Genomic DNA, 56,227 nt, shown 5'->3' on the forward strand with positions numbered 1-56,227 from the left:
GGTTCATCGCACTTTGCCGGGGAACGCATTCTTGATTTTCAAGAAGAAGTAGGATGCGTCCCGGAATCCGTAAGCCATGCGTTTGATCACTTTGATGCGATTGTTGACGCCTTCCAGGATGGATGAGTTCATCGGATAGATGGCCGAAGCCAAGATACCGCGCCGGTATTTGGCCAAGCGTTTAGCGAACTGGATCAGCGGTGCGATCTGGCTTTCCAGGGCGAGCTTGAGCCAGGTTTTCCATCGACGAGCACCTTCCCAGGCCGATGGCGCATACCAGATCTCTTTCAGTTCGGTCTTGAGCAGGTAGACCGTTGCCAAGGGCTGGTTGGCGGCGAGCAGTTCGTCAAGTTTGATCGCCTGGTCGGTTTTGAGATTGTCGCGATTACGCAGCAAAAGCCATCGGCTGCGCTTGATGACCTGACGGGCTTTTGGCTCTGCACGTAGTGCATTGGCTTGATCGACCCGTACCCGGTCAACGACTTCGCGGCCAAAACGGGCCACGACATGAAATAGGTCGTAGACCACCTCGGCATTGGGGCATTGCTGGCGCACTTCGAGATCCATAGCCGTGTTCATGTCCATCGCCACGGCTTCAATCCGCTGGCAGCCTTCCGGTCCCAGCATCTCGAAAAATGGCCGGATCGCTTCCCGGCTATTGCCTTCTCCAACCCACAATACGCGCATCCGTTCAGCATCGAGCGCGACAGTGGCATAGCGGTGTCCCTTGTGCAGGGCGAATTCGTCCATCACCAGGCGCCGTACACCCTCTGCTGAGAAGTCAGCATGCAAGTGCTTCAAGCGCCGATGATCGATCTCTTTGACGGTATGCCAGTGTAGGCCGGTCAGCCGGGCCACATGTGCTATCGGAAGCAGTTGCGCCAGCGCCTCGACCCACAGGCGCACACGATGCGTAATGCGTGAACGCCGGTCAAGCCAGACAATGTGCTCGGCAACCCGTGCATTACAGTGATGGCAGTCCAGTCGCCGCACTGGCACATCAAGCCAGACGCGTTTGTCCAGAATATCGCGGTCGCGCACCTTGCGTCTTCGGCGCTCATGCACCAAGGCGCAAGGCTGGCGGCACGACCCACACAAAGCATCACTTGTCGGACAGGGTTCGAGAACGATCAGCAGGGAACCGTCTTTCTGTTCTTGGACGGAGTCGAGAATATGGCCTTCCCAAAACGGGAGAGACGACATAGCATTGAGCATGGCGGTGGTTTGAAAGATTGACTTGTTTGGCGACTATCAATCTACCAACTTCAGACCCCCGCCACCACTTCCTGCTCAGATCGTCAATCCCGTCTTCCCCCATTCCCCGCGAAGAACCTAAAAAAAGCCCGCGGGGAGCTTCCCGCGGGCTTCCTTGCAACGACCCCGGCAGTGTGCGGACTACACGAGCCCACCCACCACATAACCACCCGTCATCGCCACCACCAGCAATGCGCCGATCGGCGTGGGCGGCGCCGGCGACGGAATGTCGCAGGCACGGCAGACTGCGCCGATCAACAGGCCCAGCACGGCGCCGGCAAGCAGTGCGCTCATCGCGAGCCCCCTGCCTGCTGCGGCGGCGTTTCAAGCGCATGGCCGCCGCAATGGCGCTTGTTCTCGGCGGCGCGGCGTGCCACGTAGCGGTCCACCAGCCAGTAGCCGCTGCTCATCATGAACACCAGCAGCGCGCCGGACAGCACCGGCGGCGAGGCGGCCGGGATGCCGAACTTGCGGCATGCCAGGCCGACGGCAAACGACAGCACCAGCCCGGCCAGGATCTTCACGTAATTCATCGCTCCTCCGTCAGAACGCAAAGCAGCTGCAGCCGAACGCGCCCCAGAAGCCGGCGTAATCCGAGACCGGCACAGTGGACTTGCGCGCCACGTCGTGCGAATGCCTGTGGACCGCGCAGGCGCCGGCGCACTGGTGTGGAAGCAAACTCTTCTGCGCCGCCGGCGCCGCGGCCCGGTAGTGGCCCGGCACCTTGTTGACCGGCGACCAGTCCGGCAAGACCGGCAGTTGCGGCGGGCCCAGCTTGTCGAACTCGGCCTGCGCGAAAACGATCTTGCCGCCGACGACGGTCAGCACCGATTCGATCGACTTGATCGCTTCTTCGTCGACGCGGAAGAAGTCCGCCGACAGCACCGCCAGGTCGGCCAGCATGCCTTCCTGGATGCGGCCTTTCTTGCCCTGCTCGTTCGAGAACCATGCACTGCCGGCGGTCCACAGTTCGATCGCCGTCTCGCGGTCGAGCCTTGCGCCGGCGTCGTACAGCCGCAGGCCGCCGACGGTGCGGCCGGACACCAGCCAGTACAGTGCCGTCCACGGGTTATAGCTGGCCACGCGCGTGGCGTCGGTGCCGGCGCCGACCGGCACGCCGTTTTCCAGCATGCGCTTGATCGGCGGCGTGTGCCCGGCCGCCTCGGCACCGTAGCGGTCGACGAAGTACTCGCCCTGGAACGCCATGCGGTGCTGGATCGCGATACCGCCGCCCAGTGCCTTGACGCGCTCGATGTTGCGGGGCGTGATCGTCTCGGCGTGGTCGAACAGCCAGTGCAGGCCATCGAACGGGATGTCGCGGTTGACCTTCTCGAACACGTCCAGCATGCGCGAGATCGATTCGTCGTAGGTGGCGTGCAGGCGGAACGGCCAGCGCTGCTCGACCAGGTGGCGTACCACCTGCTCCAGCTGGCCTTCCATCTCCGGCGGCAGGTCGGGGCGCGGCTCCAGGAAATCCTCGAAGTCGGCCGCGGAAAACACCAGCATCTCGCCGGCGCCGTTGTGGCGGTACCAGTCGCTGCCGTCGCCCGGCTTGACCATCTCCGTCCACTTCTTGAAGTCCTGCAGCTCGGCACCCTTGTTCTGCGTGAACAGGTTGTAGGCGATGCGGATCGTCAGCTGGTCCTGCTCGGCCAGCTGCTGCACCACCTGGTAGTCTTGCGGATAATTCTGGAAGCCGCCGCCCGCATCGATCGCGCTGGTCAGCCCGAGGCGGTTCAGTTCGCGCATGAACTGCCGGGTCGAATTGACCTGGTGCTCCAGCGGCAGCGCCGGGCCCTTGGCCAGCGTGGCGTACAGGATCATCGCGTTCGGGCGCGCGATCAGCATGCCGGTCGGGTTGCCCTGGGCATCGCGGGCGATCTCGCCGCCCGGCGGCGCAGGCGTATTCTTGTCGTACCCCACGGCGCGCAGCGCGGCACGGTTCAGCAGCGCGCGGTCGTACAGGTGCAGCACGAAGACCGGGGTATCGGGCGCGGCGGCGTTGATCTCGTCCAGCGTCGGCATGCGTTTCTCGGCGAACTGGAATTCGTTCCAGCCGCCCACCACCCTCACCCACTGCGGGGTCGGCGTGCGCAAGGCCTGTTCCTTCAGCATGCGCAGCGCGTCGGCCAGCGACGGCACGCCTTCCCAGCGCAGTTCGAGGTTGTAATTCAGGCCGCCGCGGATCAGGTGCAGGTGCGAGTCGTTCAGGCCGGGGATCACGGTGCGGCCGTTCAGGTCGATTACCCGGGTGTCCGCCACGGCATGGCGCATCACCTCTTCGGTGCTGCCCACGGCGAGGAATTTGCCGTCGGCGATGGCAACCGCCGTGGCGACGGGATTGGCTTTGTCGGCCGTATGGAAACGGCCGTTGGTCAGTATCAGCATGGTCTTTTCTTGGTAGGCGATGGGTGTACCCCATCATACGCACCTGCCGTGCGCCGTCATCCCTAGACGGGGCACGGCATTCCTATGCCGAAAGAGGTAGCCGGTACCGTCTTTACTGCTTCCTGGCGAGCACCAGCGCGATCAGGCTGAGCACCGCGGCGATCGACAGGTAGTAGCCCACGTACTGCAGGCCATAAGTGGTGGCCAGTTTGGTGGCGATGTACGGCGCCAGCGAGGCGCCGATGATGCCGGCCAGGTTGAATGTCAGCGACGCGCCGGTGTAGCGCACTTCGGCGGGGAACAGCTCGGACAGGATGGTGCCCAGCGGGCCGTAGGTCATGCCCATCAGTCCCAGGCCCAGGCACAGGAACAGCGTGACCTGGACCGCGCTGTGCGAATCGAACAGCGGGCCGAACACGAGGCCGAACAGCGCGATCGCCGCCGATACCCAGATCAGCGTGCCGCGCCGGCCGTGGCGGTCGGCCAGCAGCGCCGCCACGGGAATCGTCAGGCCGAAGAACACCACGGCGATCAGCTGCAGGACCAGCATCTGCTGGCGCGAGAAGCCAAGACCCGCCACGCCCCAGTTCAGCGCGAACACCGTCATCAGGTAGAACAGCACGAAGGTGGCCATCGCCATCATCGTGCCCAGCACCAGCGCGCGGGTATGCTGCACGAGTACCGCCTTGACGGGCACTTCGACGCGCTCGCCCTTGTCGAGCACCTTCTGGAAATCCGGCGTTTCGGTGATCTTCAGCCGCACGTACAGGCCCACCAGCACCAGCAGCGCGCTGGCCAGGAACGGAATGCGCCAGCCCCAGCTGAAGAACTGCTCGTCGGTCTGTACTTCGGACAGCAGCAGGAAAATCCCCCCGGACAGGAAGAAGCCGATCGGCGCGCCCAGTTGCGGGAACATGCCATACCAGGCACGCTTGCCCGGCGGCGCGTTCTCGGTGGCCAGCAGCACCGCGCCGCCCCATTCGCCACCCAGGCCCAGGCCCTGGCCGAAGCGGCACAGCGCCAGCAGCGCCGGCGCCCAGGCGCCGATCTGCGCATAGGTCGGCAGCATGCCGATCACCACGGTGGAGATGCCCATCGTCAGCAGGGCCGCCACCAGCGTGGCCTTGCGGCCGATGCGGTCGCCGAAGTGGCCGAATACGGCCGAGCCCACCGGGCGCGCGAAGAAGGCGATGGCGAACGTGGCCAGCGACTGCAGCGTGGCGGCAGTGGGGTCGCCGGCCGGGAAGAACAGGTGGGGAAACACGAGGACCGCGGCCGTCGCGTAGATGTAGAAGTCGAAGAATTCGATCGTGGTGCCGATCAGGCTGGCAAACAGCACGGTGCCGGGCGAGTTGACTCGGCCGGCCGGGTGAGGCTGGGACATGCGTACTCCGGGATGAGGGAAAAACCGATAAGGGTGCCGTCAGCCGGGTGGGGCGATCTGGGCGAACGCGTCGCGGATCTCGCCGGCGTTCTCCGGGCGCACCACGCGCGCCACTTCCTTCCCGTCTTGCAGGAAGATCATGGTGGGCCAGAGTTTGACACGGAAGGAACGGCCCAGCAAGCGGCCCGGCCCGTCCTCGACCTTGAAGTGGCGGATGTCAGGATACTCCGCGTAGGCCTCGGCCAGCGGCGCCTGCGCGGCGCGGCAGTAGCCGCACCAGTTGGTGCCGAATTCCAGCAGCGCCGGGCCAGTGAGGGCATCGATCTCGGCGCGGGTGGGCGCCGCTTCCTGGTAGGTACGTTCCATGATGTACTCCGCAACGATGAAGGCCGCACCTTATCACGGCCGCGCGGCCGCAGGCGCATGCACCGGTGGCCGCCGATGCTAGAATCGCGGCTGCTCAATACCCGCGATCACGATGCGACTCGGCATTACCTCCATTCAGCGCAACCGCCAGCCGTGGATAGTCGAATGGCTGGCCTTCCACATGCTGGCCGGCTTCGACCGCTTCTACCTGTACTGCCACAAATGCGACGACGGGATGGACGACACCCTGGCCATCCTGGCCCGGCATTACCCCATCACGGTGTACAGGATCGGCGACCGCGACAGGCCGCAACTGGCCGCCTACCAGCACGCATGGGACAACCACCAGCAGGAGGTGGACTGGATGGCTTTCATCGACGGCGACGAGTTCCTGTTTCCCACCCGCGCCGCCACGATGGCCGAGGCGCTGGCGCCGTACCGCGACAAGCCGCTGTCCGCGCTGGGGGTGTACTGGATCTGCTACGGCAGCAACGGGCATGTGGGCGACCCGGGCGGCCTGCTGCTGGAGGATTATCCGCGCCACAGCGAGCCCGGCTTCGGTCCGAACCGGCACATCAAGTCGATCGTCCGCTCCGGGCAGCCGGTGCGCTGCACGGGTTCGCACCTGTTCGCCACGCCGCACGGCACGGTGGACGAGCAACTGCGGCCGCTGACGGCGCCAATGCTGCAGGACCCGGCACTGGCGCCATCGTACGAGCACTTCCGCATCAACCACTACGTGACCCAGCACCACGACTACTTCAGGCAGGTCAAGCAGGACATCGGCGCAGCCGACCGCACGCCGCACATCGTCCGCCCCGACCACTGGTTCACCGGCCACGACCGCAACGAATGCGACGACGGCGTGGCACGGCGCTTCCTGCCGGCGCTGAAGCGCAAGGTGGCGGAGCTGCAAGCATTACTGAAAACGGAAAACCGGTGACAGGCACCTGTTATTTTGGAACATTCGTTGCAAAATAACTGGTGCCTGTCACCGGTTTTTCAGCAGGCTTGCAGCGCGGTTATGCCGACAGCGTGGTGTTGTACTCCTTGCCGCCGATCTTCACCCGGTTCAGCTTCAGTCCCCGCACGTTGTACAGGAAATAAGGCTGTTCGGTGCTGACGGTGGTGCCGAAGTCGCAGTCGCTGATCGTCACATTGGTGACCGGCGGCACGACGGGCATCGGCTGCGGTCCATTGTAGTTGTTGGAGACCGGGCCGAGGATGACGACGGCCTGGTAGCACGCCGCCTTCTGGCCTTTCTTCGGCCCCTTCTTCACTTCCACGTTGCCGACCGTGACATTGGAGATCTGCACGTTGTCCACCACCGGAGGCCGGGTGCGCACGGTGTCGGCCGTTGGCGTGTAGTCGCAGTCGAACGTGACGACGGCGCCGGCGGCCACCGCCACGGTCTTCGATTCGATCGGCGAGTTGGGCAGCGATGCGTAGAACGACGGGCTGGTCTGCACGCCGTTCGGGATCTTCACGTTGCGCACGTAGAAGTTCTTCAGGTAGCCGCCGCGGTTCATGTTGGTCTTCAGCCGGATCGCCGTGTTCAGCGGATCGGTCGCCCAGTGGATGTTCTCGAACACCAGGTCCTGCGCGTAGACGTTCTGGATGCCGCCGGCCATCTCGCTGCCCAGCGTGACGGCGCCGTGGCCGCTCTGCATGATGCACTTCTGCACCACGATGTTCTGCGACGGGCCGTACTGCACGTCCAGGTCCTTGCCGGCCTTGATGGCGATGCAGTCGTCGCCGGTGTCGAACGTGCAGCCCTCGATCAGTACCATGTCGCACGATTCCGGATCGAAGCCGTCGCTGTTCGGGCCCTTGCTGTTGCAGTGCACGTTGCGGATCACGATATCGCGGCAATGGACCGGGTGGTGCTGCCAGAACGGCGTGTCCTTCACCTCGTAGCCTTCCAGCAGCACGTTGGTGCAGCCGATCAGGTGGATCATCGTCGGGCGCAGGAAGTGGCCCAGGCCGAACACGCGCTGCGCCAGCGGCACGCCGGCTTCGGACAGCGCCGGCAGGTACTGCTCGTCGGCGCGCCAGCGCTCGCCTTCGCCCTGGATATGCAGGCGCTCCGATTCCGTCAGGTGCGGCGCCACGTCCTTCAGCGACTTCGGATTGATCGGATTCGGCAGGCGCTGCGTCAGCTTGCCTTCCACGTAGCCCGGCGTGTTCGCCTGCGATGCCGGGTTGATCGTGCGGTTCTTGCCCTTCCACGTCCACCAGCAGTCGCCATCCTTGCCGTTGAACGGCACGCCGCCCTGGCCGTTCAGGATGCTGGTCCAGTCTTCGCCGGTCAGCGCGATATTGTCGGCGCCGTACGCATAGATCGGCGACGCGAAGTTCAGGCAGTCGTTGCCCTGCCAGCGCGTGATCACCAGCTTGCCATGCTTGCCGCAATCGAATTCGCCGTACTTCGCGTAATCGGTCGGCTGCGTGGAGAACAGCACGTTGGCGCCCTTCTTCAGGTGGACGTGCACGTTCGACAGCAGCACGATCGGCCCGGCCACGAACCAGTTACCGGCCGGGATCACCACGCGGCCGCCACCGGCCTTGTGGCAGGCCTCGATGGCCGCCTTGATCGCCGGGTAGCAATCGTGCGAGCCGGGCGCCTGCGTTTCGACGGTGGCCTGGTCGTCGTGCGATATCCATGCCTTGATCTTCACCAGCTTGCACTGCGCGGCACCGAACTCGGTGATCGGGAAGTCCTGGTCGCGGAAGCGCCGGGGCTTGTTCAAACGGGTGACGATTTCCCTGGCGCGGCCCCACGGGTCGTCGCCGATCGCCGCACTGGCCGTTCCGGCACCGAGGGTGGCAGCGCCGCCGGCCAGCGCCAGGCTGGATGCCGACACGGCTTTCATCATCGCGCGGCGTTTTTCATTGACACGCTGGTCGTTCAAATGGTTCATGCTGTCTCCTACTCGTGGAAGTTGTTGAATTCCGCCAGGTACACGTCCGGCGAAGAGGGCTGCTTCCCGTAGCCCAGTTGGTTGACGGGGTCGAAGCCCGCGTTCTTCAGGTTCTTGTAAAAATCGTCGGATGAAAACTGCGCCGGGCGGTAAGCCAGCGTGCCGGGCGCATTCCAGTCCGACCAGGGCTTGCTGCGGTCGATGTGCGCGCCGACGCGCGAATGGATCACCACCATCTTGCCCACCGTTTCCAGCACGGTCGGGGTGATCGTGCCCTTCGGTTCCCGGTAGACGCTCGCGCTGCCCAGCGTGCAGGCGTAACCTTCGACGGCCACGGGCGCGTACGGACTGCAGCGCGAATTGTGAAACCACTGGCGCGCCAGGTAGTACTTGCCGGCCAGCGCATTCGGCGAGCCGTCGCTGGTGAACTTCACTTCATTGAATACGAAGCCGTACTTCGTGCGCCAGTTGGTGTTCGGCGCGCCCACGTACGACATCGTGCGGTCGCCCAGCGACTTCACTTCGCTGCGATAGAAGTACGCCGTGGTGTCGCCGAAGATGAAATCGACATCGCCCTCGATGTACGACTTGTGGAAGAAGCTGCGCGCGGTGACGCGGGTTTCGGCCGACTTCAGGTACAGCGTGTCCTGGAAGCCGATCAGCCGCACGTTCTCGAACTGCGCCTTGTCGGCGCCCTCGACCAGCAGTGCCACGGCCTGGTGGCTGACGCGCGCCTGCGGCTTGTCGGGCGTGCCGCACACGCGCTCGCCGCATTCGTCGCGCGCATTGCCGGTGGCCTTGTTGTACGAATTCTCGATCGTCAGGTTGCGAGCCTGGAAGCCGTGGTTGCGGGTCCACACCGTCATCGAACCGCTGGTCGAGATGGTGGGCGCGCGTGCGGCGATCTGTGCATGCATGGCCACGATGGCCGGATCGAGCCGGGCGAACTGCGGCCCGTACTGCTTCAGGTAGTCGGCCACCGGAATGGCGGCATCCAGCCCGGCCGAGATCACGGTGTCGGCTGCGGCCTTTCCTTCGCCGTACAGCGTGATCGGCCGCGCCGAGGCAGGCACGTAGACCAGCTCGCGGTAGGTGCCCGGCTTGACGAGGATGTATTGCCGCCCGCCTGCCGGCTTCGCGGCGGCGTCGACGATGGCGCGGTTGACCGCCTGCTGCACGCTGATGAACGTGGTCACGCCATCGGCCCGGCCGGCGGCATCGACGATATAGTCGGCCGTGAACGCGGCGCCTTGCGCCAGCGGATCGGCCAGCGGGTTCCATGGATCGGTCTTCTCGGCACCAGCGCGGCCGGTGGTCTTCAGCACCTCGGCGATCGTGTAGCGTTTCGCCTGCGCCTCGCTCAGCTGCGGGCGACCGGCGGCGCCGGTATCCTGGGCCTGGGCGTGGCCCCCGGCCGCGACGAGCACGGCAGCAAGCAGCAGTACCGCGCGCATCATTCGCCCTCCGGCCTGAACTCGGCCGCGATGGCCGGGATGGCCGCCTTCAGCTCGCGTTCGACCATCGCGGCGAAGTATTTCGCCCCCTTGGCGCCGAGGTGCGTGTAGTCGAACGCGCTCTTCGCGGCGCCCTGCGGCTCGACGCCGGCTCCCTTGGCGACGGGCGCCGCGGCAGGCTTCGGCGCCACCGCGAACGTATCGGCTTCCGCCTCGCCCATGGCCTGCACGGCCGCGTAGCTGTCGGCATTCAGGTCCAGCAACGGCACCTGCTTTTCCTTCGCGGCGGCGCGGATCGCGTCCGCCCACGGCACCAGCGTGTTTTCCAGCACGCCTTCCCTGAAACTGCGGCGTGTCAGCGGCGTAACCAGCACCGGCATGCCGTCCAGGGCTTTGACTTCGTCGACATAGCGTGCCATGTTGACGGGGAATTCGGTCTTCAGGTCGGTCGAACGGCCAGGCTTGCCCGGCTGGTCGTTATGGCCGAACTGGATCAGTACATAGGTGGCGCGGTAGGCGGCGCCGCCCTTCAGCAGGCCCTGCACTTCGTCCCAGCGCCCTTCGGCGCGGAAGCTCGACGAGCTGCGCCCGCCCTTGGCCAGGTTGATGCAGGTATGGGCGCGGTTCACGCGCGCGCAGAACGCGTCGCCGTAGCCGCTGTTCGACGCCATCGTCGAATCGCCGACGAGGATGAAGCGCACCGGCTTGTCGGCTGCATGTGCGGCGCCGAGGGAGAGCATGGCGGCAACCGCACCGGACAGGAAACGTTGTTTCATGAGTGACCTCCGTTCCGTGTAATGCTTTCTAGATGAAAACGGCCGCCGGCCGTGCAACCCGCGGGTTGCATGCGGCAGGCAACCGGACTTCGCTTAGAACGTGTAGGTCGCGCGCAGGTTGTACGAACGGCCGATCGGGCTGGCCGCGCTCGACAGGTAGCCGAACGAGTAGCCGCTGTGGTTCGTCACCGGCGGGGCCGAGTCGAACACGTTGGTGACGCCGAACGTCAGCTGCGTGTTCTTGAAGCCCTTGTAGCCCACCGTCAGGTTCCACGGCTTGTACGAGTTGATGTCGCGCCAGTAGGTCTGCGCCACCAGGTTCTGGTCTTCGTACTTCGAGTTGAAGTTCTGGGTCGCCTGTGCGGTCCAGTCGCCCTGCGCCCACGACATCTTCAGCACGTGCTTCCAGCGGTACGTGATGATCGGGAAGCTCGACGTGGTGCCGTTCGACGCTGCGCCGAAGCGGCCCACGTTGTCGACCCATTCCTCGCCCGGGAACAGCTGGTTGTCGAACTGCGTCAGGTACGTGCCGTCCAGTTCCACCTTGAAGTCGCCGTAGGTGCTGCGCGGGAAGCGATAGGTTGCCGAGACGTCGATACCGGCCGCCTTCTGGCCGCCCAGGTTCATCGTGGTGTTGGTGATGTAGGCCAGCGTGCCGTCGGCGTTACGCACGAACAGCGATGCGTACTTGGCCGGGTCCATGAAGTACACCTGCTCCGGCAGGTTGGCCAGCATGTCCTTCATGCGCACGTTCCAGTAGTCGAACGACATGGTCAGCGACTTGGTCGGTTCCAGCACCACGCCCAGCGTGTAGCCGCGCGATTTTTCCGGCTTCAGGCCGGCATTCGAGCCCACTTGCTTGTTCAGCTGCACGTTGCAGACTTCGGACGACACATAGCCCGGCAGCGCGGTACCGGTGCCGGTCACGCCCGGCGTGCCGCCCGGGCACAACAGCGGGTCATCCCAGCGTGCCGAGGTCTTGCCGGTGGCGCCCGGCAGGCGGTAGCCGTAGGCGTCGAACAGCGTCGGCGCGCGGAAGCCGGTGTTGGCCGAGCCGCGGAACATCACGTTCTTGGTGGCTTCCCAGCGGAAGCTGGCCTTCGGGTTGATGGTGTTGCCGAAGTCGCTGAAGTAGTCGTCGCGCACGGCCAGGTTGACATTCAGCGCGCTCGTGACCGGCAGGTCCAGCTCGGCGTACAGCGCATACACGTTGCGCTGGCCTTCGCCGTGCGAGGCGGTGCTGTTCAGGTACTGCACTTCGTTCTGGATCGCCAGCTTGTCGTCGCGCGTGGTCTGGTGGCTCATGTCGGCACCGACCGCGATCGCCGCGTCGCCGCCGGCCATCGCAAACAGCGTACGGCTGGCCGAGAAGTCGATGCCCTTGTACGTGGTTTGCGAATCGCGGTTCTTGATGCCGTCGACCGAGATCGACGCCAGGTAGTCGCGGCCGGCCTGGTCCTGCAGGCCGAACGGGTTCAGCGCGCCGCTCTTCAGGCCGTCGAGGATGCCCTGGCCCCTGAAGAAGCCGTTCTGGTAGAAGTTCTCGCGGTCGGACAGGCCGATCACCAGGCCGGCGCGGTAGTCCCAGCCGGCCAGCACGCCTTCGTCGACGAAGGCCAGGCGCTGGTTGACCTGCTTGTCCTTCTGCGCGGCCAGGCCATAGTCGGCCACCGACCAGGTCACCGTCAGCGGCTGACCGGTGATGCCGGCCATCGCGGGCACGCCGCCGCTGTTGCCCGGGTACCACTTCGAGGTCGACGGCAGCAGTGCCGCCACGCCGCCCACCGCCACCGACTGGGTCGGGTTGCGGGCGGAGATGATGTACGACTGGCCACGCGTGTATTCGACCGTGAAGGTATGGTCTTCGCTGATCTGCTTGGCCGCACGGGCGTAGAAGCTGATCTGCTGGTTCTCGTACAGCGCGGTGCCGTACTCGTTGCTGTTCAGCGTGCAGGTGTTCTTGGCGCCGATCGTCGAATACGGCTCGGCGCAGGTGGCCGCGTACGGGTTCTGCGCGGTCTTGTTGGTGGCCGTGGTGAAGTTGGCCGGCATGGCGTAGCCGCCGCTGCCCAGCGTGCGCGGACGGCCCAGCGATGCCAGCAGCTCGTCGGAGCTGAACTGTTCGCGGTCTTTCGCGGCCAGGCGCGAACGGTCGTGGAAGTCGACGGTGGCGTAGGCCGACCAGCCGTCGCGGTTCAGGTTGCCCTTGCCGAAGGTCAGCGTGGCGCGGCGCTCGTCGCCGCCGCCGCTGCGTTCCGGCGTCACGTACTGGCCGGTGACCTGCACGCCTTCGAATTCCTTCTTCGTGATGAAGTTGACGACGCCGCCGATCGCGTCCGAACCGTACAGCGAGGAAGCGCCATCGCGCAGGATCTCGACACGCTGCAGCGCGGAGAACGGAATCACGTCCAGGTTGGCATAGCCGGCGGAAATCGCCTCGTTCGCCAAACGGCGGCCGTTCAGCAGCACCAGCGTGCGGTTCACGCCCAGGCCACGCAGGTTGATGTTGGTGCCGGAACCGGCGTTCGACGGTGCCAGCGAAGCCGATTGCGGCAGCGCCATCATCACGTCGGCCAGCGTGGTCATGCCGCGCTGGGTGAATTCTTCGGCCTTGATGCTGGTGACCGGCAGCGCTTCTTCGTTGGCCAGCCGCTTGATCGAGGAACCCGTCACTTCGATGCGCTGCATCGCTGCCTCCTGTGCGGCTGCCCCGTTGGCCACGGCGATGGCGGCCAGTGCGATCGAGGTCAGTACCAGCCGTGGCTGGAAGCGGGTTTGCTTGCTTGCGCGCTTGTTCATGCTTGTCTCCTGGGTTTTCCGATGGTGTTCGCGCCGCCCCGCGTATCGCGGCGGGCGGCGGTGGTGGAGCACCTCGCGTGCTCCGTGCCGCTGCGACGAAGGCCGGGGGCCAGGGTCGCAGGCGGTGGATAAACTCTTTTTTATAGTGAGATCAGGGGCGCGGCTGCGCTGCGCGCAATGCCGGCAAGGGTGGCGGGTAGTTCCGCTTGTGATACCGAATACATCCTGTCTCCTGTCGCGGCGCCATGCGATGCGGCACCGCTGCTGCCATTTTCTTGTGTTGCCGTTCCGGTACTGCTTTGTTCTTGTAATGCCTGTTCCGGTACTGCCTGGTTTTTACTGCCTTTTTTGCTGCCTGTTTTTTTGCTGCCTGTTTTTTGCTGCCTTTTTTTGCTGCCGCTACTGCCCTCAGCCGCGCGAGAACGTCCGCGTCACGCGTTCGAGGTGCGCGCGCATCGCCCGCCGCGCCGCGGCCGCGTCATGCGCCGCGATCGCTTCGAAGATGCGGCGGTGGTCCTTCAGCGTTTCCTGCCGCAGCTCTTCCGTCTGGAAGTGCTCCTTCAGCTTGTGCCACAGCCGGCCGCGCTGGTTCCACAGGTAATCCATGGTGCCTACCAGCGCACCGTTGCCGGTGGCGCGGGCGATCGCGAGATGGAAATTGCGGTCGGCCAGCTCGTTGGTCGTCTTGTTGGCGTGATGCGCTTCCATTTCCTCGACCGCCTTGAGGATCGCGTCGATCGCATTGTCGGTGGCTACGCGGGCGGCGATCGCGGCCACTTCGGCCTCGATCATGCGGCGCGCCGACAACACTTCGAACGGTCCCGGCCCAGCTTCCGGCAGGCTTGCTTCCTGCTCCGCCTCGCACACATAAACGCCCGAACCGCCGCGCACTTCGATCACGCCACCCAGCTCGAGGGCAATCAGCGCCTCACGCAGCGAGGCCCGGCTGACCGACAGCTTGGTGGCCAGATCCCGTTCAGACGGCAGGCGTGCGCCCGGCGCGATGCCTTCGTCGCGGATCAACTGCGCGATACGGTCCGCGACCACGCGGTACAGTCGCGGCTCATGGTGGTCGTTCAGCGGTGGCGGACGTTTCAGCATCTTGCTTTTCATTATTGCATTTGGTCAGGCCATTCTAAACCGGTCAGACCAAATGAGCAATGTGGACTAGCCAAAAATTTGGGCATCTGTCATACTGAAGTCATCAGACAACTCGCCGGCACGTCTGCTCGTTGCGCAACTACAACAGCGCCGATCACGCGGCACCGGCCCCCTCAGGACAGAATCATGACAGCGAGCATTCCGCGCCGTATCCTCATGCATGCCAACGACAACGTGGCGATCGTCGTCAACGATGGCGGCCTGGCGGCGGGCACCGTTTTCGACGATGGCCTTACGCTGGTCGAAGGTGTGCCGCAAGGCCACAAGGTGGCGCTGGCCGACATCGCGCAAGGCCAGAGCGTGCTGCGCTACAACGTATCGATCGGCCGCGCCGTGCGCGACATTCCGAAAGGCAGCTGGGTTTCCGAGCAATTGCTGGAAATGCCGCCGGCGCGCGAGCTCGACAACCTGCCGATCGCCACCGTGAAAGTGCCGCCCCTGGAACCGCTGGAAGGCTATACCTTCCAGGGCTACCGCAATGAAGACGGCACGGTGGGTACCCGCAATATCCTCGGCATCACCACGACCGTGCAGTGCGTCTCCGGCGTCGTCGAATTCGCGGTGAAGCGCATCAAGGCCGAGCTGCTGCCGAAGTACCCGAACGTGGACGACGTGGTCGGCCTCGAACACACGTATGGCTGCGGCGTGGCGATCGAGGCACCGGGTGCCCACATCCCGATCCGCACGATCCACAACATCAGCAAGAACCCGAACTTCGGCGGCCAGGCGATGGTTGTTTCGCTCGGCTGCGAAAAACTGCAGCCGACCCGCCTGTTCCCGGCCAATTCGATCCAGATCCGCCGCAAGGACGACACCGTGGCGACCGAACCGCCGGTTGTGTGCCTGCAGGACGCCGGCAACGTCGGCTTCATGTCGATGGTCGACTCGATCATGCAGACGGCCGAGGCGCAGCTGGAAGTGCTGAACAAGCGCCAGCGCGTGACCTGCCCGGCTTCCGACCTGGTGGTCGGCGTGCAGTGCGGCGGCAGCGATGCGTTCTCCGGCGTGACCGCCAACCCGGCCGTCGGCTTCGCCACCGACCTGCTGGTGCGTGCCGGCGCCACCGTGATGTTCTCGGAAGTGACGGAAGTACGCGACGGGATCGACCAGCTGACCTCGCGCGCCGTGAACGCCGAGGTGGCCGAGGAGATGATCCGCGAGATGGCGTGGTACGACGCCTACCTGACCCGCGGCGGCGTCGATCGCAGCGCCAACACCACGCCTGGAAACAAGAAGGGCGGCCTGTCGAACATCGTTGAAAAGGCGATGGGCTCGATCGTCAAGTCGGGCAGCGTGCCGATTTCGGGCGTGCTGTCGCCGGGCGAGAAAGCCACCACGAAGGGCGTCAAGGGCTTGATCTACACCGCAACGCCGGCATCGGACTTCATCTGCGGCACGCTGCAGCTGGCTGCCGGCATGAACCTGCACGTGTTCACCACCGGCCGCGGCACGCCGTACGGCCTGGCCGAATGCCCGGTGATCAAGGTGGCCACGCGCGACGACCTGGCACGCCGCTGGCACGACCTGATGGACGTGAACGCTGGCCGCATCGCCACCGGCGAGGCGACCATCGAGAGCGTGGGCTGGGAACTGTTCCAGCTGCTGCTGGATACCGCGAGCGGCAAGAAGACCTGGGCCGAGCACTGGAAGCTGCACAATGCGCTGGTCCTGTTCAACCCGGCGCCGGTGACCTGACACTGGCCGCGTGCTGACACTGGCCCCGCGGCGCGGTCAGCCGATCAACCTGCCGCGCATCTTCCCGATCGATCCGCCTGCCCCGGCGGATTCGGTTAGGATGCTTCTTCCCGAACCTTCGTACGAGACTTAAGAGACGACAATGACGACGAAAAAACCTTTCAAGCGCCTGTTGCTGACCGGCGCGGCCGGCGGCCTCGGTAAAGTGCTGCGCGAGCGGATCAAGCCATGGGCGGACGTGGTCCGCCTGTCCGACATCGGCGACATGGGCGAAGCCGGCGAAGGCGAAGAAATCTTCCAGTGCGACCTGGCCGACAAGGCTGCCGTATTCAAGATGATGGAAGGCGTGGACGCCGTGCTGCATTTCGGCGGCATCTCGACCGAGAACACGTTCGAGAACATCATGTTCGCCAATATCCAGGGCACCTACAACATCTACGAAGCGGCCCACCGGCTCGGCGTGAAGCGCATCGTGTTCGCTTCGTCGAACCACGCGATCGGCTTCTACCCGCAGACCCAGGTGATCGACGCGGACGACCCGCCGCGCCCGGACAGCATGTACGGCATCTCGAAGGTGTTCGGCGAACAGCTGTCGCGCTACTACTTCGACCGCGCCGGCATCGAGACCGTGTGCCTGCGCATCGGTTCGTCGTTCCCCTCGGTAAACAACCCGCGCATGATGTGTACCTGGCTGTCCTACGACGACCTGGTGGAAGCGCTGCGCGTCTCGCTGCTGACCCCGCGCGTGGGCCACACGATCCTGTTCGGCGCCTCGAACAACAAGCGCCAGTGGTGGGACAACCGCAAGGCCGCCCACCTGGGCTTCCAGCCGAAGGACTCCTCGGAACAGTTCCGCGCCGACGTGCCGGAAACCGGCGAATACCCGCCGGCCGACGACGCCACGTTCAACTACCACGGCGGCAAGTTCATCTTCGACGGTCCGATGTACAAGGACTGACCGCCCCGCAATAAAACAAATAGGGACAAACAAATAGGGACGGACCCTGTTTTTGAGGAAATTTCCTTGAAAACAGGCGGTCCGGCGTCCCGGTCCGTCCCTGTTTTTACTTCTTGAATTTCGCGCAGGGATCGGCGCGCTTCTGCGCCGGAATCGCGCGAACCTCGTCGAACTGCTCCTTCTGGCCGCCGCCTTCCACGTAGCCAACCGCCTTCACCGTCAGCCTGGCACCGACCGTGTTCAGCCAGCGCGGCACGCCGATGTCCTTGCGCACGTGGCCGTTGCCGGCGATGAGCACCACGTCGCGCGGCTGCTGGTCGCGGATCAGCTTGGCCATCCAGATATCGCGCGCCATCTGGGCGTCGACCATTCCCGGCACCATCATGCCCGGTAGCATATTGCAATGGCCGGTGCGGATCTCGTTTTCCTGCGCCTTGCGCCAGTCGGCCGAAATCGGCTCGTTCAGCCGGTATTCGGCCACCGTCTTCGCGTCGAAGCTCGATGCCACCCCATCGCGCACCACCTTCGATGCGTTGGCGCGCGACAGGTTGACGGCGACGATCGGCAGGTGCTTGTCGAGCGCCAGCTGGATCACCGGGTAGTACTGCTGCCAGTCCCAGCCCTTCTTGTTCATCACGCGGATCACGCAGCCGGCATCGACGCAGCCTTTTTGCGCATCGTCCAGCAGCGCCTGGTCTTCGTGGTCGAACTGCTCCATGGCGATGACGGGGTGCCAGCCGGCATCGACGCGCTTTTTCAAGTCCTCGAAGCGCAGCCTGTGGCCCTGCGGATTATCGTGCACTTCGCCCAGCAGCAGCACCTGGGGATTGGCCGCTTCCTGCATGCCGGTGATGCGGCCGGCCGCGCTGTCTTTCTTGATGGCGCCGCAACCGGCCAGCAGCACGCCGGCCAGCACGGCAACGAGTGGAAGATGTTTCATGAGACGTCGGGTTCGCTATCGAAGTCCGCAGTCTACCCCAACTGGAGACAGCGTCAGCCAGCCGGCAATGCCCCCCGCTAGCGGGGCCGCGGTACTGGCCCGGCCAGGGATCGGGCAGGCGGGAACCGCGCCACCAGGAAGTCGACGAAGGTACGCACGCGCAGCGGCAGGTGCCGCGCATGCGGATACAGCAGGTAGAACGGCCGCGACGTGCCGCCGTGCGCCGGCAGCAGTTCGACGAGCGCGCCGCGTGCCAGGTCGTCCTCGACGATGAAGCGGTAAGTCTGCGCGAGCCCCGCTCCGCTGCGCGCCAGGCTGACGATGCCGAGCACGTCGTCCGAGCAGGTGTACGGGCCGGACGTGGCCACTTCCCGCGCCACGCCGCCGGCATGGAGCAGCCACGGAATCTTCCTGCCCGTGCTGGGCAGTTCGAACTGGATGCAGGCGTGATGGGACAGGTCGCCCAGCGCCTGCGGCGTGCCGGCAGCGCGCAGGTAATCCGGCGACGCCACCAGGACCAGTTCCGCATCTTCCAGCTTGCGCGCGACCAGGTTCGAGTCGGCCGGCTGGCGGCCGCGGATCGCCAGGTCGTAGCCCTCTTCCGCGAAATCGATGTTGCGGTTGCTGATGTGGACGTCGACGTCGACACCGGGATAGCGTGCGCGGAAAGCGGGCAGCACCGGCAGCAGCCGGTGATGCGCATAGGGGGTGGGCGCGCTGATGCGCAGCCGGCCGGCCGGCGCCGCCTGTTCGCCGGTGATCTCGCGTTCCGCCTCCACCAGTTGGGCCAGCGCCTGCCGGCACTGTTCGTAATACGCGCGGCCGCTGTCGGTGAGCCGGATGCGCCGAGTGGTGCGCACGAACAGCCGCACGCCGAGCCGGTCTTCCAGCCGCGCCACGGAGCGGCTGACCGCCGCCGGGGTCACGCCGGCCACCTGCGCCGCCTGCGTGAACCCTTCGTGTTCCGCCGCCAGCACGAACAGTTCGACGCTGGCCAAGCCGTTCTGCCTTTGCATCCGCCCTCCAGATTGATTACCTGATGTATCAATTCAATTACCCGACAGCCGGTTTATCGGCTATTCGCGCAAAAGTATAGTGGATTCACCCCAACCACTCATGAAAAGAAACCATCATGGACACCAAAACCGCGATCGTCACCGGCGCCTCATCCGGCCTGGGCTTTGCAATCGCCGAGGCTTACCTGGAGCGCGGCTATAACGTCATCGGCAATGCACGCACGGCGGAGCGCCTGCAGGCCGCAGCCGCCAGGCTGGGCAACCCGCGCAATTTCGTTGCCGTGCCGGGCGACATCGCCCTGCCCGGCACGGCCAGGGCGCTGTTTGCCCAGGCGATCGAGCATTTCGGCAAGGCCGACATCCTCGTCAATAACGCCGGCATCTTCATCGCCAAGCCGATCGGCGACTACACGGAGGACGATCTCGACGCCATCATCGCCACCAACCTGAAAGGGTTCTTTTATCCGGCCCGCGAAGCGGCGCGGCACATGGCGGCCAATGGCGGCGGCCATATCGTGACGATCACCGCCAGCATCGGCAGCGCACCCACGGCGAAGCTGCCGGCAGTACTCCCGGTGCTGATCAAGGGTGGCCTGAACCAGGCGACGCGGGCGCTGGCACTGGAACTGGCCGGCGCGAACGTCAAGGTGAATGCGGTGGCGCCGGGCATCATCGACACGCCGCTGCATCCGGACGACGCGGCAACGCAGGCCTTCCTGAAGGGACTGGCGCCGACCGGCACGCTGGGCACCGCGCGCGACGTGGCCGAGGCCGTGCTGTACCTGACCGGGGCACGCTTCACGACCGGCACCGTGCTGGCCGTGGACGGCGGTGCCACCGCAGGAAACTGGTAAGGAGCCCGCCATGCCCTACGTAAATATCCGCGTGACGGACGAAGGCGTGACGCCGCAGCAGAAACTTGCCCTGATCGAGGGCGCGACCGACCTGCTCTCGCGCGTGCTGGACAAGGACCCGGCCACCACCTTCGTCATCATCGACGAGGTGCCGACGGACAACTGGGGCGTCGACCGCGACAGCGTGACGAACCGGCGCCGGCGCGGCAGGTAGCCGATAAGGGCGGTGACTACAGCGTGTAGTCGAGATCGTAGTAGTGCTTGCCGTTCTCGACGCGAATGGCCAGCGTGCCGGCGATGCCGGCCAGTTCGCCGGTGCCGGAGTCCGGCGCGATGACGATGCGCAGGCCGGCCTGCGCACCACCCATCACGCCGGCATGCTGCAGCATGAAGCTGCCGGTGCGCCCTTCCAGTGCGCCATCCACCTTTTCGATCGCTACATAGACGGCCGAGGTCGGCACAGGGCTGCGGAAGGACAGGAATTCGCCGCGGCCCGTCGCCGCCAGCGCGCCGTGGTAGCGCTTGTCGAGCGTCATCCGTTCGATGCCGGTGCCCTCGCTGCCTTCGGCCAGAATTTCCGGCACCAGTTTCACGTTGAACTCGCCGCTGACTTTCGCCACACGCTTCTCCCTGGGGTTAAGGTTCCATTGCCAAAGAATGCAATTTGGTCATGGTACTCCAGTTACGGGTGGTGACGGCATCGCCCAGCAGGTTGCCCATCGCGGCGGCGACGCGGCTGGCCAGCACGCCGTCCGCGCACCAGAGATAGGCGGCCCACTGGCCCAGCGCGAATGCTTCGGGCTGCCACTGCTGGTGCGCCAGCGCTTCCAGCCTGCTCCGGTCGGCCGGGTTGCTGAGCACCGCCACCATCAGCCGCGCCGGATCGCTTGCCAGGTCCAGCAACGGGTTTGCGGCGACCACGTCGGCCAGCTGCTGCGCGTCGAGCACGGTGACGCGGGCCGGCACGCCAAGCTTCAGCACCAGTGCTTCCTCGATGCGCATGGCGGAGCGCGCCGCATTGGCGGCCGGGCAGTCGAACACGGCATTGCCACTGTTGAGCAAGGTGCGCACGCCCGAAAACCCCAGGTCGCCCAGGACCGTGCGCAGATCGGCCATCGCGATGCGCTTGGCCCGGCCGACGTTGACGCCCCGTAGCAAGGCGATCTGCCGCTGTGTGCTCATGAATCCTCCCTTGCCGGCAGTATGCGTCAGCCACGGCGAAGCGGGCGCCCGGCTTGCGGCCCCGGCCTTACCGGGCGGGCATGGTGGTAAGATCGGCTGAACGAGGAGGATGCGATGGAGATCGGCGACCTGCCGCTGGCGCAAGCGCGCGCCGGCATGATGCTGTCGGGCGAGCTGCGCGATGCGCACGGCGATGTGCTGCTGCCGGAAGGAACGGTGCTGACGCCGGCAATGCTGGCCTCGCTGGCGCACCACGGCATCGATCAGGTGCCGGTCCGGAACCCGCACGGCGAACGCATCGACTACCTGTTCCGCAGCTTCCCCGCCAGCGCGGACGCCTCGGCCGGAGGCGCGCTGCGCACCTTCCTGCACGCCTACCGCACCGGAGCGGACCGATGAGCCGCCTGGACTACGACACGGTCGTGCAGAACCTGGACGACCTGCCTTCCCTGCCCGCCGTCGTGATGGAACTGTTGAACAGCATCGATGCGGAAGAAGTCGACATCGCCGTGCTGGCCCGGAAGGTGGCGCAAGACCAGGCGTTGACGGCCAAGACGCTGCGCCTGGCCAACTCCCCGCTATATGGCCTGCAGGTCAGGATCACCACGATCCAGCAGGCGATCACCTATCTCGGCTTCCAGACCGCGCGCAACCTGATCACCGCGGCCGCGCTGACCGGGTGTTTTCCCGAACACCGCTGCGCCGGCTTCTCGCACGCGGCGTTCTGGCGCCACTCGATCGCCACCGCCATTTGCGCCAGGGCGCTGGCGCGCCACCTGCGCTTCAACCAGGACTATGCATTCACGGCGGGCCTGCTGCACGACGTGGGCCGGCTGGTACTGGTGAGCTGCTTTCCCGATCACTATGCCCGGGTGATCGCATGGCGCGGTGCCCACGACACGCCCTGGCTCGACGCCGAACGCGCCGTGCTCGGCATCGATCATGTCGACGCCGGCCTGGCGCTGGCCGCACACTGGAATTTCTCCGACACGATGCATTGCGCGATCGGCCACCACCATGCGCCGGAACTGCCGGGCGCGGGCTTCCTGGCCACGATCATCCATGTAGCCGACGCGATGGCGCATGCGCTGGACCTGGCCGGCGTGGCGGATGAACTGGTGCCACCGGTGTCGGACGTGGCGTGGCATGCCGTGGGACTGGATGAGGAAACGTGCCTGCGGATATTCGCGGAAACCGAAACGCAGTTCGGCGAGATGGCGCCGGTGCTGTTGCCATGAGCTTTTGCCGTGATGCCGGGACGATGCGGCGGAATGCCGGAAATGTGGAAAGCGCGGGGGGGGTGAGGCGAAACGGGGCGGGGAATGACAGAGGATGACGGAAGAACTCGGCCGGAGCGCAGTGCTCCGGCCGGCATCGCTCAGTGCGTGTAATTGCCTTCCGGCTTTTGCTGAGCTTGTTGCGCAGCGGCGGCGGCGGCCTGCTGTGCTGCCTTTTCTTCTGGCTTCGGGCGGCCCTGCGCATCGGACAGGCGATACTTCGTGCGGCGGTCGCCCATCAGGTCGCGCAGGTCGCGAATGCTCATGCCGGTCACTTCATGCATGCGGATCAGCAGCGAAGCGCCGACCGGCAGGCGATGGTGGCGGATCTTGCTGATGACGGGCGGCGCCACTTCCAGCAGGCGCGACAGGGCAGCATCGTTTTTCAGTTGCATCTTGCCCAGCAAAATATCGAGCAGGTGATTCGGGTTGTAGCTTTCTTGGGAAGACAGTGCGTGGTGTGCCATGATTGATCCTCGTCGATATAGTAGATTGAAGATGCTGCTCCGGACATAATGGAAAGACCGCAGTTTTCTACCTTGGTTTCAAAATTGTTCCAAATCAGCTCCGGAACGAGTACGCCAGGATTCCTGACGCAAGGGCCGGCGACTATCGGGTAGAAACTTGCACTTTCAGCAAAATTCTATGCCCAAACAAGCACGCTCCAGCCTAGCGATGCCAAGCGAAGATTAATTCAAATCAATCATTCGCTAAGAAACTTGACAACATGGCTATTTCACCACACGGAAACAGTAGGCAGCGCACGATAGAACCGGTGGGAAATTGTTTCATCCATCGACCGGGCATTTGCAGAGTTGGCATTTCGATATGGATGAGCCAGGAAACCGCATGCCGGCTGGCATGCAAAGTTTTTCCGTAATTCATCAACACAAATTACGGTAAACTGCCGGCCATGCAGAAAAAAGTATTCATCAAGACCTTCGGCTGCCAGATGAACGAGTACGACTCGGACAAGATGGCGGATCTCCTTGGCGCCACGGATGGCCTGGTGCGCACCGACGCCCCGGAAGAAGCAGACGTCATTCTCCTCAACACCTGCTCGGTGCGCGAAAAGGCGCAGGAAAAGGTGTTTTCCGACCTGGGCGTGTTTCGCAAGCTGAAGGAAAAGAATCCCGATCTCGTGATCGGCGTGGGCGGCTGCGTGGCGTCGCAGGAAGGCGAAGCGATCGTCAAGCGCGCGCCGCAGGTGGACATCGTGTTCGGCCCGCAGACCCTGCACCGGCTGCCGAAAATGATCGAACTGCGCCGCCACAGCGGCAAGCCGCAGGTCGATATCACCTTTCCCGAAATCGAAAAGTTCGACCACCTCCCGCCGGCGCGCGTCGACGGCGCGTTTGCCTACGTGTCGATCATGGAAGGCTGCAGCAAGTACTGCAGTTATTGCGTGGTGCCCTACACGCGCGGCGAGGAAGTGTCGCGCCGCTTCGACGACGTGCTGACCGAAGTGGCCGGACTGGCCGCGCAGGGCGTCAAGGAAGTGATGCTGCTGGGCCAGAACGTGAACGCGTTCCGCGGCCAGATGGCCGATGGACAGCAGGCCGACTTCGCGCTGCTGATCGAGTACGTGGCGGAGATTCCCGGCATCGAGCGGATCCGCTTCGTCACCAGTCACCCGAAAGAGTTCACGCAGCGCCTGGTCGACTGCTACGCGCGCATCCCGCAGCTGGCCGATCACCTGTACCTGCCCGCCCAGCACGGCTCGGACAGGATCCTCGGTGCCATGAAGCGCGGCTACACGGCGCTCGAGTACAAGTCGATCATCCGCAAGGTCAAGGCGGTACGGCCGGACATCACGATCGCGTCGGACTTCATCGTCGGCTTCCCCGGCGAGACGGAGGAGGATTTCGAAGCGATGATGAAGCTCATCGGCGACGTGGACTTCGACAACTCGTTCAGTTTCATCTTCAGCAAGCGCCCCGGCACCCCGGCCGCCAACCTGGCCGACGATACCCCGCACGAGGTCAAGCTGGCGCGGCTGCAGCGCCTGCAGGCGCTGATCGATGCCAACACGAAACGGCACAGCGCGGCCATGGTGGGCAAGACGATGCGCGTGCTGGTCGAAGGCCCGTCGAAGAACGGCGGCAACGAACTGGCCGGCCGCGCCGGCAACACGCGCACCGTGCTGTTCGATGGTGGCGACACGCCTGCCGCACTGCATGGCAAGATGGTCGATGTAATCATTACGGAAAGCCTGTCCTATTCCCTGCGCGGCGAGCGCATCTGATCCCGCCGCGCCTTCTGCCCTGACCACACATTGAAAACAAAGATCCCCGTACAGCCGCACTACTTCATTCCTGAACCGCTGGACAATACGCGTCTGGCCAACCTGTGCGGCCCGCTCGACGAGAACCTGCGCCAGATCTCGGCGGCGCTCGATGTCACGATCTTCCGGCGCGGCGAGAAATTCATCGTCAGCGGCACCAATGCCGAGCGCGCCGTGCAGATCCTGGAAAAATTCTACGCGGTGGCCGACAAGGCCGTGCCGATCGAGGAAGTGCAGCTGGGGCTGGTCGAACAGCGCACCAGCCAGGCCGTGCCGGATGGCGACGACGAGGAAGAACCGCCGTTCAACGATCCGGAAATCGCCAGTCCCGTGCTGAAGACGCGCCGCAGCGACCTGCGCGGCCGCACGCCGCACCAGATCCGCTACCTGCGCAATATCCTCGAACACGACATCAGCTTCGGCGTCGGCCCGGCCGGCACCGGCAAGACCTACCTGGCGGTGGCCTGCGCGGTCGACGCGCTGGAACGCGACGCGGTGAAACGCATCATCCTGTGCCGCCCCGCCGTCGAGGCGGGCGAGCGGCTAGGCTTCCTGCCCGGCGACATGGCGCAGAAGGTCGATCCTTACCTGCGCCCGCTGTACGACGCGCTGTACGACCTGCTGGGCTTCGACCGCACGCAGAAGATGTTTGAAAAACAGGTGATCGAGATCGCCCCGCTGGCCTACATGCGCGGGCGCACACTGAACCATGCGTTCGTGATCCTGGACGAAGCGCAGAACACCACCGTCGAGCAGATGAAGATGTTCCTGACGCGGATCGGCTTCGGCAGCAAGGCCGTGGTCACCGGCGACGTCACGCAGGTCGACCTGCAGAAACACCAGAAGAGCGGCCTGGTCGACGCCATCGCGGTATTGCGCGACGTGCGCGGCATCGCCTTCTCGCACTTCTCCAGCGAAGACGTGGTGCGCCACCCGCTGGTGGCCCGCATCGTCGACGCCTACGACAGCGCCCACCAGAGCACGGCCGACATCGCACCACTGCTGAAACCCGTCAAGAGCACCGCCCGGAATGTCCGAAAAAAATAAGCTGACCCTGTCGGTGCAATACGCCGATACCCGCCTGCAGGAAACCATCACCCGCCCGCTGATCCGCAAGTGGGTGAAAGCCGCGCTGTTCGCCCCGGCCGAGCTGACGATCCGCTTCGTCGACGCGGCCGAGGGCCAGGCACTGAACCGCGAATACCGCGGCAAGGACTACGCCACCAATGTGCTGACGTTCGCCTACAACGAAGGCGAGGAGATCGCCGACGACGAACCGACCCGCGCCGACATCATCCTGTGCACCGACGTGCTGGAACGCGAAGCGGCCGAGCAGAAAAAAACCGTCGAAGAGCACACCGCCCACCTGATCGTCCACGGCGTGCTGCATGCGCAGGGCTACGACCATGAAGAGGACGACGAGGCCGAGGAGATGGAAAGCCTGGAGACCGAGCTGCTGGTGGAGATGGGGTACGCCGATCCTTACGCGGCCGAGAAGTAACGCAAAAGTCAGTCCTCACCTGCACCTTCGTTTGCGATCGCTCAAGGAATCCAGCAGCCCTGGCACTTGCCGAAGGTTCGCCCTTCCGTTGAAATACAGAGTCGACGTCAACGGAGGGCATCATGTGCAGGCACCAGATCGTTTGCATGGCGGCTTTCATATGCAGCCTGGCTTTCCCGGCGCTATGTATCGCGCAAAACAACTCCGGGGTTTCAGTCCTGGTTCGTCAACAGCGATCGTCCGCTGGAGAGGTCGTTTATCACTACACGGTCGTTAACCGCGATAAACGCAAGATCGTGGCGATCGATATTGGCCGCGACGAAGAACACGACAGATCGGAACTCACCGAGCTACCGATTGGCTGGACTTTCGACGAAGGCCTTCCCGCTACAAGTGCGACTTCTCCGCCGGGCTGGGAAGTAATGTTGATCACCAACGAAGAAAGTCAGTACTTTGACATCGAATGGAGGACAGGCGACGCCACGGCCATCCCGCGCGGTGGGAAAAAGACGGGCTACAGCGTCATCCTTTCCAAACCGCATCCGCAATACATGAATTCCCATTTCACAGTATTTTTCAGCGATGCAACCACGGCCACCGGAACGCTGAGGGCCGAACAAACACATCCCGCCAAACATTAAGCCCTGGCTCAATCACTCCAGTTCCCGCCGCCTTCGCATCACCACCCACCCCGCCACGCACGTAAACGCGGCCACGATCCCGGCAATGATCCAGAACCCGGAAGCGTCGCCGGCCAGCGGCACGCCGCCCACGTTCATGCCCAGCAGGCCGGCGATGATGTTGATCGGCAGGGCCAGCACGGTGACGATCGTCAGCGTGTACAGGCTGCGGTTGTTGCCTTCGTTGACGAGCGCGGCGATTTCTTCCTGAAGCAGCTTGATGCGTTCCTGCAGCGTGGCGATGTCGTTCAGCGTGACGGCGAATTCCTCGCTGGCTTCGCGCAATTCCTGGCGGTCCTGCACGGTGACCCACACCGGCGGGCGCTGCAGCAGGCGGAACATGGCTGCCGGCTCCGGCGCCAGCAGCCGCTGCAGCCGCACCAGCACGCGCCGCAGCGCGCCCAGGTCGGCGCGCTTGTACTTGAGCTGGCCGGACAGCAGGTTATCCTCGATGTTGTCGACCTTGCCGGTGGCCACGCGTACGATACGCGTCAGCACGTCGGCCTGGTCGCGCAGCAGGTGGGTCAGCAGCACCACGGACGAGGCGATCGGCTCGCCGCGCCGCACGGCCTGGCGCAGCCGCTCGACCGCCTGCAGGGGGCTGCGGCGGGCGCTGATCACCAGTTGCCGTTCCACGGACAGGTACAGGCTGGCGATGTCGGATGGCTCGAACGAAAAATCGCGCAGCACGTCGTTGACGACGGCCACCAGCGTATCGTCGGCCTGCTCGATGCGGGTCGAGCGCGAGCCCTGGTGCAGGCAATCGTAGAATTCCTCGGACAGCTGCACCTGCTCGCGCAGCCATTTTTCGCTGGCCGTGTTGGCCAGGTTGAAGTGCAGCCAGAGGAATTCGCCCGGCTGCCCGGCGTCCGAGCGCAGCCATTGCGCCGCCTCGGCCGCCTCGATCGGCACCGCCTGGGGGCCGCGCCCGAACAGGTAACCGCACACCAATCCATTCTGATCCGATCCGTATTCCAGCGCCTGCATGATTCCTCCCGGCACCAGCCTACCAGACGAATATGACAGCGCATAGTCGCCGATGAGTGGCCGATGACGTTTTGATAAAAAGCGCTCATCCATTCGGTTTGGTGTATCCTGTACCCCTTCGAAACAAATGGCTTTATGCCTGCTATGCAAGAGCACTCTAGTAGCGTCAGGAATGACGCGAACCCAAACCGCAGCGTCCGGAATGACGCAAATACCCTCCGTAACGGCAAGAGCGAAGCAAAACCCCATCGCTCCCTGCTCGAGCGACTGACCGCGCTGATCTCGCCCGAGCCGGAAAACCGGTCGGAGCTCCTCGAAGTCCTGCACGAAGCCCACGAACGCAACCTGATCGATGCCGATGCGCTGTCGATGATCGAAGGCGTGTTCCAGGTTTCCGACCTGTCCGCGCGCGACATCATGGTGCCGCGCTCGCAGATGGACGTCATCGACATCACCAAGCCCATCGACGAATGGATGCCGCTCGTGCTGGAAACGGCGCACTCGCGCTTCCCGGCCATCGAAGGCGAGCGCGACAAGGTGGTCGGCATCCTGCTGGCGAAAGACCTGCTGCGCTACTACGCTGAAGAATCGTTCGACGTGCGCGACATGCTGCGCCCGGCGATCTTCATTCCCGAATCGAAGCGCCTGAATGTGCTGCTGCGCGACTTCCGCGCCAACCACAACCACATGGCGATCGTCGTCGACGAGTATTCCGGCGTGGCCGGCCTGATCACGATCGAGGATGTGCTGGAACAGATCGTCGGCGATATCGAGGATGAATACGACTTCGACGAAGAGGAAGACAACATCCTCTCGATCCGCGAGGGCCAGCTGGGCCCGCGCTGGCGCGTCAAGGCGCTCACCGAGATCGCCCAGTTCAACGAGGAACTGGACGCCGACCTCCCGGACGACGACGTCGACACCATCGGCGGCTTCGTGTCCAAGCACCTGGCCCGCATGCCGCACAAGGGCGACGTGTTCGACATCGGCAACCTGCGCTTCGAAGTGCTGCGCGCCGATGCCCGCCAGATCCACGTGCTGACCGTCGAGAAACTGCCACCCGCCGTCGACGAGCAGGACTGATGCGTTTTCGCCGCGCCGCCCCCGGCGCATTGCCTTCGCCTCCCCGCAGCACCCGAAGCCGCATGATCATCGCCGCCATTGCCGGCGGTGCGAGCGTCCTGTCGTTCGCGCCGTTCGGCTGGTGGCCGATCCAGCTGCTCACGCTGGCGATCCTGTTCTACCAGGTACTGCGCGCCGATTCGGTAAAGGCCTCGGCCTTCATCGGCTGGGCATTCGGCTTCGGCTGGTGCCTGGCCGGCGTGCACTGGCTGACGATCGCGATTTCCCGCTTCGGCGGCCTGCCGCTGCCGCTCGCGTGGGTCGCCATCGCACTGCTGGCCGTCTACATGGGCATGCACTGCGCGGCGGCGATGGGCGGCGCCGCGTGGCTGCGCAAGCGCTGGGCGCTGTCGCTGCCGGCCGCGAACCTGCTCGTGCTGCCGGCGCTGTGGGCCGTTTCGGAGTGGACGCGCGGCTGGCTGTTCACCGGCTTTCCGTGGGCGTCGAGCGGCTATGCGCACAATGCCACCCCGCTTGCCGGGTATGCCCCCGTGCTTGGCGTATTCGGCATCGGATGGATCGTGGCCATCACGGCCGGCGCCCTGCTCCTGCTGATGCACCCGGTGCGCAAGCCGGCGCTTGCGCTGATCGCCGCGCTGTGGGTGGGCGGCTGGACGCTGCAGTGGATCGACTGGACCGCGCCGGCCGGCCAGCCTCTCACGGTGCGGCTGGTGCAGGCGAACATCCCGCTGCAGACCAAGTTCGACCCGAACCATATCGGCAACACGCTGCAGCGCTACCAGGAGGCCGTGCTGGCCGAGCCAGCGGATTTGATCGCCATCCCCGAGACGGGCATTCCCCTGTTCCCGCAACAGCTGCCGGCCGGCTACCTGGACGTGTATGGGCAGTTCGCCCGCAAGACCGGCAGCGCGATCGTGCTGGGCATGCCGTTCGCGGACAGCCCCACCCGCTATGCGAACAGCGTCATGGGCCTGGGTCCGGCGCTGGCCAGGCCATACCGCTACGACAAGCACCACCTGGTGCCGTTCGGCGAATTCATTCCACTGGGCTTCCGCTGGTTCACGGACATGATGAGCATCCCGCTGGGCGACCAGACGCGCGGCCACACGCTGCAGCCGTCGTTCGCCGTGAAAGACCAGCGCGTGCTGCCGAACATCTGCTACGAGAACAACTTCGGCGAGGAAATCGCCGCGCAACTCAACAACGGGTCACACGCGACGATCCTGCTGAACGTGTCCGAACTTGCATGGTATGGCGAATCGGTGGCGATCCCGCAGCACCTGCAGATTTCGCAGATGCGCACGCTGGAAACGGGCCGCCCGATGCTGGCGGCCACCAACAATGGCGCCACCGTCGTCATTGACGGCCGCGGCGTGATCCAGGCAAGCCTGCCGTACTACCAGGCCGGCGTGCTGAAGGCCACCGTGCAGGGCATGACGGGCGACACGCCGTATATCGTGCTGCAGAACCGCCTGATCCTCGCACTGGCCGCGGCCAGCATCGCGGCGGCCTGGCTGCTTTCACGCCGCAGGAAAGCAAACGCCTGATCACTACTGGTCCGTTGCAAAAACCGCTAAAATGACCCGTTTCAGCGAACCGCCAATACCGCTTACCCGCTAATCATTCAGCGCGCGCGCCCCGCGCGCCACAAAAGAATACGATGCTGACATTCCAACAAATCATCCTGACCCTGCAAACCTACTGGGACAAGCAGGGCTGCGCCCTGCTCCAGCCGTACGACATGGAAGTGGGCGCGGGTACTTTCCACACCGGCACCTTCCTGCGCGCGATCGGCCCCGAGCCGTGGCGCGCCGCGTACGTGCAGCCGTCGCGCCGGCCGAAGGATGGCCGCTATGGCGAAAACCCGAACCGCCTGCAGCATTATTACCAGTACCAGGTGGTGCTGAAACCGGCGCCGGAGAACATCCTCGACCTGTACCTCGGTTCGCTCGAAGCCCTGGGCCTGGACCTGAAGCAGAACGATGTGCGCTTCGTGGAAGACGACTGGGAAAGCCCGACGCTGGGCGCCTGGGGCCTGGGCTGGGAAGTCTGGCTGAACGGCATGGAAGTCACGCAATTCACCTATTTCCAGCAGGTCGGCGGCCTCGATTGCAAGCCGGTGCTGGGCGAGATCACCTATGGCATCGAGCGCCTGGCGATGTACCTGCAGGGCGTGGAAAACGTGTATGACCTGGTGTGGACCGAGTGGGAAGAAGGTGGCCAGAAGAAGGTGCTGAAATACGGCGACGTGTTCCACCAGAACGAAGTGGAGCAGTCGACCTATAACTTCGAGCACGCCAACACCGAACTGCTGTTCGCCCAGTTCGCCAACCACGAGTCGGAAGCCAAGCGCCTGATCGAGCTGCAGCTGACCTTGCCGGCCTATGAACAGATCATGAAGGCCTCGCACAGCTTCAACATGCTGGACGCGCGCGGCGCGATCTCGGTGACGGAGCGCGCCGCCTACATCGGCCGCGTGCGCACCCTGTCGCGCCTGGTCGCCCAAGCCTACTACGATTCCCGCGAACGCCTCGGCTTCCCGATGGCCGCCCAAGCATAAGAATATTTGCCATGACCCAGACTCTCCTGATCGAACTGCTGACCGAAGAACTGCCGCCGAAGGCCCTGTCGAAACTGGGCGCCGCGTTCGCCGCCGGCATCGTCAATGGCCTGAAATCGCGCGACTTCCTCGAAGAGGACAGCGTCGCCACCTCGTACGCCACGCCGCGCCGCCTGGCCGTGTCCATCACCCGCGTGCGCGACGTGTCGCCCGATAAATCGATCCGCGAAAAGGTGCTGCCGGTGACGGTGGCACTGGACAAGGAAGGCAAGCCGACCGCGCCGCTGGCCAAGAAGCTGGCCGCGCTGGGCTTCCCCGACCTGCAGGTCAGCGACCTGGAACGCGCCCAGGACGGCAAGGCCGAATCGTTCTTCTACACGTACACCGCGCCGGGCTCGCAACTGGTCACGGGCCTGCAGGCCGCGCTGGAAGACTCGGTGGCCAAGCTGCCGATCCCGAAGGTGATGAGCTACCAGCGCCCGGACGGCGCCACCGTGCAGTTCGTGCGCCCGGCGCACAGCGTGATCGCGCTGTTCGGCGACACCGTGCTGCCATTGACCCTGCTGGGCCTGACCGCGTCGAACGTCACGCAGGGCCACCGCTTCCTGACGGCGCCGGGCCAGCGCGCCGTGACCGTGCCGCACGCCGACGCGTACGCCGACACGCTGGTCGACAAGGCCAGGGTGATCCCGTCGTTCGAAGCGCGTAAAGAGCAGATCCGTACCGAGCTGCTGGCCAAGGCCGGCGACGACCAGGTGCTGATGCCCGAGGCGCTGCTGGACGAAGTGGCATCGCTGGTCGAATGGCCAGTGGTCTACGAATGCCGCTTCGAGGATGAATTCCTGGCCGTGCCGCAGGAATGCCTGATCCTGACGATGCAGACCAACCAGAAATACTTCGCGCTGACCGACAGCAACGGCAAGCTGCGCTCGCGCTTCCTGATCGTCTCGAACATCGCCACCGATACGCCGCAGGCGATCGTCGGAGGCAACGAGCGCGTGGTGCGCCCGCGCCTGTCGGATGCGAAATTCTTCTTCGAGCAGGACAAGAAGAAGACGCTGGAATCGCGCCTGCCGCTGCTGAAGAACGTGGTCTACCACAACAAGCTGGGCACGCAGGCCGAGCGCAGCGACCGCGTCACCGCGCTGGCCACCGCCATTGCGCGCCGCATTAAAGCTGATCCTGCGCTGGCCGAACGCGGCGCGCGCCTGTCGAAGGCCGACCTGCTGACCGACATGGTCGGCGAGTTCCCCGAGCTGCAAGGCATCATGGGCACGTACTACGCCCGGCATGACGGCGAGAACGAGGAAGTGGCGCTGGCCGCATCCGAGCACTACCAGCCGCGCTTTGCCGGCGATGCGCTGCCTTCCACGCAGACCGGTACCGCCGTCGCCCTGGCGGACAAGCTGGAAACCCTGGTCGGCATCTGGGCCATCGGCCTGCAGCCGACCGGCGACAAGGACCCGTTCGCGCTGCGCCGCCATGCGCTGGGCGTGCTGCGCATGCTGATCGAGAAGCGCCTGCCGCTGGCGATCTCCGAAGTGCTGGCCGATGCGGTGGCGCAGTTCGCGCAGGTAGCCGGCTTCAAGGATCCGACGCTCGAGGTGACGGCGTTCTTCATGGACCGCCTGCGCGGCATCCTGCGCGAGCGCGGCTTCACGCCGAACGAGATCGAAGCCGTGGTGGCGCAGAATCCGGACCGCCTGGACGACATCGTCCAGCGCCTGGAAGCGGTGCAGGCCTTTGCCGCGCTGCCGGAAGCAGCTTCGCTGGCCGCCGCCAACAAGCGCATTACCAACATCCTCAAGAAGAACGAGGAAGCACTGGCGCAGGCCGGCACGGTGAACCCGGCGCTGCTGCAGGACGAGGCGGAGAAGAACCTGGCCGCCGCCGTCGCCCGCGTGCAGCCGGAAGTCGACGCCGCCTTCGCGGCCGGCGACTTCACCGGCACGTTGAAAACGCTGGCGCAGTTGCGCGACGACGTCGATGCCTTCTTCAACGACGTGATGGTAATGGCCGACGACATCGCGCTGCGCAACAACCGCCTGGCGCTGCTGTCGTCGCTGCACGGCATGATGAACCGCGTGGCGGACATCTCCAAGCTGGCCGCCTGAGGAAGCACGGATGCCGCAGCCGAAACTGATCATCCTGGACCGGGATGGCGTGATCAATCACGATTCGCCGGACTTCATCAAGTCCCCCGACGAGTGGATCCCCATTCCCGGCTCGCTGGAAGCGATCGCCCGCCTGAACCAGGCGAACTACCGCGTGGTGATCGCCTCGAACCAGTCCGGCATCGCGCGGCAGCTGTTCGACATCACCACGCTGAACGCGATCCACGCGAAGATGCACCGGCTGGCCCTGCAGGTGGGCGCCGATATCGACGCCGTGTTCTTCTGCCCGCACGCGGCGGCCGACAACTGCGACTGCCGCAAGCCGAAACCGGGCATGTTCGCCGAGATCTCGAAGCGCTACCAGGTCAGCCTGAAGGGCGTGCCGACGGTGGGCGATTCGCTGCGCGACCTGCAGTCCGGCTTCATCGGCGGCTGCGTGCCTTACCTGGTGCGTACCGGCAAAGGCGAGAAAACCGAGGCGACCGGCGGCCTGCCACCCGGCACGCTGACGTTCCCCGACCTGGCCGCCACCGTGCAGCACATCCTGAAGCATCCCGCGCAGTAATGCCGAACCAGACCTGAATACATTGGAGTACCACGTTGCATAAAGCCGTCCTGTTCCTGCGTTCCCTCGTTTTCGCCGTGGTGATGGCCATCGCCACGGTAATCTGGTCGTTCGTCTGCATGCTGGCGGCGCCGCTGCCTTACAACAAGCGCTACTACGTCACCTCGCGCTGGAACGTGTTCGTGATCTGGCTGGCGAAAGTCGTCTGCGGCATCCACTATGAATTCAAGGGCCACGAGAATTTCCCCGACAGCCCGGCCATCGTGCTGTCGAAGCACCAGTCGGCATGGGAAACCATCTTCCTGCTGGCGAACCTGCCGCGCCCCCTGGTCTTCGTGTTCAAGAAGGAGATCCTGTACATCCCGTTCTTCGGCTGGGGCATCGCGCTGCTGCGCATGATCCCGATCGACCGCAAGCAGGGCAAGAACGCGTTCCGGATGGTGGTGGCACATGGAAAGCGTCGCCTGAAAGACGGCCAATGGATTATCATGTTCCCGGAAGGCACGCGCATCCCGGTGGGCCAGGCGGGCAAGTACAAGAGCGGCGGCACGCGCCTCGCGATCGAGACCGGCGTTCCGGTGATACCGATCGCGGTCAACTCCGGCGAGTGCTGGCCAAAGAATTCGTTTATCAAGTACCCGGGCAAGATCACGGTTTCGGTGGGCAAGCCGATTCCGTCCGAAGGACAAACCCCAGACGGCATGATGGAACAGGTGGAACAGTGGATAGAATCAGAAATGCGCGTCATTTCGCCCCACGCCTACAGCGCTGGCTAGAGAGCCGTACCCAGGCCAGCGAAAGAGTCGGCAATGGCGGCGAAGGCGCCGCCCAGGCCGAGCTCCAGCTCGACGAACTTCAGACACCCCCTGTTTCCGCCGGCGCCGCTTCAGCCGAAGCACCGGCGCCCTTCCCTTCTCTTCCGGTTTCCGCGTTTCCCGTGCCGGCTCCCGCCGCGGTGAACCTGCTGCGCCCTCCGGTGCCGCTGCGCCGCCCTGACCCATCGCCCACCCTGCCGCCGGCCGACGGCATGGAACGCCGCCAGGTGCTGGTCGGCAGCTTCATCCTCGAATATGCGCTGCGCCGTTCCACGCGCCGCTCGATCGGCTTCATGGTCGACGACGACGGCCTGCGCGTGACGGCGCCGAAACGCTGCACGCTGGCCGACATCGAGAACGCGATCCGCGCCAAGCAGAACTGGATCCTGTCGAAGCTCGACGACCGCCGCCAGCGCCGCGCCGCGCGGCTGGACAAGCCGCCGGTCGAATGGAAGGACGGCGCGAAACTGCCTTACCTGGGCGGCGAGATCACGCTGCGCCTGCAGCTGGCCATGCGCAACCGTACCGTGTTCGACCCGGAAACCAGAGAACTGACGCTGGGACTCGTGCAGGGTGCCACCGAGCTGCTGGTGAAGGAACGCGTGAAGAACTGGTACAAGCAGCAGGCCGAAGGCCTGTTCGCCCAGCGGCTCGACCTGTATGCGCCCCGCGTGGGTGTGCAATACGCGTCGATGTCGGTCTCGTCGGCCGATGCGCGCTGGGGTTCATGCACGGTGGGCCGCGTGATCCGGCTGAACTGGAAGCTGATGTTCTTCTCGCTGCCGCTGATCGACTACGTGGTGGCGCACGAACTGGCGCATATCCACGAGATGAACCACAGCCCGCGCTTCTGGGCGCACGTGGGCCGCGTGTATCCGCACTACGAGGAAGCCAAACAGCTGCTGCGGCGCCGCTCGCAGGAGCTGCCGGTGCTGTTCCCGTAAGTACTTACTCCGCCAGCGGCGGCAGCAGTTCGATGGTGCGGGCAGTGGCGCCGCGGTGCCGGTTGGCGAACGCCAGGCCGGCATGGCCCATCGCATTGCGCGCGGCATCGTCGGCAAGCAGGCGGGCAGCCTGCGCCATCAGGTCGGCGGCGTCGTTGACGCGCAGTGCGCCGCCGGCGGCCACCGCATCCTCCGTCACCTGCGCGAAATTGAACGTATGCTGGCCGATCAGCACCGGCTTGCCCAGCGCCGCAGCCTCGATCAAATTCTGCCCGCCCAGCGGTGCCAGGCTGCCGCCGATGAAGGCGATGTCGCAGGTGGCGTAATAAGCGAACATTTCACCCATCGAATCGCCCAGCACGACGCGCGTGGCCGCATCGACGCGCGCACCGGGTTGCGCCAGCGTGGAGCGCCGCTGCACGGCAAGCGAGCGCTCGCGTACCATCGCCTCGACGGCATCGAAGCGCTGCGGATGCCGTGGCACCAGCAGCAGCAGTGTTCCTTGCGGCAGCGCGGCAGCCTTGAACGCATCGAGGATCTGCTCTTCCTCGCCCTCGCGCGTGCTGGCGCACAGCAGCACCGGACGGCTCGCGCCGAACTGGTTTTTCAGCTGGGTGCCGGTGGCCAGCGCGGCCGGCGGCACCGCCACGTCGAACTTGATGCTGCCGGTGACGGCCACGTTGGCCACACCCAGCGCCCGCACCCTGTTCGCATCGTCTTCCGTCTGCGCAGCCACCAGCGAAATGCCGCGCGCGGCGTCGGCCATCAGGCTGCCCAGCTTGCGCGCCTTGCGCAGCGAGCGTTCGGAAAGCCGTGCATTGGCCAGCACCACCGGCACATTGCGCCGGTTGCAGCCATGGATCAGGTTCGGCCACACCTCGGTTTCCATCAGGATGCAGACGCGCGGCTCGAAATGCGCGATGAAGCGCTGCACCAGCGCCGGAAGGTCGTACGGCAGATAGGCCTGCACGATACGCGCACCATGCTTGCCGAACAGGCTCCTGCCGGTGGCGCGGCCGGTTGGTGTCATGTGCGTGAGGACGATGCGGCCGCGCGGATAGCGCTTCAGCAGCGCTTCCACCAGCGGTTCCGCGGCGCGTGTTTCGCCGACCGACACCGCGTGGACCCAGATCGTCAGCGGCTCGTCGTTGGCGGCACGCCGCCCGTAGATGCCCAGGCGCTCGTTCCAGAATTGCCGGTAGCCTGGTTCCCGCCGCCCGCGCCACCACAGGCGCGCGAGTACCAGCGGCAAGGCCAGCCGCCAGGCCAGGGAGTACAGCATCCGGATCAAGCCATCACCTTCACAGCAGGCTCTTGGCCGCGGCCGCGACGTCGGCCACGGCAGGCGGGTTGCCACGGTCGCCCAGGTTGATGATCCTTGGCGACCAGTTGCCTTCGGTCTTCCAGCGCGGCGAATCGCAGTAGATCTCGACCACCGGCCGGCTGAACGCGGCGGCGATATGCGTCAGACCGGTGTCGACACCGATGGCCAGGGCCGCGCGGCGTGCCAGCATCACCGCGTCCGCCATCGACAGCTTCGGCAGCACGCGTGCATTCGGGATCGCGGCGGCCAGCGCTTCGGCCTCGGCTTTTTCCTTGGGCGAGCCCCACGGCAGCAGGATCGTCATCGGCGCCAGTTCGCGGCCCAGCGCGATCCAGTTGGCGGGCGCCCACTTCTTGGCGTCGCGCGCGGTGCCGTGAAAATAGACGGCATACGGTTCGGCGGGCATCCAGTCCGGCCGGGGCTCGTCGGCCGCCACGTCGGGCAGGCCGAAATCGGCCGGCGTGTCGACGGCATAACCCAGCGCCGCGCCGGCGACCAGGCGGCCGCGCGCCACCGCATGCGTGCGCGGATCGAGCGGAATGCTTTTCGTGTGGAAGATGCGGGAAATGCCTTCGTAGCCGGAACCTTCGCTGCCGTTCGCCAGGCCCACCTTCTGCCCGCCTTTCACGACTCGGGCAGCGCCCATGATCACGCCGGTCTTCAGCAGGCCCTGGGTGTCGAACACATAGTCATATTCGACTTCGCGCACGCGGCGAAAGAATGCCCCGATCTCGGCGCGCACCGCCTTGTCGCGCAGGTTCTTGCGCCAGCGCCGCAGCGCGAACGGGATGATGTGGCGGACTTCCCTGTTCAGCCTGACGAGGCTCACATAGCCCTCTTCCACCACCCAGTCGATATTCGCGTCCGGAAAGTGGCGGCGGATGTCCGCCACGATGGGCATATTGTGCAGCACGTCTCCCAGTGAGGAGACGCGCACCAGCAGGATGTTCATTGATCGGGAAGCGGCTCAGAACGGCAGTTGCGCGTCCGGCTTGGCGGTGAGGATCACGTCGCGGAACTGGCCCTGGATACGCGCCAGCGCCTGCGGGGTTTCGGCTTCGAAGCGCAGCACGATCACCGGCGTGGTGTTCGACGAACGCGCCAGGCCGAACCCGTCCGGGTACTCGACGCGCAGGCCATCAATCGTGATGATGCGCTCGTTGCCAGGGAATTCTGCATCCGCGCGCAGCTTGTCCATCAGCGCGAAGTTCTCGCCTTCCTTCAGTTCCAGGTGCAGTTCGGGCGTGCTGTCCGACTGCGGCAGGGAATTGAGCAGCGCGGAGGGATCCGCTTCCTTCGTCAGGATTTCCAGCATGCGCGCGCCGGCATACAGGCCGTCGTCGAAGCCATACCAGCGTTCCTTGAAGAAGATGTGGCCGCTCATTTCGCCGCCCAGCGGGGCGCCGGTTTCCTTCAGCTTGGCCTTGACCAGCGAGTGGCCGGTCTTGTACATCAGCGGCTTGCCGCCAGCCTTCTCGATGTACGGCGCCAGGTGGCGCGTGCACTTCACGTCGTACAGGATCTGCCCGCCCGGCACGCGCGACAGCACGTCGGCAGCGAACAGCATCATCTGGCGGTCCGGATAAATGATCTGGCCATCCTTGGTGACGATGCCGAGGCGGTCGCCGTCGCCATCGAAGGCCAGGCCGATCTCGGCATCGGTCTCCTGCAGGCAGCGGATCAGGTCCTGCAGGTTTTCCGGGTGCGCGGGGTCCGGGTGGTGGTTCGGGAAGTTGCCGTCCACTTCGCAGAACAGTTCGATCACTTCACAACCCATGCCGCGGTACAGGTCGCCCGCGAACGCGCCGGCCACGCCGTTGCCGCAGTCCACGGCGATCTTGATCGGCCGTGACAGCTTGACGTCGCCGATGATCCGTTCCAGGTAGGCGGCGCGGATGTCGTGCGTGCGGTAGCCGCCCGGCTGCGCGGCCGGCTGCAGTTCGCCCGAAGCGATGCGCTCGTGCAGGCCGGTTATCGCCTCGCCGTAGATCGCTTCGCCGGCCAGTACCATCTTGAAGCCGTTGTAGTCGGGCGGATTGTGGCTGCCGGTGACCATGATGCCGGACTTAGTGTCCAGTACATTGGTGCCGAAATACACCATCGGCGTGGCCACGACACCCAGGTCGATGACATCCACGCCGGCCGCCTGCAGCCCTTCGGCCAGCGCGGCAGCCAGCGACGGACCGGACAGGCGTCCATCCCGGCCGATCACGACGGCACGCTCACCCTTGGCCAGCGCAGCCGCGCCAAAGGCATGGCCGATCTGGCGGGCAACGCCCGCGTCGAGCGTTTTATCGATGATGCCGCGGATGTCGTAGGCTTTGAAGATGGATTTCGAGAGGGAGACCATGGATGTCGGAGCCCGGGCTGAGCGGGCAGCCGGCTTTATGAAATGAAAACAACCGGTATAGTAAGTGCGTTGGCAGCCACAGGCAAGTCTGCCCTTCTGCAATGCACAACCGCAGCGGGCTTTGACCGGCTTTGCCATGGCAGCCGTGCCTCGGGACCTTCAGAAACCGGGCAACGCCAGGCCTGCTCGAGGCACGAAGCAGCCGGTCCGCCGCTGCGATGTACGGCAGACCAGCGGCTGGCGTTGCGCAACTGGTTTATCAAGGCTCCCTCAACAAGCGTTGCGAAAAGCCTTATCGCGGTCTATCAGATTCGCAGGTCGTCGATGGATTTACCGGAGTCGACCCAGTCTTTTACCCACTTCGGCTGGCGGCCACGGCCGGTCCATTGCTGGCCAGCGTCGCCGGGATTGCGGAAACGCGCGGCAACGGTGCCGCCCTTGCCGCGGGGATTGGAGGCGATCAGATCCTTCAGCGGCAAGCCTACACGCTGGGCAATCGCGAAAATCTCATCCTTTGCTTTTTGCAGATCATGCGACTCGCGCTTTTTCAACTCGCGCTTGACCTGTTCCTGCAGATTGCGCAATTCCGAGGCAGACAAATTCGACAGATCCATCGTCAATTCCTTTGTAAAAATGATCGGGAAACGTGTTTCTGTGCGAAATATACACCAAGTTTGTATTCACTGGTTCTTTTTGTGGCGAATCATCCAGCGCGGCGCTTTAAATCGAACGATCCGGACATATAACCAGACATAACTGATAATGAACAGCAGGCAAAATAACATCAGCACGCCAGTATAGCGCCAGAATACCGTGGCGGGTATTACTGCCATCAGTGAAAACATCCACAGGTAAGGCGACGTCAGCGAATTGCGGCGCATCAGTGCACGGGCATCCTTGTGGCCCACCGCCCATTGCACCACACGACGGAATATAAGGCTGTGCAGGTGAATTCCGTCCGGCATGGCCGGCGACTTGCCGCGGATGAACATGCGGCGATACACGGAAAACAGTGTTTCAAATGCCGGGTAGATCAGCAGCAGTGCCGCGTACCATGTGGATACCTGCGGATTGCGCATCACCAGCAGCAGTGCCAGCTCTCCCAGCATGAAGCCGATGAAGTAGGCGCCGCCATCGCCGAGGAATATCAGGCCGACCGGATAATTCCAGATCAAGAAACCGGCGGTGGCACCAGCCACCATCAGTGCCGCCACCAGCACGAACATATCGTTGACCTGCAGCGCTACATAGCCGAGAGAAAGCAGCATGCAGATGGTGACCACGCTGGCCAGGCCATTAAATCCATCGATGATATTCACGGCGTTGGCGATGCCTGCCACCGATAATACCGTCAGCGGCAGTGTCAGCCAGATATACGGCAAAGGCCATACGGCATCGATCCAGTCGATGCGATCGATGCGGGCATCGAGCAGATAATAGCCGAGCAATGCCGCCACCATTGTCAGCAGCAATCGGCGCGCGGCCGATACGCGGCCCGTGTAATCCTCGACGATGCCGCCGACAAATGCGCAGGCGCTGCACGCCATCAGCGACAGCATCCAGGTCGTCAAGGCCGGCACGCGCCAGACGGAAATACAGGCCGATAGCGCAACGGCGAGAAAAATCGACAGGCCGCCGATCCGCGCCACGCTGTGCGCGTGCACCTTTTGCACGCCGTGGAAATCGGCATCCAGTGCGGGCCCGTGCAGCCGCGCCTCCTTGATGACCAATAAGGTCAGCAAGGCTGAAGCGACAAAGCTTACAAGGAAAGAAAACATGTATCGTAAATCGGTCGTGGTCCGGCGATGCCGCACTGCAGCAACGGGCGTTATCTGCATGCCAACCAGCGATTGTACCGGATTAATAAAGGGAAACTCGAAAATCAGGTCCAGGCCTGGGCATTTGCCGGGGAACCGGGAAAGGCGCGGATTTTACCTGCGCCAGGCGAATTGCCGCTAATCAATTACCATTCGAAACATGTTGGCAAGGCATTTCCGAAGCGGCTGCGGAGGAAACCGTTCAGCGCAGGCACAGGCGCAGTGCTTCGCGCCACTCGGGCAGGCGCACGAAGCGCTGCTGCAGGAGGCTGGTATCGAGCACCGAATACTGCGGCCGGGCGGCTGGCAGCGGATACTGGTCGGTGGTGATCGGCACCAGCCGGCACTCGATGCCGGCCTCTTCGAGGATGGCTTGCGTGAAGCCGCACCACGTGGTGCGGCCCTGGCTGGCCAGGTGATACAGGCCGCCGTTCTGCTCCCACCATGACTTCCCACCGGCGCGCGCCTGGGCCAGCATCAATGCCGTGGTATCGGCAATGGTGCGGCTCCACGTGGGCGCGCCGTGCTGGTCGGCAACGATGCGCAATTCCTCGCGTTCCTTCGCCAGGCGCAGCATCGTCAGCAGGAAATTCTTGCCGCGCATGCCGTAGACCCAGCTGGTACGCAGGATCAGGTGCGGCACGCCCGACGCGGCGATGGCCTGTTCGCCGGCCAGCTTGCTGGCGCCATACACATTCAAGGGGCCCACGGCATCGCCCTCCGCGCGTGCATCGGCCGAGCGCCCGTCGAACACGTAATCGGTCGAGTAATGCACCAGTGCCGCGCCCAATGCCCTGGCTTCGGCCGCCATCACGGCGGGCGCCTCGGCATTGATGCGGTGCGCCAGTTCGGCTTCGCTTTCGGCCTTGTCCACCGCCGTGTAGGCGGCCGGGTTGACGATCAATTGCGGCCGCACAGCCCGGATCAGGTCGCGCACCTGGTCTAGGTCCGACAGATCCATGCGGCTGCGATCAACGGCGATCACTTCTCCCAGGCCCTGCAGGCTGCGTTCGAGCTCGTAGCCAACCTGGCCGGTACTTCCCGTCAGTAGAATTTTCATGCGTGGATTTTCATGCGAACACTTCCGCCTCAGCCAGCGGCAGGCCTTTCAGGTCCTTGGCCGACAGCAGCGGCGTGCCGTCGAGCGGCCACTCGATGCCGATGGCGGGATCGTTCCACAGCAGCGCGCGCTCGTGCGCGGGAGCGTAATAGTCGGTGGTCTTGTACAGGAATTCGGCGAACTCGCTGGTTACGGCAAAACCATGCGCAAAACCCGGCGGGATCCAGAACTGCCGCTTGTTCTCGGCCGACAGTTCCAGGCCATGCCACTGGCCGAACGTGGGCGAGCTCTTGCGCAGGTCGACGGCGACGTCGAACACGCTGCCGGCCGTTACGCGCACCAGCTTGCCCTGCGCCTGCTGGATCTGGTAGTGCAGGCCGCGCAGCACGCCGCGCGCCGAGCGCGAGTGGTTATCCTGCACGAACGGCAGCTTTACATCGGTCAGTTCGGCAAAGCGCTGGGCATTGAAACTCTCGTAGAAAAAACCGCGTTCGTCGCCGAACACGGTCGGTTCGATGACCAGCAGGCCGTCGATCGGGGTAGGAATCACGTTCATCGGGGAATCACTTTGTCTTGCAGGATCTGCAGCAGGTATCGGCCATAGCCGTTTTTCTTCAATGGTTCGGCAAGGCGGTGCAGCTGTTCGGCATCGATATAGCCCTTGCGGTAGGCGATCTCTTCCGGGCAGGCCACCTTCAGGCCCTGGCGCTTTTCAATCGTGGCGATGAACTGGGAGGCGTCGAGCAGCGAATCGTGCGTGCCCGTGTCGAGCCAGGCCATGCCGCGGCCCATCAGTTCCACGCGCAGCCGATCCTGTTCCAGGTACGTCCTGTTGACATCCGTGATTTCCAGCTCGCCGCGCGCCGACGGCTTGATCGCGGCGGCGATGTCGCATACCCGGTTGTCATAGAAATACAGGCCCGTCACCGCGTAATTCGATTTCGGCACCGCCGGCTTCTCCTCGATGCTGACCGCGCGCCGGTTGGCGTCGAACTCGACGACGCCATAGCGTTCCGGGTCGTTCACGTGGTAGGCGAACACGGTGGCCCCATCGGGCTCGCTGGCGGCACTGCGCAGCAGCGCGTCGAGATCGTTGCCGTAGTAGATGTTATCGCCCAGGATCAGCGCCGAAGGCGCATCGCCGACGAATTCGCGGCCGATGATGAAGGCTTGTGCCAGGCCGTCCGGCGACGGCTGCACGGCGTACGACAGCTGCAGGCCCCACTGGCTGCCGTCGCCCAGCAGGTCGCGGAAACGCGGCGTATCCTGCGGCGTCGAGATGATCAGGATCTCGCGCATGCCAGCCAGCATCAGCGTGGTCAGCGGATGGTAGATCATCGGCTTGTCGTAGATCGGCAGCAGCTGCTTCGACACGCTGGTGGTCACCGGATACAGGCGCGTGCCGGAACCGCCGGCCAGGATGATGCCCTTGCGTTGCTTGATCGGATCGGTCATGTCCCCACCTCGCGGTTGAAGTAATTGGTTTCGAGCCACTTGGCATAGGCGCCGGACTGCACGTCGGCCACCCAGTCGGGGTGATCCAGGTACCATTGCACGGTCTTGCGGATACCGGTCTGGAATGTCTCGGCCGGGCGCCAGCCCAGCTCCCGCTCCAGCTTGCGCGCGTCGATCGCATAGCGGCGGTCGTGGCCGGGGCGGTCCTTCACATACGCGATCTGCGTGCGATAGCTGCCGCCGTCGGCCTTCGGCTTCAGGCTGTCGAGGATGTCGCACAGGGTGTGCACCACGTCCAGGTTGGCCATCTCGTTCCAGCCGCCCACGTTGTACACCTCGCCCAGCCGGCCATCGGCCAGCACGCGGCGGATGGCGGCGCAATGATCGGACACGTACAGCCAGTCGCGGATCTGCTGGCCATCGCCGTAGACGGGCAGCGGCTTGCCGGCCTGCGCGTTGGCGATCATCAGCGGGATCAGCTTTTCCGGGAAGTGGTACGGGCCGTAGTTGTTCGAGCAGTTCGTCGTCAGCGTCGGGAAGCCGTAGGTGTGGTGGTACGAACGCACCAGGTGGTCGGACGCCGCCTTTGACGCGGAGTAAGGGCTGTTCGGCGCATACGCGGTGGTTTCGGAAAACGGTGCGTCGTCCGGGCCCAGCGTGCCATACACCTCGTCGGTGGAAACGTGCAGGAAGCGGAACGCGGCCTTCTCCGTGCCGGCCAGGCCGCTCCAGTAGGCGCGCGCCGCTTCGAGCAGCGCGAACGTGCCGTTGATATTGGTGTTGATGAATTCCGCCGGACCATGGATCGACCGGTCGACGTGGCTTTCAGCCGCGAAGTGCACGATGGCGCGCGGCTGGTGTTCGCGCAGCAGCGCCAGCACCTGTTCGCCATCGCAGATGTCGCCGCGCACGAACACATGGCGCGCGTCTTCCTTCAGGGAGGCCAGGTTGTTCAGGTTGCCGGCATAGGTCAGCTTGTCGAAGTTGAGCACCGGCTCGTCCGATTGGGCGAGCCAGTCCTGCACGAAGTTCGAGCCGATAAACCCGGCCCCGCCTGTCACGAAAATCATTTAGTATCCCTGTCCAGCGGTTAAATATCGATAACGGCGATTGTAATGGCAAAGGTCACCGTTGCCTAAAAATTACGACGGCCGTACAACGGAGAGTTATGCGGACTTATGCGATCGGCGACCTGCAAGGGTGTCACGCCGAAACGGTTGCGCTTGTCGAGCGCATCCTGGAACGGGAACGGGGCAATGAACCGCCGTGCATCCTTTTCTGTGGCGACCTGATCAATCGCGGCCCCGATTCGCTGTCGACGCTGCGCTACGTCCAGGCGCTGGCGCAAGGCAGCGGCGGCCGCATCGATGCCGTGCTGGGCAACCACGACCTGCACCTGCTGGCTGTCGCCAATGGCATCCGCCCGGAGTCCGGCTCCGACACGCTCGATACGATCCTGGCCGCGCCCGACCGGGAAGCGCTGCTGCACTGGCTGCGCGAGCGGCCGCTGGCGCTGTACACGAAGGGGCACCTGCTGGTCCATGGCGGCGTGCTGCCGCAATGGACCGCGGAGCAGACCGTCGCGCTGGCCGGCGAAGTGGCGGCGGCCCTGCGCAGCACGGAGTGGACCGGCTTCCTGGCTGAAATGTACGGCAACCAGCCGGACCGCTGGGACGACGACCTGCGCGGCGCCGCACGCCTGCGCTGCATCGTCAACGCGCTGACGCGGATGCGTTTTTGCAGTGCCGACGGCGAGATGGATTTCAAGCTGAAGGAAAGCGCCACCGTCGATGCCGCCACCGGGCTGATGCCGTGGTTCGACGTGCCGGGCCGGCGCACCCGCGACGTGACCGTGGTGTTCGGCCACTGGTCGGCACTGGGCCTGCGCATCGCGCCGGATTACATCGCGCTCGACAGCGGCTGCGTATGGGGCGGCCAGTTGTCCGCCGTGTGCCTGGATGACCGGGAGCTGCTGCAGGTGGCCTGCCCGGAGTTCCAGCGGGCCAGGGGCAAGGCCTGAAACCGGTGCCGGTCGCTGGTTGTCACGTTTGCCAGTCGGAGCCAGTCAATGGCTTCTTTTCGGCTTCGCCTGACTCTTCGCCGGCATCGGGGGCCGGTTCGGCATCGGCCGGCGCGGGAATGTCCAGCGCTTCGCGGATTGCCTGGTAAGAACGCTCGGCCAGGTCGCGCCGGCCCACGCCGTCCGCCTTCATCGAGCGCAGGATCGTGACACGGGCGTGGATCGCCTTGCCGGACAGGATCGCCACCACGCTCTGCGCGAACGTCATCTCGCCGAGGAACTCCACCGAAGGATGCGGCTTGCGCTCATGGTCGATGTAGCGGATCGCATACGGCTGCACGCGCGATTTCGCGTCGACCGCAGCCTCGAACAGGTTGGCGTGGAACGGCAGCAGGGTACCTTGCGGCGCCGTCGTCCCTTCCGGGAAGAACGCCACGCGCTCGCCCGTCTTCAGCGCCGTCACCAGCCCTTCGAACGCACGGCGCAGGTCGCGCCGGTTGCCGCGCGCGATGAACACGGTGCCGGCCTGCTCGACCAGCCAGCCGGCCAGCGGCCACGCGCGGATCTCGGCTTTCGCCACGAAGCGGCATGGATACAGGGCGTTGAGCACGAAGATGTCCAGCCACGATACGTGATTGGCCACCACCAGCGCCTGGGCGCGCGGCGCCGCGCTGCCCGCCGTGATCTGCACGTGCACGTTGCAGATGCCCAGCAGGTGGCGCGACCAGCGGCGGATGTGGATCTCGCGTGCCTCGCGGTCGATCCACGGGAAGAACAGCGCGCAGATCGCCATCCCCGACAGCAGATGGAACACGAGCCGCGCGATGCGCAGTACAAGAATCATCGACTCAGGCGGCCTTCCGTTCGTAGGCAAGCTGGCCGGCCACGATCGTGGCCTTCACCTGGCCCGGCATTTCATAGCCGAGGAACGGCGTGTGCTTGCCCTGGCTGGCCAGCGCGCCCGCCTCGACCAGCCAGCGCTCGGCCGGATCGAACAGCACCACGTCGGCCGCCGCGCCCACGCGCAGGTGGCCGGCATCGAGGCCCGCCACGCGCGCCGGATCGGAGGTCACGCGCTGCAGCGCCTTGAACAGGTGCCTGTCGCCCCCGGCATGACCATTCGTGCCGAGTGTTTCGGCCCATTTCAGCGCCAGCGACAGCAGCAGCTCGAGGCCGGTGGCGCCCGGCGACGCCTCGGCGAACGGCAGCAGTTTTTCATCGTCGTCGACCGGCGTGTGATCCGAGCAGATCGCGTCGACCGTGCCGTCGGCCAGCGCGGCGCGGATCGCATCGCGGTCGCGCTGCGAGCGCAATGGCGGCGTCAGGCGCGCATTCGGATCGAAGAAGTTGATGTCGGCATCGGTCAGGTGCACGTGGTGCGCACCCACATCGCAGGTGACCGGCAGGCCTTCGGCCTTTGCCGCGCGCACCAGTTCCAGGCCGGCGGCGGAAGACAGCCGGCACAGGTGCACCCGCGCGCCGGTGGAACGCACCAGTTCGAAGATGGTGTGCAGCGCGATGGTTTCGGCCATCACCGGCACGCCGGACAGGCCCATGCGCGAAGCCAGCGGCCCGCTGTGTGCCACGCCGCCCTTGCCGATGTAGGCGTCCTGCGGGCGCAGCCATACTGTATAGCCGAACGTCTTCGCATACTGCAGCGCGCGCAGCAGCACGTTGGTGTCCGTTACCGGCATCTCGGCCTGGGCGAAGCCGATGCAGCCCGCTTCGGTCAGTTCCGCCATTTCGGTCAGCGCCTCGCCTTTCAGGCCCATCGTCAGCGCGCCGAGCGGATGCACGTGCACGCCGTTGCGGCCGCGCGCGCGGTGCTTCAGCATTTCCACCAGGCCCGGCTCGTCCAGCACCGGGTCGGTGTCCGGCGGGCATACCAGGCTCGTCACGCCACCGTGCAGCGCCGCCTGCATTTCCGATCCCAGCGTGGCCTTGTACTCGTACCCCGGCTCCCGCAGCCGCGCCGCCAGGTCCACCAGGCCCGGGGCCACCACCAGGCCGGAGGCGTCGATCGTGCGCGCCGCCGTGAAGCCTGCCGGCGCCGCGCCCAGCGCGGCCACCTTGCCGTCGACGATATACAGGTCCTGCACCGCGTCGACGCCGTTGGCCGGGTCGATCACGCGGCCGTTCTTGATATGAAGATTGCTCATCCTGATACTTATCCCTGAGTCCCTGCGACAATGCTCATCACGGCCATGCGCACCGCGATCCCGAACGTGACCTGCGGCAGGATCACCGCCTGCGGGCCATCCGCCACCGCCGAATCGATTTCCACGCCGCGGTTCATCGGGCCCGGGTGCATGACGATCGCCCCGGGCGCCGCCAGCGCCAGGCGCTCCGGCGTCAGGCCGTAGCTCTTGAAGTATTCCTGTGCCGAAGGCAGCAGCGCGCCGCTCATCCGTTCATTCTGCAGGCGCAGCATGATGATCACGTCGACGTCCTTCAGGCCTTCGTCCATGTTCGTGAACGTGCGCACGCCCAGCTGTTCCAGGCCGCCCGGCAGCAGCGTGTGCGGGCCGATCGCGCGGATCTCCGGCACGCCCAGCGTGGTCAGCGCGTGGATGTCGGAACGGGCCACGCGGCTGTGCAGGATATCGCCCACGATCGCCACGCGCAGGTTGGTGAAATCCTTCTTGTAGTGCCGGATGGTATACATGTCCAGCAGGCCCTGCGTGGGGTGCGCGTGGCGGCCGTCGCCCGCGTTCACCACATGCACGTGGTTCTGCTTCGTGTCCTGCAGGTGCTTGGCGATCAGGTAGGGCGCGCCGGACTGCGAATGGCGCACCACGAACATGTCGGCATGCATCGCGGCCAGGTTGTCGATGGTGTCCAGCAGCGATTCACCCTTGCTGGCCGACGATGCCGAGATATTCAGGTTGATCACGTCCGCCGACAGGCGTTTCGAGGCGATCTCGAACGTGGTGCGCGTGCGCGTGGAGTTCTCGAAGAACAGGTTGAACACGCTCTTGCCACGCAACAGCGGCACCTTCTTCACTTCGCGGTCGGACACGCTGACGAAGGAACTGGCGGTATCGAGGATCTGGTTGATGATGGCCTTCGGCAGGCCTTCGGTGGACAGCAGGTGCTGCAGTTCACCGTGTTTGTTCAGTTGCGGATTGAGCATTTTTGGTTTTCAGGCATTGTCTTGTTCGATGGTCAGCTGGAAGCGCCCGTCCTCGCCCTGCTTCAGGCGCAGTGCCTGGCCGGGTTCGACGCGGGTATGCGCCGCCATGAAATCGGCTGCCACCGGCAGCTGGCGCCCGCCCCGGTCGACCAGCGCGGCCAGCAGGATCCGCGCCGGGCGGCCATAGTCGAACAGCTCGTTGATCGCGGCGCGCGTGGTGCGGCCGGTGTACAGCACGTCGTCGACCAGCAGGATCGTGGCGCCGGCCACGTCGAAGCCGATGCTGGTCGGCTTCACTTCGGCCGGCAAGCCCTTCTTCGCGTAATCGTCGCGATAGAAGGAAACGTCGAGCACGCCGCAGCGCTCGCTCATGCCGAGGTCGCGCGCAAGGCGTTCGGCGATCCAGGCGCCGCCGGAATGAATGCCGACGATGGCCGGCTCGTTCGCACCGGCGAGGCCGGCCTTCACCTGGTCCAGCAGCGCGGCATACAGCGCCTCGGCATCCAGCTGAGTTGGTTCGGTAAGGGACATGTTTAGTATGAGTGTTGGTCGAAATACTGTTGCAGGATGACGGCTGCGGCACGGTCGTCGATCACTTCGCCGCGCTTCTGGGACAGCACCGCGGACGAGTAGCGTTCGTCGACGAGTTCGACAGGGATATTGAAGCGGCCATGCAGCTGGTTGGCGAAGCGGCGGCAGCGCGCCGTCATCTCGTGCTCGGCGCCGTCGGGATGCAGCGGCAGCCCGACGATGAACTTCGTCGGCCCCCATTTGTCGGTCAATGCCTTGATTTCCGCGAAGCGGGATGCGTTGTCGATGGACTTGATGACCGCCAGCGGACTGGCCATGCCGATCATGGTATTGCCCATCGCCACGCCGATACGCTTGATGCCGAAATCGAAGCCAAACACGGTTTGCGGCACTGTTACTGGTGCATCCTCCACCTTATGCATGGCCCGCTTCGGACGTGAGCATCAGCGGATCGATGCCCAGCAGTTTCATCGCGGCGATGTAGCGTTCTTCGATCGGCACCTCGAACAGGACGGCGGGATCGGCATTCACGGTCAGCCAGCCATTGCGGCTGATCTCGTCCTCGAGCTGGCCCGGGCTCCAGCCCGAGTAGCCGATCGATACCAGCATGCGCTGCGGACCGGCCCCCTTGGCGACGGCTTCCAGCACGTCGATCGACGTGGTGAATGCCACGTCGTCCGTGACCGTCAGCGACGACGAGTAGCGCGCGCCGGGAGTGTGCAGCACGAAGCCGCGATCGTCCTGCACCGGGCCGCCGAACATGATCGGCTTGCTCGTCATGCCGTCGGCGCCGGCCGTCACTTCCAGGTCGATGCGTTCGAACAGCACTTCCATCGTCATGTCGGTCGGCTTGTTGATGACCACGCCGAGCACGCCGTTCTCGTTGTGCTCGCATACATAAACGACGGTGCCGCCGAATACCGGATCCTGCATCGACGGCATCGCGATCAGGAAGTGGTTCGCCAGGTTCAGCGTGGGCGTCGCGGACGCTTCCTTCGATTCCATCTTGTGCAGCGCGGACCCGCTTTCCTGTAACAGCCCGGGCACAGGTAGCGGTTTGCTCACTTTGCTCTTCTTCATAAGCTGCTCTCTTCGCTGGACTGTTGTTGCAATAACGTTGAATGTTTGGTGACGAGCGGAAACTTGCCGCCACATCGACAGTTTACTATGAATTGCCGGATCGGCCATCCAAACCAGGGCGGCGCTCCGTAAACTGATGGTAGGCAATAATCCGCAACCAAACTTGAGCTTGAACATGCCACAAAGCAATTCCAACCCGCGCGGCGCCCTGGTGTGGTTCCGCCGCGACCTGCGCGCCTTCGATCACGCCGCCCTGCATCACGCGCTGTTGGCGGGCAATCCCGTCTTCTGCGCCTTCATCTTCGACAGCCCGATCCTGGAGGGGTTGCCGCGCGACGACCGCCGCGTTGCGTTCATCCATGCGTCGCTGGCCGAGCTGGCGGCCGAACTGGAGGCGCTCGGCGGCCACCTGCTGGTCCGACACGGCGATGCGCGCCGCGAGATCCCGGCGCTGGCGGCCAAGCTGGACGTTGCCGCCGTGTTTGCCAGCGAGGACTACGACCCGGCCGCCATTGCCCGCGATGGCGCCGTCGGCGCGGCGCTGGCCGCGGACGGCCGCGCATTGCATCTCTTCAAGGACCAGGTGATCTTCGCCCGGGACGAAGTCCTGTCGCAGGCGGGCAAGCCGCTCGGCGTGTTTACGCCATATAAGAATGCGTGGAAAAAGCGGCTGGAAGCGCAGCCCGATGCGCTGGCGCCATGGGCCATCGAGCCCCACGCGGCGGCCCTCGCGCCCGGCCGCTCGCACTTGCTTTCCCTGCAAGACATCGGTTTCGACGGGGCCGACCTGCCTTCCTTCGGCATCACCCCGGGCATGGGTGGCGGAGCCGCGCTGTTCGAGGCGTTCCTGCCGCGCCTGGCCGGGTACGGTACCGAGCGCGACTACCCGGCCCGCGACGGCACCTCGCACCTGTCGCTGCACCTGCGCTTCGGCACCGTGTCCATCCGCCACCTGGTGCGGACGGTGCTGCAGCTGTCGGCGCGCGGCCAGGCCGGCGAAGGCGGCGCCACCTGGCTTTCCGAGCTCGTGTGGCGCGACTTCTACCAGATGATCCTGTTCCACCATCCTCACGTGGTCCAGGCATCGTTCAAGCCGGTGTACGACAAGGTGGACTGGGAAACCGGCCCGGCAGCCGATGCCATGTTTGCCGCCTGGTGCGAGGGCCGCACCGGCTACCCGCTGGTCGATGCCGCAATGGTGCAACTGAACACCACCGGCTTCATGCACAACCGCCTGCGCATGGTGACGGCCAGCTTCCTGTGCAAGGACCTGGGTATCGACTGGAAACGCGGCGAGGCCTATTTCGCGCTGAAGCTGAACGATTACGAGCTGGCGTCCAACAATGGCGGCTGGCAGTGGGCGGCATCGAGCGGCTGCGATGCGCAGCCGTTCTTCCGGATTTTCAATCCCGTTACCCAGTCGGAACGCTTCGACAGGGAAGGCAAATTCATCCGGTTCCACCTGCCGCCATTGCGCGATCTGGGCGCGAAGGAAATCCATGCGCCGTGGCTGCACGGTGGCGCGGACGGCTATCCGCCTCCCATCGTCGACCATGCCGAAGCGCGGCAGCGGACGCTGCAGCGGTTCGAAGTGGTGAAGGCTCCCAGAAACTGATACTGCCAGCAAAACTGGGGACGGACCCCTGTTTGCAGGAAAACCCGGGGCCAGCCGCTTGCTGGCGCGGCAATCCGCAGCGGCAGTGCCGCCCCCGGGATATCGCATTTCCTGGAAACATGGGTACGTCCCCGGTTTGTTGGTGGAGCAACGTTATCGCTCGCCGGACGCCGGCAGCAGGCCGGCAATCGCGCCCAGCAACACGGTTTGCTGGTATGGCTTGCCGAAGTACGCATTCACTCCCAGTTGCAGCGCCAGGTTGCGGTGCTTGTCGGCGCTGCGCGACGTGATCATGATGATCGGGATCTCGCTGGTGGCGGCGTCGGCGCGCACCTGGCGCGTCAGGTCGAAGCCATCCATCCGCGGCATCTCGATATCGACCAGCATCAGGTCCGGCTTGTGCACGGCGATCTGCTCGAGCGCGTCGACGCCATCCTTTGCCAGCAGCACCGTGTAGCCCTCCCGCTCCAGCAGCCGCTGGGTTACCTTGCGCACGGTCAGCGAATCGTCGACCACCATGATGGTGCCGGCCGCCGCGTGCACGGCCGGGAGCGGCGCCTTGAGCTCGCGCTGCTGCTCCGACTGTTGCGCCAGTTGCTGGGCCAGCACGACCGGATTCAGGATCAGGACGATCTCGCCCGAACCCAGCACGGTGGCGCCGGCAATGCCGGGCACGCGGGCCAGTTGCGGCCCCGTGTTCTTGACGACCACTTCGCGGTTGCCGAGCACTTCGTCGACACGCAAGGCGATGCGCTCGGTGCCGGCATGCAGCGCCAGCACCGGCACCGTTCGCTGCGCCAGGGGTCTCGACCGGGCATCGCCCAGCAATGCCGGCAGGTAGTGCAGCGCCAGCGACTGGCCGGCCACGTCGACGCGGCCCGCGGCGTCGTCCAGTAACGCGGCTTTCACCTGCAGCACCTGTTCCACCAGCGCGGCGGGTACCGCATGCGTGCGGCCGCCGGCGGCCAGCAACACCACTTGCGTGACGGCCAGTGTCAGCGGCAGGTGGATCGTGAAACGGGTACCCTGGCCCGGCGCCGTCTGCGTGTCGATGCGTCCGCCCAGCGCCTGCGCTTCGGAGCGCACCACGTCCATGCCCACGCCGCGGCCGGCCAGTTCGGTCAGCGCGGCGGCAGTGGAAAAGCCCGGCTCGAAAATCAGGCTGGCGACGGCCGCGTCGGGCGCTTCCTCGTCGCCCAGCAGCCCGCGCTCGCGCGCCCTGCTGCGGATGCGCTCCAGGTCGAGGCCGGCGCCGTCGTCGGCAAACTCCAGCACGATCTCGTTGCCCTGCTGGCTGGCCTGCACCACCACTTCGCCCGTTTCCGGCTTGCCGGCGGCGATGCGGTCGGCGCGCGCTTCGATGCCATGCACGATCGCGTTGCGCAGCAGGTGTTCGAACGGCCCGGCCATCCGTTCCAGCACGCTCCGGTCCATCTCGACGGAAGCGCCGCGGATATCGAGGTTGACGCGCTTGTCCAGCTCCTTGGCCCCCTGCCGCGCCACGCGGTACAGCCGCTCGGCGATACTGGCGAACGGCACCATCCGCACGCGCAGCAGGTCGCGCTGCAGTTCGCGCGTCATGCGCGCCTGTTGCACCAGGTCGTCGCTGGCGCTGTCCACCGATTGCAGCAGCCCGGCATGGAACGACGCCACGTCGTCGACGCTTTCGGCCATCATGCGCGTCAATTCCTGCAGCCGGGTATAGCGGTCGAATTCGAGCGGATCGAATTCACGCTCGGCCGCCACCGACAGGCGCGATGCAATTTGCGACTCGGCCTGCATCTCCACTTCGCGCAACTGCTGCCGCAGCTTGCCCAGGTTGTCTTCGAAGTCGGCCAGCGCGGTGCGCAGCGCGCCCACTTCATTCTCGAGGCGCGAGCGGGTGATCGCCACTTCGCCGGCCTGGTTGACGAGGCGGTCCAGGATGTCGGCGCGCACGCGCACCAGCGGCGCCTGGGCGGCCGGCGCTTCGCCATCGTCCGGCGTGGCTGCCGCGGTTGCGGCGGCACCGCTTGCCTGCGGCGGATGCTGCAGCTGCTCGAACAGCAGCAGCGCGTGGTCGTAATGGGCCAGCAGGTCCTCGAATGCCGCCGGCCCCGGCGTGCCCATGCCTTCGACATGGGTTTCCATCTCGTGCGCATGCTGGCCGAGGCGCATCGCGCCGGCCATCCGCGCACTGCCCTTGAGCGTGTGCAGCACGCGCTGCAGCGTGGCCGGGTGGGCGGTATCGGTCGGCGCCTGCTGCCAGGCGCGCAGGGCTGCGCCGACCTGCGGCAACAGGTCCGCGCCTTCCTCGAGGAACACCGGCAGCAGGTCCGGATCGAGCTCGTCGGCCACGGCCGGCATGTCCGGCGCAGGCTCGGGCGGCGCCAGTACCTGCACCTCCGGTTCGTCCGCATCCTGTTCGTCGACCTCTTCCACAGCCGTCGCCGGTTCGGCATTGTCCTGCGCCGCGTCGCCGGTCGTTTCCACGGCCGGTGCCGGCACGTCCGCCGCCGCCTCGCCGGGACTCGCCAACGGGGGGACGAGCGCCAGTTGCGGCGCCGCGGCCTGGGTCAGCGGCGGCGCGGCGAAGGCATCGTCGAACGCGGCATCGAACAGGTCGTCGATCGACTCGTCCTGCGTGGCCAGTTGCGGCCGCAGCGGCAGCGGCGCGCCGCGTTCCGGCAGCGGCGGCGGATCGGCGAGCAGCGCATGGTAGGTGTCCGAAAACAGCGTATCGAGCCGGCTCGCCAGTTCATCCACCGGCTGCGCCTGCGCCGGACCGGCCAGCATGCCGTCCAGCCGCGCGGCCACGTCCGGCCCGGCGGCGTGGACACGGGCCAGTTCGTCGCGCAGCCGTTCCAGCGCGGCGATCAGTTCCGGCTGGTCGGGCGGCAGCGTGCCGCCGGCAAAGCTGTCCAGCATGTCGCGCACGCGGCCGATGACGAGGTCGAACAGGTCGTGCTGCGCCGGGTCGTGCAGCGCGGCAGGCGCCGCCTGCAGCGTGCTCTCCAGCGCGAAGGCCAGTTCGCGCAACGCCTTGAAGCCGACCGTGCCCGAGGTGCCGGCCAGTGTATGGGCGTGCGTTTGGGCCAGGCGAAGCGCGTCCGGGTCCAGCTCGCCCTGGCGGCGCCATGCCGTGAAGTCGCGCGCCAGCGTTCCCGCCAGCGCGGTGGCCTCGGCCACGTAGATGTCGAACAACGCTGCCGGCACGGCCAGCCGCCCGACGAAACGCATGCCGTCATCGGCCGGCACCGCCGCATCCGCGCCAGCCGCCGGCCCGTTCCCGCCTTCGTTCTCCGGTTCGGGCTCCGCTTCGGGCTCCGCTTCGGGCTCCGCTTCGGGCTCCACTTCCGGCTCCGCTTTGGGCTCCACTTCCGGCTCCGCCTTCGGCTCCGCTTTGGGCTCCGCCTTCGGCTCCGCTTCCGTCACCGCCTCGGTCGCGTTTTCATCCGTGACATACGGCTCGGCCGGCGGCGGCTCGACGGCTGGCGCGCCATGGGCCGACGCGCTGTCCGGCGATATGAAAGGCCGCCCTTCCGCTACCTGCGCGGCCGCCGCCACCACCGGTGCCGCGCTGCGCGGCGAAATACCCTTGGCCACCAGTTCGCCGACCCAGGCCTCCAGTTCGGCCGCCGTCCATGCCAGCAGGCCGGCCAGCGCCGCATCGGCGGACCGGCCATCGGCCAGCCGGGCATTGAGCACTTTCTCGATTGCGCCCGCGGCATCGGCGAACTGGTTCAGCCCCACCATGCGGCCGCTGCCCTTGAGCGTGTGGAAGGAGCGGCGCAACAGCGCCAGGCCGTCGGGCGTGCCGGCATCCGGGCCGGCCAGCGCGCCATGCATGGCGGCCAGCACTTCCTGGGCTTCGCCGATGAAGATTTCCAGCAGTTCTTCCTCGA

At 65.2% G+C, this 56,227-nt stretch carries 53 protein-coding genes (1 of these 53 cut by a window edge); 20 read left to right on the forward strand and 33 right to left on the reverse strand.

Annotation, left to right across the window (positions count from 1 at the left end; genetic code table 11):
• Positions 1-3: 3 nt before the first annotated feature.
• From ACY34H_RS28615 to ACY34H_RS28640, 6 genes are all read right to left on the reverse strand, one after another.
• A complete protein-coding gene (locus tag ACY34H_RS28615; RefSeq protein ID WP_464975433.1) occupies positions 4-1,215 on the reverse strand; it encodes an ISL3 family transposase in 1,212 nt (403 codons plus the stop codon).
• A 180-nt stretch (positions 1,216-1,395) separates the two neighbouring features.
• Positions 1,396-1,548 (reverse strand): XapX domain-containing protein, encoded by a 153-nt coding sequence (locus ACY34H_RS28620; RefSeq protein ID WP_464980810.1) that lies wholly within the window; start codon positions 1,546-1,548, stop codon positions 1,396-1,398.
• Positions 1,545-1,787, reverse strand: a complete 243-nt coding sequence (locus ACY34H_RS28625) for a DUF1427 family protein (RefSeq protein ID WP_464980811.1) — start codon at positions 1,785-1,787, stop codon at positions 1,545-1,547. Before ACY34H_RS28625 ends, ACY34H_RS28620 begins: the two co-directional genes overlap by 4 nt.
• A 10-nt stretch (positions 1,788-1,797) precedes the next feature.
• Positions 1,798-3,642 (reverse strand): amidohydrolase, encoded by a 1,845-nt coding sequence (locus ACY34H_RS28630; RefSeq protein ID WP_464980812.1) that lies wholly within the window; start codon positions 3,640-3,642, stop codon positions 1,798-1,800.
• A 112-nt stretch (positions 3,643-3,754) separates the two neighbouring features.
• The gene (locus tag ACY34H_RS28635) at positions 3,755-5,026 is read right to left on the reverse strand and encodes an MFS transporter (protein WP_464980813.1); all 1,272 of its coding nucleotides are present in this window, start codon (positions 5,024-5,026) and stop codon (positions 3,755-3,757) included.
• Between the two features lie 39 nt (positions 5,027-5,065).
• On the reverse strand, positions 5,066-5,392 hold the full coding sequence (locus ACY34H_RS28640) for a thioredoxin family protein (RefSeq protein ID WP_464980814.1): 327 nt from the start codon (positions 5,390-5,392) through the stop codon (positions 5,066-5,068).
• A 112-nt stretch (positions 5,393-5,504) separates the two neighbouring features.
• Between ACY34H_RS28640 and ACY34H_RS28645 the strand changes: the two genes are divergently transcribed.
• Complete coding sequence (locus ACY34H_RS28645) at positions 5,505-6,335, forward strand: glycosyltransferase family 2 protein (RefSeq protein WP_464980815.1); 831 nt, start codon at positions 5,505-5,507, stop codon at positions 6,333-6,335.
• Positions 6,336-6,414: 79 nt separating this feature from the next.
• Here ACY34H_RS28645 and ACY34H_RS28650 read toward each other — a convergent pair whose 3' ends face one another.
• The 5 genes from ACY34H_RS28650 to ACY34H_RS28670 form a co-directional block, all read right to left on the reverse strand.
• On the reverse strand, positions 6,415-8,313 hold the full coding sequence (locus tag ACY34H_RS28650; protein WP_464980816.1) for a glycoside hydrolase family 28 protein: 1,899 nt from the start codon (positions 8,311-8,313) through the stop codon (positions 6,415-6,417).
• Positions 8,314-8,321: 8 nt separating this feature from the next.
• Positions 8,322-9,770 (reverse strand): pectinesterase family protein, encoded by a 1,449-nt coding sequence (locus tag ACY34H_RS28655; RefSeq protein WP_464980817.1) that lies wholly within the window; start codon positions 9,768-9,770, stop codon positions 8,322-8,324.
• Positions 9,767-10,543: a rhamnogalacturonan acetylesterase gene (locus tag ACY34H_RS28660; RefSeq protein WP_464980818.1), complete on the reverse strand. Its 777-nt coding sequence runs from the start codon at positions 10,541-10,543 to the stop codon at positions 9,767-9,769. Before ACY34H_RS28660 ends, ACY34H_RS28655 begins: the two co-directional genes overlap by 4 nt.
• A 93-nt stretch (positions 10,544-10,636) precedes the next feature.
• Entirely contained in the window at positions 10,637-13,342 is a 2,706-nt protein-coding gene (locus tag ACY34H_RS28665; protein ID WP_464980819.1) for a TonB-dependent receptor, read from the reverse strand.
• 408 nt (positions 13,343-13,750) lie between these two features.
• Entirely contained in the window at positions 13,751-14,443 is a 693-nt protein-coding gene (locus tag ACY34H_RS28670) for a FadR/GntR family transcriptional regulator (protein ID WP_464980820.1), read from the reverse strand.
• Between the two features lie 186 nt (positions 14,444-14,629).
• On the opposite strand from ACY34H_RS28670, the gene garD reads away from it, so the two are divergent.
• Positions 14,630-16,198 (forward strand): galactarate dehydratase, encoded by a 1,569-nt coding sequence (gene garD / locus ACY34H_RS28675; protein ID WP_464980821.1) that lies wholly within the window; start codon positions 14,630-14,632, stop codon positions 16,196-16,198.
• Positions 16,199-16,340: 142 nt separating this feature from the next.
• Positions 16,341-17,156: an NAD-dependent epimerase/dehydratase family protein gene (locus tag ACY34H_RS28680; protein WP_464980822.1), complete on the forward strand. Its 816-nt coding sequence runs from the start codon at positions 16,341-16,343 to the stop codon at positions 17,154-17,156.
• 106 nt (positions 17,157-17,262) lie between these two features.
• Here the strand turns inward: ACY34H_RS28680 and ACY34H_RS28685 are convergent, their stop codons facing one another.
• Positions 17,263-18,096, reverse strand: a complete 834-nt coding sequence (locus ACY34H_RS28685) for a ChaN family lipoprotein (protein WP_464980823.1) — start codon at positions 18,094-18,096, stop codon at positions 17,263-17,265.
• A gap of 77 nt (positions 18,097-18,173) precedes the next feature.
• On the reverse strand, positions 18,174-19,112 hold the full coding sequence (locus ACY34H_RS28690; protein WP_464980824.1) for a LysR family transcriptional regulator: 939 nt from the start codon (positions 19,110-19,112) through the stop codon (positions 18,174-18,176).
• A 116-nt stretch (positions 19,113-19,228) separates the two neighbouring features.
• Here ACY34H_RS28690 and ACY34H_RS28695 point away from each other — a divergent pair, with 116 nt between their 5' ends.
• The gene (locus ACY34H_RS28695; RefSeq protein ID WP_464980825.1) at positions 19,229-19,966 is read left to right on the forward strand and encodes an SDR family NAD(P)-dependent oxidoreductase; all 738 of its coding nucleotides are present in this window, start codon (positions 19,229-19,231) and stop codon (positions 19,964-19,966) included.
• A gap of 10 nt (positions 19,967-19,976) precedes the next feature.
• On the forward strand, positions 19,977-20,180 hold the full coding sequence (locus tag ACY34H_RS28700) for a 2-hydroxymuconate tautomerase family protein (RefSeq protein WP_464980826.1): 204 nt from the start codon (positions 19,977-19,979) through the stop codon (positions 20,178-20,180).
• A gap of 16 nt (positions 20,181-20,196) precedes the next feature.
• Here ACY34H_RS28700 and ACY34H_RS28705 read toward each other — a convergent pair whose 3' ends face one another.
• Both ACY34H_RS28705 and ACY34H_RS28710 read right to left on the reverse strand, forming a co-directional pair.
• Complete coding sequence (locus ACY34H_RS28705) at positions 20,197-20,586, reverse strand: DUF3224 domain-containing protein (RefSeq protein WP_464980827.1); 390 nt, start codon at positions 20,584-20,586, stop codon at positions 20,197-20,199.
• Between the two features lie 16 nt (positions 20,587-20,602).
• Positions 20,603-21,148, reverse strand: coding sequence for a DUF1697 domain-containing protein (locus ACY34H_RS28710; protein ID WP_464980828.1), 546 nt, complete (start codon positions 21,146-21,148; stop codon positions 20,603-20,605).
• A 114-nt stretch (positions 21,149-21,262) separates the two neighbouring features.
• Between ACY34H_RS28710 and ACY34H_RS28715 the strand changes: the two genes are divergently transcribed.
• Both ACY34H_RS28715 and ACY34H_RS28720 read left to right on the forward strand, forming a co-directional pair.
• On the forward strand, positions 21,263-21,547 hold the full coding sequence (locus tag ACY34H_RS28715; RefSeq protein WP_464980829.1) for a hypothetical protein: 285 nt from the start codon (positions 21,263-21,265) through the stop codon (positions 21,545-21,547).
• Positions 21,544-22,386: an HDOD domain-containing protein gene (locus ACY34H_RS28720; protein ID WP_464980830.1), complete on the forward strand. Its 843-nt coding sequence runs from the start codon at positions 21,544-21,546 to the stop codon at positions 22,384-22,386. Before ACY34H_RS28715 ends, ACY34H_RS28720 begins: the two co-directional genes overlap by 4 nt.
• 140 nt (positions 22,387-22,526) lie before the next feature.
• Here ACY34H_RS28720 and ACY34H_RS28725 read toward each other — a convergent pair whose 3' ends face one another.
• Complete coding sequence (locus ACY34H_RS28725) at positions 22,527-22,892, reverse strand: hypothetical protein (RefSeq protein WP_464980831.1); 366 nt, start codon at positions 22,890-22,892, stop codon at positions 22,527-22,529.
• 446 nt (positions 22,893-23,338) lie between these two features.
• Here ACY34H_RS28725 and miaB point away from each other — a divergent pair, with 446 nt between their 5' ends.
• The 4 genes from miaB to ACY34H_RS28745 all read left to right on the forward strand — a co-directional run bounded on the left by miaB (position 23,339) and on the right by ACY34H_RS28745 (position 26,851).
• Positions 23,339-24,670 (forward strand): tRNA (N6-isopentenyl adenosine(37)-C2)-methylthiotransferase MiaB, encoded by a 1,332-nt coding sequence (gene miaB / locus ACY34H_RS28730; protein ID WP_464980832.1) that lies wholly within the window; start codon positions 23,339-23,341, stop codon positions 24,668-24,670.
• Positions 24,671-24,700: 30 nt separating this feature from the next.
• Complete coding sequence (locus ACY34H_RS28735) at positions 24,701-25,756, forward strand: PhoH family protein (protein WP_464980833.1); 1,056 nt, start codon at positions 24,701-24,703, stop codon at positions 25,754-25,756.
• Complete coding sequence (gene ybeY, locus ACY34H_RS28740) at positions 25,740-26,210, forward strand: rRNA maturation RNase YbeY (RefSeq protein WP_464980834.1); 471 nt, start codon at positions 25,740-25,742, stop codon at positions 26,208-26,210. The genes ACY34H_RS28735 and ybeY overlap by 17 nt, the downstream gene beginning before the upstream one ends.
• Positions 26,211-26,332: 122 nt before the next feature.
• Positions 26,333-26,851: a hypothetical protein gene (locus ACY34H_RS28745; RefSeq protein ID WP_464980835.1), complete on the forward strand. Its 519-nt coding sequence runs from the start codon at positions 26,333-26,335 to the stop codon at positions 26,849-26,851.
• A 12-nt stretch (positions 26,852-26,863) separates the two neighbouring features.
• On the opposite strand, the gene ACY34H_RS28750 is transcribed toward ACY34H_RS28745, so the two are convergent.
• Entirely contained in the window at positions 26,864-27,877 is a 1,014-nt protein-coding gene (locus ACY34H_RS28750; protein WP_464980836.1) for a transporter, read from the reverse strand.
• A gap of 144 nt (positions 27,878-28,021) precedes the next feature.
• Between ACY34H_RS28750 and ACY34H_RS28755 the strand changes: the two genes are divergently transcribed.
• From ACY34H_RS28755 to ACY34H_RS28785, 7 genes are all read left to right on the forward strand, one after another.
• Complete coding sequence (locus tag ACY34H_RS28755) at positions 28,022-28,960, forward strand: HlyC/CorC family transporter (RefSeq protein WP_464980867.1); 939 nt, start codon at positions 28,022-28,024, stop codon at positions 28,958-28,960.
• 62 nt (positions 28,961-29,022) lie between these two features.
• Complete coding sequence (gene lnt / locus ACY34H_RS28760; RefSeq protein WP_464980837.1) at positions 29,023-30,507, forward strand: apolipoprotein N-acyltransferase; 1,485 nt, start codon at positions 29,023-29,025, stop codon at positions 30,505-30,507.
• Positions 30,508-30,620: 113 nt separating this feature from the next.
• On the forward strand, positions 30,621-31,520 hold the full coding sequence (gene glyQ, locus ACY34H_RS28765; protein WP_464980838.1) for a glycine--tRNA ligase subunit alpha: 900 nt from the start codon (positions 30,621-30,623) through the stop codon (positions 31,518-31,520).
• Between the two features lie 11 nt (positions 31,521-31,531).
• Positions 31,532-33,634 carry a glycine--tRNA ligase subunit beta gene (gene glyS, locus ACY34H_RS28770; RefSeq protein WP_464980839.1) on the forward strand — a complete coding sequence of 701 codons (2,103 nt, stop codon included), beginning with the start codon at positions 31,532-31,534 and terminating at the stop codon, positions 33,632-33,634.
• 10 nt (positions 33,635-33,644) lie between these two features.
• Positions 33,645-34,199 carry a D-glycero-beta-D-manno-heptose 1,7-bisphosphate 7-phosphatase gene (gmhB, locus tag ACY34H_RS28775; protein ID WP_464980840.1) on the forward strand — a complete coding sequence of 185 codons (555 nt, stop codon included), beginning with the start codon at positions 33,645-33,647 and terminating at the stop codon, positions 34,197-34,199.
• 83 nt (positions 34,200-34,282) lie between these two features.
• Complete coding sequence (locus ACY34H_RS28780; RefSeq protein ID WP_464980868.1) at positions 34,283-34,975, forward strand: lysophospholipid acyltransferase family protein; 693 nt, start codon at positions 34,283-34,285, stop codon at positions 34,973-34,975.
• 161 nt (positions 34,976-35,136) lie between these two features.
• The gene (locus tag ACY34H_RS28785) at positions 35,137-35,958 is read left to right on the forward strand and encodes a M48 family metallopeptidase (RefSeq protein WP_464980841.1); all 822 of its coding nucleotides are present in this window, start codon (positions 35,137-35,139) and stop codon (positions 35,956-35,958) included.
• Positions 35,959-35,962: 4 nt separating this feature from the next.
• Here ACY34H_RS28785 and waaA read toward each other — a convergent pair whose 3' ends face one another.
• The 9 genes from waaA to rfbB all read right to left on the reverse strand — a co-directional run bounded on the left by waaA (position 35,963) and on the right by rfbB (position 45,034).
• Positions 35,963-37,246: a lipid IV(A) 3-deoxy-D-manno-octulosonic acid transferase gene (gene waaA / locus ACY34H_RS28790; RefSeq protein ID WP_464980869.1), complete on the reverse strand. Its 1,284-nt coding sequence runs from the start codon at positions 37,244-37,246 to the stop codon at positions 35,963-35,965.
• Positions 37,247-37,259: 13 nt separating this feature from the next.
• Positions 37,260-38,234, reverse strand: a complete 975-nt coding sequence (gene waaC / locus ACY34H_RS28795) for a lipopolysaccharide heptosyltransferase I (protein ID WP_464980842.1) — start codon at positions 38,232-38,234, stop codon at positions 37,260-37,262.
• 15 nt (positions 38,235-38,249) lie between these two features.
• Positions 38,250-39,632 carry a phosphomannomutase/phosphoglucomutase gene (locus ACY34H_RS28800; protein WP_464980843.1) on the reverse strand — a complete coding sequence of 461 codons (1,383 nt, stop codon included), beginning with the start codon at positions 39,630-39,632 and terminating at the stop codon, positions 38,250-38,252.
• A 305-nt stretch (positions 39,633-39,937) separates the two neighbouring features.
• Positions 39,938-40,246 (reverse strand): H-NS histone family protein, encoded by a 309-nt coding sequence (locus ACY34H_RS28805; RefSeq protein WP_464980844.1) that lies wholly within the window; start codon positions 40,244-40,246, stop codon positions 39,938-39,940.
• 66 nt (positions 40,247-40,312) lie between these two features.
• The gene (locus ACY34H_RS28810; RefSeq protein WP_464980845.1) at positions 40,313-41,410 is read right to left on the reverse strand and encodes a glycosyltransferase family 4 protein; all 1,098 of its coding nucleotides are present in this window, start codon (positions 41,408-41,410) and stop codon (positions 40,313-40,315) included.
• A 241-nt stretch (positions 41,411-41,651) separates the two neighbouring features.
• A complete protein-coding gene (gene rfbD / locus ACY34H_RS28815; protein ID WP_464980846.1) occupies positions 41,652-42,509 on the reverse strand; it encodes a dTDP-4-dehydrorhamnose reductase in 858 nt (285 codons plus the stop codon).
• 10 nt (positions 42,510-42,519) lie between these two features.
• Positions 42,520-43,065 (reverse strand): dTDP-4-dehydrorhamnose 3,5-epimerase, encoded by a 546-nt coding sequence (gene rfbC, locus ACY34H_RS28820; protein WP_464980847.1) that lies wholly within the window; start codon positions 43,063-43,065, stop codon positions 42,520-42,522.
• Complete coding sequence (gene rfbA / locus ACY34H_RS28825; RefSeq protein ID WP_464980848.1) at positions 43,062-43,964, reverse strand: glucose-1-phosphate thymidylyltransferase RfbA; 903 nt, start codon at positions 43,962-43,964, stop codon at positions 43,062-43,064. The genes rfbC and rfbA overlap by 4 nt, the downstream gene beginning before the upstream one ends.
• Positions 43,961-45,034: a dTDP-glucose 4,6-dehydratase gene (rfbB, locus tag ACY34H_RS28830; protein ID WP_464980849.1), complete on the reverse strand. Its 1,074-nt coding sequence runs from the start codon at positions 45,032-45,034 to the stop codon at positions 43,961-43,963. The genes rfbA and rfbB overlap by 4 nt, the downstream gene beginning before the upstream one ends.
• A gap of 98 nt (positions 45,035-45,132) precedes the next feature.
• Here rfbB and ACY34H_RS28835 point away from each other — a divergent pair, with 98 nt between their 5' ends.
• On the forward strand, positions 45,133-45,984 hold the full coding sequence (locus tag ACY34H_RS28835) for a symmetrical bis(5'-nucleosyl)-tetraphosphatase (protein ID WP_464980850.1): 852 nt from the start codon (positions 45,133-45,135) through the stop codon (positions 45,982-45,984).
• Between the two features lie 22 nt (positions 45,985-46,006).
• Here ACY34H_RS28835 and ACY34H_RS28840 read toward each other — a convergent pair whose 3' ends face one another.
• The 6 genes from ACY34H_RS28840 to ACY34H_RS28865 are packed head-to-tail and all read right to left on the reverse strand — an operon-like array spanning position 46,007 to position 50,728.
• Complete coding sequence (locus ACY34H_RS28840) at positions 46,007-46,828, reverse strand: lysophospholipid acyltransferase family protein (RefSeq protein WP_464980851.1); 822 nt, start codon at positions 46,826-46,828, stop codon at positions 46,007-46,009.
• A 4-nt stretch (positions 46,829-46,832) separates the two neighbouring features.
• Positions 46,833-48,143: a dihydroorotase gene (locus tag ACY34H_RS28845; RefSeq protein WP_464980852.1), complete on the reverse strand. Its 1,311-nt coding sequence runs from the start codon at positions 48,141-48,143 to the stop codon at positions 46,833-46,835.
• Positions 48,144-48,151: 8 nt separating this feature from the next.
• Positions 48,152-49,117: an aspartate carbamoyltransferase catalytic subunit gene (locus ACY34H_RS28850; RefSeq protein ID WP_464980853.1), complete on the reverse strand. Its 966-nt coding sequence runs from the start codon at positions 49,115-49,117 to the stop codon at positions 48,152-48,154.
• Between the two features lie 9 nt (positions 49,118-49,126).
• Positions 49,127-49,648 (reverse strand): bifunctional pyr operon transcriptional regulator/uracil phosphoribosyltransferase PyrR, encoded by a 522-nt coding sequence (gene pyrR, locus ACY34H_RS28855; protein WP_464980854.1) that lies wholly within the window; start codon positions 49,646-49,648, stop codon positions 49,127-49,129.
• 2 nt (positions 49,649-49,650) lie between these two features.
• Entirely contained in the window at positions 49,651-50,070 is a 420-nt protein-coding gene (gene ruvX / locus ACY34H_RS28860; protein WP_464980855.1) for a Holliday junction resolvase RuvX, read from the reverse strand.
• A complete protein-coding gene (locus ACY34H_RS28865; protein WP_464980856.1) occupies positions 50,063-50,728 on the reverse strand; it encodes a YqgE/AlgH family protein in 666 nt (221 codons plus the stop codon). Before ACY34H_RS28865 ends, ruvX begins: the two co-directional genes overlap by 8 nt.
• A 175-nt stretch (positions 50,729-50,903) precedes the next feature.
• Here ACY34H_RS28865 and ACY34H_RS28870 point away from each other — a divergent pair, with 175 nt between their 5' ends.
• A complete protein-coding gene (locus ACY34H_RS28870; RefSeq protein WP_464980857.1) occupies positions 50,904-52,343 on the forward strand; it encodes a cryptochrome/photolyase family protein in 1,440 nt (479 codons plus the stop codon).
• Positions 52,344-52,496: 153 nt separating this feature from the next.
• On the opposite strand, the gene ACY34H_RS28875 is transcribed toward ACY34H_RS28870, so the two are convergent.
• Positions 52,497-56,227: the 3' portion of an Hpt domain-containing protein gene (locus ACY34H_RS28875; RefSeq protein WP_464980858.1), read on the reverse strand. Its footprint extends 1,837 nt past the window's final position; 3,731 of the gene's 5,568 nt are visible here — the last part of the coding sequence; the start codon falls outside the window, past its right edge; its stop codon occupies positions 52,497-52,499.

The organism is Pseudoduganella sp. jia 9 (genome assembly GCF_055502615.1).

What these genes read in the sequence shown, in the direction of transcription:
- ACY34H_RS28615 (WP_464975433.1), bottom strand. Translation starts at nt 1,215, where the DNA reads ATGCTCAATGCTATGTCGTCTCTCCCGTTTTGGGAAGGCCATATTCTC.
- ACY34H_RS28620 (WP_464980810.1), bottom strand. Translation starts at nt 1,548, where the DNA reads ATGAGCGCACTGCTTGCCGGCGCCGTGCTGGGCCTGTTGATCGGCGCA.
- ACY34H_RS28625 (WP_464980811.1), bottom strand. Translation starts at nt 1,787, where the DNA reads ATGAATTACGTGAAGATCCTGGCCGGGCTGGTGCTGTCGTTTGCCGTC.
- ACY34H_RS28630 (WP_464980812.1), bottom strand. Translation starts at nt 3,642, where the DNA reads ATGCTGATACTGACCAACGGCCGTTTCCATACGGCCGACAAAGCCAAT.
- ACY34H_RS28635 (WP_464980813.1), bottom strand. Translation starts at nt 5,026, where the DNA reads ATGTCCCAGCCTCACCCGGCCGGCCGAGTCAACTCGCCCGGCACCGTG.
- ACY34H_RS28640 (WP_464980814.1), bottom strand. Translation starts at nt 5,392, where the DNA reads ATGGAACGTACCTACCAGGAAGCGGCGCCCACCCGCGCCGAGATCGAT.
- ACY34H_RS28645 (WP_464980815.1), top strand. Translation starts at nt 5,505, where the DNA reads ATGCGACTCGGCATTACCTCCATTCAGCGCAACCGCCAGCCGTGGATA.
- ACY34H_RS28650 (WP_464980816.1), bottom strand. Translation starts at nt 8,313, where the DNA reads ATGAACCATTTGAACGACCAGCGTGTCAATGAAAAACGCCGCGCGATG.
- ACY34H_RS28655 (WP_464980817.1), bottom strand. Translation starts at nt 9,770, where the DNA reads ATGATGCGCGCGGTACTGCTGCTTGCTGCCGTGCTCGTCGCGGCCGGG.
- ACY34H_RS28660 (WP_464980818.1), bottom strand. Translation starts at nt 10,543, where the DNA reads ATGAAACAACGTTTCCTGTCCGGTGCGGTTGCCGCCATGCTCTCCCTC.
- ACY34H_RS28665 (WP_464980819.1), bottom strand. Translation starts at nt 13,342, where the DNA reads ATGAACAAGCGCGCAAGCAAGCAAACCCGCTTCCAGCCACGGCTGGTA.
- ACY34H_RS28670 (WP_464980820.1), bottom strand. Translation starts at nt 14,443, where the DNA reads ATGCTGAAACGTCCGCCACCGCTGAACGACCACCATGAGCCGCGACTG.
- garD (WP_464980821.1), top strand. Translation starts at nt 14,630, where the DNA reads ATGACAGCGAGCATTCCGCGCCGTATCCTCATGCATGCCAACGACAAC.
- ACY34H_RS28680 (WP_464980822.1), top strand. Translation starts at nt 16,341, where the DNA reads ATGACGACGAAAAAACCTTTCAAGCGCCTGTTGCTGACCGGCGCGGCC.
- ACY34H_RS28685 (WP_464980823.1), bottom strand. Translation starts at nt 18,096, where the DNA reads ATGAAACATCTTCCACTCGTTGCCGTGCTGGCCGGCGTGCTGCTGGCC.
- ACY34H_RS28690 (WP_464980824.1), bottom strand. Translation starts at nt 19,112, where the DNA reads ATGCAAAGGCAGAACGGCTTGGCCAGCGTCGAACTGTTCGTGCTGGCG.
- ACY34H_RS28695 (WP_464980825.1), top strand. Translation starts at nt 19,229, where the DNA reads ATGGACACCAAAACCGCGATCGTCACCGGCGCCTCATCCGGCCTGGGC.
- ACY34H_RS28700 (WP_464980826.1), top strand. Translation starts at nt 19,977, where the DNA reads ATGCCCTACGTAAATATCCGCGTGACGGACGAAGGCGTGACGCCGCAG.
- ACY34H_RS28710 (WP_464980828.1), bottom strand. Translation starts at nt 21,148, where the DNA reads ATGAGCACACAGCGGCAGATCGCCTTGCTACGGGGCGTCAACGTCGGC.
- ACY34H_RS28715 (WP_464980829.1), top strand. Translation starts at nt 21,263, where the DNA reads ATGGAGATCGGCGACCTGCCGCTGGCGCAAGCGCGCGCCGGCATGATG.
- ACY34H_RS28720 (WP_464980830.1), top strand. Translation starts at nt 21,544, where the DNA reads ATGAGCCGCCTGGACTACGACACGGTCGTGCAGAACCTGGACGACCTG.
- ACY34H_RS28725 (WP_464980831.1), bottom strand. Translation starts at nt 22,892, where the DNA reads ATGGCACACCACGCACTGTCTTCCCAAGAAAGCTACAACCCGAATCAC.
- miaB (WP_464980832.1), top strand. Translation starts at nt 23,339, where the DNA reads ATGCAGAAAAAAGTATTCATCAAGACCTTCGGCTGCCAGATGAACGAG.
- ybeY (WP_464980834.1), top strand. Translation starts at nt 25,740, where the DNA reads ATGTCCGAAAAAAATAAGCTGACCCTGTCGGTGCAATACGCCGATACC.
- ACY34H_RS28745 (WP_464980835.1), top strand. Translation starts at nt 26,333, where the DNA reads ATGTGCAGGCACCAGATCGTTTGCATGGCGGCTTTCATATGCAGCCTG.
- ACY34H_RS28750 (WP_464980836.1), bottom strand. Translation starts at nt 27,877, where the DNA reads ATGCAGGCGCTGGAATACGGATCGGATCAGAATGGATTGGTGTGCGGT.
- ACY34H_RS28755 (WP_464980867.1), top strand. Translation starts at nt 28,022, where the DNA reads ATGCAAGAGCACTCTAGTAGCGTCAGGAATGACGCGAACCCAAACCGC.
- lnt (WP_464980837.1), top strand. Translation starts at nt 29,023, where the DNA reads ATGATCATCGCCGCCATTGCCGGCGGTGCGAGCGTCCTGTCGTTCGCG.
- glyQ (WP_464980838.1), top strand. Translation starts at nt 30,621, where the DNA reads ATGCTGACATTCCAACAAATCATCCTGACCCTGCAAACCTACTGGGAC.
- glyS (WP_464980839.1), top strand. Translation starts at nt 31,532, where the DNA reads ATGACCCAGACTCTCCTGATCGAACTGCTGACCGAAGAACTGCCGCCG.
- gmhB (WP_464980840.1), top strand. Translation starts at nt 33,645, where the DNA reads ATGCCGCAGCCGAAACTGATCATCCTGGACCGGGATGGCGTGATCAAT.
- ACY34H_RS28780 (WP_464980868.1), top strand. Translation starts at nt 34,283, where the DNA reads ATGGCCATCGCCACGGTAATCTGGTCGTTCGTCTGCATGCTGGCGGCG.
- waaC (WP_464980842.1), bottom strand. Translation starts at nt 38,234, where the DNA reads ATGAACATCCTGCTGGTGCGCGTCTCCTCACTGGGAGACGTGCTGCAC.
- ACY34H_RS28800 (WP_464980843.1), bottom strand. Translation starts at nt 39,632, where the DNA reads ATGGTCTCCCTCTCGAAATCCATCTTCAAAGCCTACGACATCCGCGGC.
- ACY34H_RS28805 (WP_464980844.1), bottom strand. Translation starts at nt 40,246, where the DNA reads ATGGATCTGTCGAATTTGTCTGCCTCGGAATTGCGCAATCTGCAGGAA.
- ACY34H_RS28810 (WP_464980845.1), bottom strand. Translation starts at nt 41,410, where the DNA reads ATGTTTTCTTTCCTTGTAAGCTTTGTCGCTTCAGCCTTGCTGACCTTA.
- rfbD (WP_464980846.1), bottom strand. Translation starts at nt 42,509, where the DNA reads ATGAAAATTCTACTGACGGGAAGTACCGGCCAGGTTGGCTACGAGCTC.
- rfbC (WP_464980847.1), bottom strand. Translation starts at nt 43,065, where the DNA reads ATGAACGTGATTCCTACCCCGATCGACGGCCTGCTGGTCATCGAACCG.
- rfbA (WP_464980848.1), bottom strand. Translation starts at nt 43,964, where the DNA reads ATGACCGATCCGATCAAGCAACGCAAGGGCATCATCCTGGCCGGCGGT.
- rfbB (WP_464980849.1), bottom strand. Translation starts at nt 45,034, where the DNA reads ATGATTTTCGTGACAGGCGGGGCCGGGTTTATCGGCTCGAACTTCGTG.
- ACY34H_RS28835 (WP_464980850.1), top strand. Translation starts at nt 45,133, where the DNA reads ATGCGGACTTATGCGATCGGCGACCTGCAAGGGTGTCACGCCGAAACG.
- ACY34H_RS28840 (WP_464980851.1), bottom strand. Translation starts at nt 46,828, where the DNA reads ATGATTCTTGTACTGCGCATCGCGCGGCTCGTGTTCCATCTGCTGTCG.
- ACY34H_RS28845 (WP_464980852.1), bottom strand. Translation starts at nt 48,143, where the DNA reads ATGAGCAATCTTCATATCAAGAACGGCCGCGTGATCGACCCGGCCAAC.
- ACY34H_RS28850 (WP_464980853.1), bottom strand. Translation starts at nt 49,117, where the DNA reads ATGCTCAATCCGCAACTGAACAAACACGGTGAACTGCAGCACCTGCTG.
- pyrR (WP_464980854.1), bottom strand. Translation starts at nt 49,648, where the DNA reads ATGTCCCTTACCGAACCAACTCAGCTGGATGCCGAGGCGCTGTATGCC.
- ruvX (WP_464980855.1), bottom strand. Translation starts at nt 50,070, where the DNA reads ATGCATAAGGTGGAGGATGCACCAGTAACAGTGCCGCAAACCGTGTTT.
- ACY34H_RS28865 (WP_464980856.1), bottom strand. Translation starts at nt 50,728, where the DNA reads ATGAAGAAGAGCAAAGTGAGCAAACCGCTACCTGTGCCCGGGCTGTTA.
- ACY34H_RS28870 (WP_464980857.1), top strand. Translation starts at nt 50,904, where the DNA reads ATGCCACAAAGCAATTCCAACCCGCGCGGCGCCCTGGTGTGGTTCCGC.